Annotated in this window: 45 protein-coding genes, 1 tRNA gene and 2 other RNA genes; 18 read left to right on the plus strand and 30 right to left on the minus strand. The window is 65.6% G+C overall.

Features of this window, described 5'->3' with window-relative positions; translation table 11 throughout:
- Positions 1–53: 53 nt before the first annotated feature.
- Both ACZ2IA_RS19080 and ACZ2IA_RS19085 read right to left on the minus strand, forming a co-directional pair.
- On the minus strand, positions 54–392 hold the full coding sequence (locus tag ACZ2IA_RS19080) for a hypothetical protein (protein ID WP_470294177.1): 339 nt from the start codon (positions 390–392) through the stop codon (positions 54–56).
- Positions 380–1477, minus strand: a complete 1098-nt coding sequence (locus tag ACZ2IA_RS19085) for a TnsD family Tn7-like transposition protein (RefSeq protein WP_470294178.1) — start codon at positions 1475–1477, stop codon at positions 380–382. Before ACZ2IA_RS19085 ends, ACZ2IA_RS19080 begins: the two co-directional genes overlap by 13 nt.
- Before the next feature lie 364 nt (positions 1478–1841).
- Between ACZ2IA_RS19085 and ACZ2IA_RS19090 the strand changes: the two genes are divergently transcribed.
- Positions 1842–2768, plus strand: a complete 927-nt coding sequence (locus ACZ2IA_RS19090) for a lipase family alpha/beta hydrolase (RefSeq protein ID WP_470294179.1) — start codon at positions 1842–1844, stop codon at positions 2766–2768.
- Entirely contained in the window at positions 2765–3730 is a 966-nt protein-coding gene (locus tag ACZ2IA_RS19095; RefSeq protein ID WP_470294180.1) for a lipase secretion chaperone, read from the plus strand. Before ACZ2IA_RS19090 ends, ACZ2IA_RS19095 begins: the two co-directional genes overlap by 4 nt.
- A 93-nt stretch (positions 3731–3823) precedes the next feature.
- Here ACZ2IA_RS19095 and ACZ2IA_RS19100 read toward each other — a convergent pair.
- Both ACZ2IA_RS19100 and coq7 read right to left on the minus strand, forming a co-directional pair.
- A non-coding RNA gene (locus tag ACZ2IA_RS19100) (sX9 sRNA) lies at positions 3824–3899 on the minus strand.
- 62 nt (positions 3900–3961) lie between these two features.
- Positions 3962–4582: a 2-polyprenyl-3-methyl-6-methoxy-1,4-benzoquinone monooxygenase gene (gene coq7, locus ACZ2IA_RS19105; RefSeq protein ID WP_470294219.1), complete on the minus strand. Its 621-nt coding sequence runs from the start codon at positions 4580–4582 to the stop codon at positions 3962–3964.
- Between the two features lie 123 nt (positions 4583–4705).
- Between coq7 and ppa the strand changes: the two genes are divergently transcribed.
- Positions 4706–5239 (plus strand): inorganic diphosphatase, encoded by a 534-nt coding sequence (gene ppa / locus ACZ2IA_RS19110; protein ID WP_470294181.1) that lies wholly within the window; start codon positions 4706–4708, stop codon positions 5237–5239.
- A gap of 161 nt (positions 5240–5400) precedes the next feature.
- Here the strand turns inward: ppa and ACZ2IA_RS19115 are convergent, their stop codons facing one another.
- A complete protein-coding gene (locus ACZ2IA_RS19115; protein WP_470294182.1) occupies positions 5401–5664 on the minus strand; it encodes a hypothetical protein in 264 nt (87 codons plus the stop codon).
- A 249-nt stretch (positions 5665–5913) separates the two neighbouring features.
- Here ACZ2IA_RS19115 and ACZ2IA_RS19120 point away from each other — a divergent pair, with 249 nt between their 5' ends.
- Complete coding sequence (locus ACZ2IA_RS19120) at positions 5914–6822, plus strand: LysR family transcriptional regulator (RefSeq protein ID WP_470294183.1); 909 nt, start codon at positions 5914–5916, stop codon at positions 6820–6822.
- On the plus strand, positions 6816–7487 hold the full coding sequence (locus ACZ2IA_RS19125; protein ID WP_470294184.1) for a hypothetical protein: 672 nt from the start codon (positions 6816–6818) through the stop codon (positions 7485–7487). Before ACZ2IA_RS19120 ends, ACZ2IA_RS19125 begins: the two co-directional genes overlap by 7 nt.
- Positions 7488–7532: 45 nt before the next feature.
- Here the strand turns inward: ACZ2IA_RS19125 and ACZ2IA_RS19130 are convergent, their stop codons facing one another.
- Complete coding sequence (locus ACZ2IA_RS19130) at positions 7533–8096, minus strand: phasin family protein (protein ID WP_470294185.1); 564 nt, start codon at positions 8094–8096, stop codon at positions 7533–7535.
- Positions 8097–8442: 346 nt separating this feature from the next.
- Between ACZ2IA_RS19130 and minC the strand changes: the two genes are divergently transcribed.
- From minC to ACZ2IA_RS19150, 4 genes are read left to right on the plus strand one after another with little or no spacing between them, the layout of a single operon-like run.
- On the plus strand, positions 8443–9150 hold the full coding sequence (gene minC, locus ACZ2IA_RS19135) for a septum site-determining protein MinC (protein WP_470294186.1): 708 nt from the start codon (positions 8443–8445) through the stop codon (positions 9148–9150).
- A 32-nt stretch (positions 9151–9182) separates the two neighbouring features.
- Positions 9183–9995 carry a septum site-determining protein MinD gene (gene minD, locus ACZ2IA_RS19140; RefSeq protein WP_470294187.1) on the plus strand — a complete coding sequence of 271 codons (813 nt, stop codon included), beginning with the start codon at positions 9183–9185 and terminating at the stop codon, positions 9993–9995.
- Positions 9996–9999: 4 nt separating this feature from the next.
- Positions 10000–10260, plus strand: coding sequence for a cell division topological specificity factor MinE (minE, locus tag ACZ2IA_RS19145; protein ID WP_470294188.1), 261 nt, complete (start codon positions 10000–10002; stop codon positions 10258–10260).
- Positions 10261–10264: 4 nt separating this feature from the next.
- Positions 10265–11200, plus strand: a complete 936-nt coding sequence (locus ACZ2IA_RS19150; protein ID WP_470294189.1) for a LysR substrate-binding domain-containing protein — start codon at positions 10265–10267, stop codon at positions 11198–11200.
- An 81-nt stretch (positions 11201–11281) separates the two neighbouring features.
- Here the strand turns inward: ACZ2IA_RS19150 and ACZ2IA_RS19155 are convergent, their stop codons facing one another.
- Positions 11282–11695, minus strand: coding sequence for a GNAT family N-acetyltransferase (locus tag ACZ2IA_RS19155; RefSeq protein WP_470294190.1), 414 nt, complete (start codon positions 11693–11695; stop codon positions 11282–11284).
- A 67-nt stretch (positions 11696–11762) separates the two neighbouring features.
- Positions 11763–12911: an aminotransferase-like domain-containing protein gene (locus ACZ2IA_RS19160; protein ID WP_470294191.1), complete on the minus strand. Its 1149-nt coding sequence runs from the start codon at positions 12909–12911 to the stop codon at positions 11763–11765.
- 76 nt (positions 12912–12987) lie between these two features.
- On the opposite strand from ACZ2IA_RS19160, the gene ACZ2IA_RS19165 reads away from it, so the two are divergent.
- A complete protein-coding gene (locus ACZ2IA_RS19165) occupies positions 12988–13434 on the plus strand; it encodes a MarR family winged helix-turn-helix transcriptional regulator (RefSeq protein ID WP_470294192.1) in 447 nt (148 codons plus the stop codon).
- Positions 13435–13505: 71 nt separating this feature from the next.
- Positions 13506–13775 carry a TFIIB-type zinc ribbon-containing protein gene (locus tag ACZ2IA_RS19170; RefSeq protein WP_470294193.1) on the plus strand — a complete coding sequence of 90 codons (270 nt, stop codon included), beginning with the start codon at positions 13506–13508 and terminating at the stop codon, positions 13773–13775.
- Positions 13776–13834: 59 nt separating this feature from the next.
- On the opposite strand, the gene greB is transcribed toward ACZ2IA_RS19170, so the two are convergent.
- The 14 genes from greB to ACZ2IA_RS19240 all read right to left on the minus strand — a co-directional run bounded on the left by greB (position 13835) and on the right by ACZ2IA_RS19240 (position 25642).
- Positions 13835–14413, minus strand: coding sequence for a transcription elongation factor GreB (gene greB / locus ACZ2IA_RS19175; protein ID WP_470294194.1), 579 nt, complete (start codon positions 14411–14413; stop codon positions 13835–13837).
- A gap of 65 nt (positions 14414–14478) precedes the next feature.
- A complete protein-coding gene (locus ACZ2IA_RS19180; RefSeq protein WP_470294220.1) occupies positions 14479–15435 on the minus strand; it encodes a pseudouridine synthase in 957 nt (318 codons plus the stop codon).
- Positions 15436–16303: 868 nt separating this feature from the next.
- A complete protein-coding gene (gene scpB, locus ACZ2IA_RS19185; RefSeq protein WP_470294221.1) occupies positions 16304–16939 on the minus strand; it encodes an SMC-Scp complex subunit ScpB in 636 nt (211 codons plus the stop codon).
- Positions 16940–17079: 140 nt separating this feature from the next.
- Positions 17080–17892 carry a segregation and condensation protein A gene (locus ACZ2IA_RS19190; protein ID WP_470294195.1) on the minus strand — a complete coding sequence of 271 codons (813 nt, stop codon included), beginning with the start codon at positions 17890–17892 and terminating at the stop codon, positions 17080–17082.
- Positions 17893–17896: 4 nt separating this feature from the next.
- Positions 17897–18121, minus strand: coding sequence for a hypothetical protein (locus ACZ2IA_RS19195; RefSeq protein ID WP_470294196.1), 225 nt, complete (start codon positions 18119–18121; stop codon positions 17897–17899).
- Between the two features lie 59 nt (positions 18122–18180).
- Complete coding sequence (locus ACZ2IA_RS19200; protein WP_470294197.1) at positions 18181–19374, minus strand: tryptophan--tRNA ligase; 1194 nt, start codon at positions 19372–19374, stop codon at positions 18181–18183.
- Positions 19375–19465: 91 nt separating this feature from the next.
- Positions 19466–20098 carry a site-2 protease family protein gene (locus ACZ2IA_RS19205; protein WP_470294198.1) on the minus strand — a complete coding sequence of 211 codons (633 nt, stop codon included), beginning with the start codon at positions 20096–20098 and terminating at the stop codon, positions 19466–19468.
- A 95-nt stretch (positions 20099–20193) separates the two neighbouring features.
- Positions 20194–20814, minus strand: a complete 621-nt coding sequence (locus ACZ2IA_RS19210; RefSeq protein WP_470294199.1) for an L-threonylcarbamoyladenylate synthase — start codon at positions 20812–20814, stop codon at positions 20194–20196.
- Between the two features lie 55 nt (positions 20815–20869).
- Positions 20870–21715 carry a 3',5'-nucleoside bisphosphate phosphatase gene (locus ACZ2IA_RS19215; protein ID WP_470294200.1) on the minus strand — a complete coding sequence of 282 codons (846 nt, stop codon included), beginning with the start codon at positions 21713–21715 and terminating at the stop codon, positions 20870–20872.
- Between the two features lie 4 nt (positions 21716–21719).
- A complete protein-coding gene (locus tag ACZ2IA_RS19220) occupies positions 21720–21932 on the minus strand; it encodes an oxidoreductase-like domain-containing protein (RefSeq protein ID WP_470294201.1) in 213 nt (70 codons plus the stop codon).
- Between the two features lie 2 nt (positions 21933–21934).
- On the minus strand, positions 21935–22153 hold the full coding sequence (locus ACZ2IA_RS19225; protein ID WP_470294202.1) for an RNA-binding S4 domain-containing protein: 219 nt from the start codon (positions 22151–22153) through the stop codon (positions 21935–21937).
- Positions 22154–22378: 225 nt separating this feature from the next.
- Entirely contained in the window at positions 22379–22924 is a 546-nt protein-coding gene (locus ACZ2IA_RS19230; RefSeq protein ID WP_470294203.1) for an AAA family ATPase, read from the minus strand.
- Between the two features lie 301 nt (positions 22925–23225).
- Entirely contained in the window at positions 23226–24224 is a 999-nt protein-coding gene (locus tag ACZ2IA_RS19235; protein WP_470294204.1) for an asparaginase, read from the minus strand.
- A gap of 98 nt (positions 24225–24322) precedes the next feature.
- Positions 24323–25642 carry a sodium-dependent transporter gene (locus ACZ2IA_RS19240; RefSeq protein WP_470294205.1) on the minus strand — a complete coding sequence of 440 codons (1320 nt, stop codon included), beginning with the start codon at positions 25640–25642 and terminating at the stop codon, positions 24323–24325.
- 527 nt (positions 25643–26169) lie between these two features.
- Between ACZ2IA_RS19240 and ACZ2IA_RS19245 the strand changes: the two genes are divergently transcribed.
- Positions 26170–26520, plus strand: coding sequence for a bleomycin resistance protein (locus tag ACZ2IA_RS19245; RefSeq protein ID WP_470294206.1), 351 nt, complete (start codon positions 26170–26172; stop codon positions 26518–26520).
- Between the two features lie 20 nt (positions 26521–26540).
- On the opposite strand, the gene ACZ2IA_RS19250 is transcribed toward ACZ2IA_RS19245, so the two are convergent.
- Positions 26541–26616, minus strand: a non-coding RNA gene (locus tag ACZ2IA_RS19250) — sX9 sRNA.
- A 92-nt stretch (positions 26617–26708) separates the two neighbouring features.
- Positions 26709–27449 carry a glycerophosphodiester phosphodiesterase gene (gene ugpQ / locus ACZ2IA_RS19255; protein ID WP_470294207.1) on the minus strand — a complete coding sequence of 247 codons (741 nt, stop codon included), beginning with the start codon at positions 27447–27449 and terminating at the stop codon, positions 26709–26711.
- A 289-nt stretch (positions 27450–27738) separates the two neighbouring features.
- On the opposite strand from ugpQ, the gene ACZ2IA_RS19260 reads away from it, so the two are divergent.
- From ACZ2IA_RS19260 to ACZ2IA_RS19275, 4 genes are all read left to right on the plus strand, one after another.
- Positions 27739–28743, plus strand: a complete 1005-nt coding sequence (locus ACZ2IA_RS19260; RefSeq protein WP_470294208.1) for an extracellular solute-binding protein — start codon at positions 27739–27741, stop codon at positions 28741–28743.
- A gap of 113 nt (positions 28744–28856) precedes the next feature.
- Positions 28857–29957, plus strand: a complete 1101-nt coding sequence (locus tag ACZ2IA_RS19265; protein ID WP_470294209.1) for an ABC transporter ATP-binding protein — start codon at positions 28857–28859, stop codon at positions 29955–29957.
- Positions 29954–30841 carry an ABC transporter permease gene (locus ACZ2IA_RS19270; protein WP_470294210.1) on the plus strand — a complete coding sequence of 296 codons (888 nt, stop codon included), beginning with the start codon at positions 29954–29956 and terminating at the stop codon, positions 30839–30841. Before ACZ2IA_RS19265 ends, ACZ2IA_RS19270 begins: the two co-directional genes overlap by 4 nt.
- Positions 30838–31686 carry an ABC transporter permease gene (locus ACZ2IA_RS19275; RefSeq protein WP_470294211.1) on the plus strand — a complete coding sequence of 283 codons (849 nt, stop codon included), beginning with the start codon at positions 30838–30840 and terminating at the stop codon, positions 31684–31686. Before ACZ2IA_RS19270 ends, ACZ2IA_RS19275 begins: the two co-directional genes overlap by 4 nt.
- A 202-nt stretch (positions 31687–31888) precedes the next feature.
- Here ACZ2IA_RS19275 and ACZ2IA_RS19280 read toward each other — a convergent pair whose 3' ends face one another.
- The 6 genes from ACZ2IA_RS19280 to ACZ2IA_RS19305 all read right to left on the minus strand — a co-directional run bounded on the left by ACZ2IA_RS19280 (position 31889) and on the right by ACZ2IA_RS19305 (position 39961).
- Positions 31889–32233 carry a GFA family protein gene (locus tag ACZ2IA_RS19280; protein WP_470294212.1) on the minus strand — a complete coding sequence of 115 codons (345 nt, stop codon included), beginning with the start codon at positions 32231–32233 and terminating at the stop codon, positions 31889–31891.
- 56 nt (positions 32234–32289) lie between these two features.
- Positions 32290–34359, minus strand: a complete 2070-nt coding sequence (locus ACZ2IA_RS19285) for a putative bifunctional diguanylate cyclase/phosphodiesterase (RefSeq protein WP_470294213.1) — start codon at positions 34357–34359, stop codon at positions 32290–32292.
- Between the two features lie 330 nt (positions 34360–34689).
- Complete coding sequence (locus tag ACZ2IA_RS19290; protein WP_470294214.1) at positions 34690–36048, minus strand: sigma-54-dependent transcriptional regulator; 1359 nt, start codon at positions 36046–36048, stop codon at positions 34690–34692.
- On the minus strand, positions 36045–37865 hold the full coding sequence (locus tag ACZ2IA_RS19295) for a sensor histidine kinase (protein ID WP_470294215.1): 1821 nt from the start codon (positions 37863–37865) through the stop codon (positions 36045–36047). Before ACZ2IA_RS19295 ends, ACZ2IA_RS19290 begins: the two co-directional genes overlap by 4 nt.
- A gap of 71 nt (positions 37866–37936) precedes the next feature.
- Positions 37937–39256 carry an MFS transporter gene (locus ACZ2IA_RS19300; protein WP_470294216.1) on the minus strand — a complete coding sequence of 440 codons (1320 nt, stop codon included), beginning with the start codon at positions 39254–39256 and terminating at the stop codon, positions 37937–37939.
- 207 nt (positions 39257–39463) lie between these two features.
- The gene (locus ACZ2IA_RS19305; protein WP_470294217.1) at positions 39464–39961 is read right to left on the minus strand and encodes an O-acetyl-ADP-ribose deacetylase; all 498 of its coding nucleotides are present in this window, start codon (positions 39959–39961) and stop codon (positions 39464–39466) included.
- Between the two features lie 141 nt (positions 39962–40102).
- Here ACZ2IA_RS19305 and ACZ2IA_RS19310 point away from each other — a divergent pair.
- Positions 40103–40176: transfer RNA gene (locus tag ACZ2IA_RS19310), tRNA-Gly, on the plus strand.
- A gap of 56 nt (positions 40177–40232) precedes the next feature.
- Entirely contained in the window at positions 40233–42389 is a 2157-nt protein-coding gene (locus ACZ2IA_RS19315) for an AsmA family protein (protein WP_470294218.1), read from the plus strand.
- Positions 42390–42580: the final 191 nt, after the last annotated feature.

The following is a 42580-nucleotide window of genomic DNA, read 5'->3' on the forward strand; positions in this document are numbered from 1 at the left end:
GGATGGTTAGTCACCCTGGTCAATTTTCAATGAGCAAACCCTCGGTTATCTGGTCAATTTTCAGTGAGCGCCAACAGCCACGCCTCTCTAGTGTCATGTTTAATTCGATCCTGCCGGGCAGTCACCCACATCCGGTGCAAGCCGATGTCGCTACTGAGAACCTGTGTGACGGTACTCACCGTAAGACCACAGCACGCCGCGGTGTCCTGCTTGCTGGCACCACATCGTAGCTGTTGAATCAACATGGCCCGTTGTTCGGGCTTCAGATGTTTAGCCGCCCGCGATAGAACGACATCAGACAGGGATGCCCAATGCCCGGCCTCATTGATGTCGATCCCTAACTCGTGCGCTGCTGAACGCAATGTGTGTCCTTCCTCATTCAGCAGATACACCAACCGCCTCGCCCGAACATCACATCATTCCCCTGCGGACGAGGAGGACCTAGCACAGTTGAATTGGGAATCTGCAGAGGGGGTGATCCACAAACCTCCTGATATGTCTCCAAAAACAACTCGGAACTACCGAAAAGCCAGTCAATCAACAGAATGTGGTTGATGGGATGGATACCGATCAGCCCAGGGCTTAAAAGCTGCCTGACCAGCGCTGTTGCCTGACCCAAGCTCTCCGGCAGGACATCCCGTTCAGGGATGAAGCGAAGGCATGTCGAGTAAGAGAGAAAACTAGCCGCAGCCTCTTCCAAGAGGAGACGACCAGCTTCAGTCAGCCAACCCCGACGCAGTAGCGTACCGAAGTAGACAGCCTGTAATCTTGTCGCATCCAACCGCTCCATGCTTGGCCCATCGACAAGTTTCTGCGTTGTTCTGGCAAGCGATAGCAAGGGGTCAGTGTTTTGACTGAAGCAGGACAGTGCTGATGGTGACCAACGTATAAGCAAACTACGATCCGGCAGAAGCCACTGAGTACGTGCCCTGCTTGATGGCTTGTGCAGAGTCACCATCAATGGTTCTTCGTGCTCCGTACATACCCAGACACCAGGAAACTGATGTGGGACATGCCAATAGGTCCAACCATATCTGTCGGTGTCTTGGGACATGCACGCAGGACAGGCTTTCAGGGGATGCGGCTCTCGAAACTGGTTGGTGAGCAGGCCAAGTCTGGCTTTCAGATAGACCGCTTTTCGTCTGGACAAGCTCAGGATCGCCTCCCTTTCTTCTGCTTCTGAAAGAAACTTCCAGTAGTAGCGCAGCAAGGTACGCTCGCGCACTAACGACTCTAAGGTACCAAGGCGACCTTCAGTCCGCCGCACAAACTCCTCAAGACAGCCTGGAAGATCGTAATGAGCGGCTTCGCGCTGGGCCCCAAAAAACGCCAAGCTCGTCTTCCAAGCCTGGCGAAGTCCCCAGAATCCATGGTTACGACTCACCAGGCTGTAAAGAGACTCATCAGGTAGCCAATCTAGCAAGGGAGATGGCTCGAAATGCTGTGATGAGTTAGGCATGACGGTCTCCTTCTTCATCCGAAACGACAACAAACCAGCACTCCTCAAGCTGGCATCCCATTGCACACCCAGCTCACATCCACGCATCTCAATAGATACCGCCAATGGTAAGCACGGTTGGCCATGCTTCATGAGTGGCGGACTTGCCACAGTCAGAAAGAGGAACAGGCGAACCACCGCCCTGCCCCCAGAAGCCGCGTTCACGACTTTAATGTCCAGTTCACGACTTTAATTACCGGTTCACGACTTTAATTGCGCAGAACAACAAGTGATTGTTTTCTTGACAGTCGGGCCGCCGAAAAATAAAACAAACATACGTTTGGAGCCACACCTCTAATACGTCCATAACAACAACGGCTAACACCACAAAGGAGAACCCCGTATGCGCATCCTCACCCGCGTCGTTCTGGCGCTGCTCGTCACCGTCGCCGCCTGGCAGGCGCGCGCCGCCGACACGTACACGCAGACCCGCTACCCGATCGTGCTGGTACACGGCCTGCTCGGCTTCGACAAGCTGTTCGGCGTCGACTACTTCTACCGCATCCCGGCCGAACTGCAGCGCAGCGGCGCCAAGGTGTTCGTCGCCCAGGTATCGGCCACCAATAGCAACGAGGCGCGCGGCGAACAGCTGCTCGCCCAGGTGCAACAGATCCTAGCGCTGACCGGCGCCGACAAGGTCAACCTGATCGGCCACAGCCAGGGCGGGCCGACCATCCGCTACGTCGCGTCGGTACGGCCGGACCTGGTCGCGTCGGCCACCTCGATCGGCGGAGTCAACGACGGCAGCAAGGTCGCCGACGCGGTACGCGGTGTGCTGCCTCCGGGCAGCGTCTCCGAGGCGATCGCCGCGCAGGCCGCCAACGCGCTGGTCGCGCTGATCAACCTCGGCTCCGGCGGCAGCGGCCTGCCGCAGAACAGCCTCGCCGCGCTCGACGCGCTGACCACCTCCGGCACCCGCGCGTTCAACGCCAAGTACCCGGAAGGCCTGCCGAAGACCGCCTGCGGCAACGGCGACGAGGTGGTCAACGGAGTGCGTTACTACTCGTGGAGCGGCACGCAGCCGGTCACCAACCTGCTCGACCCGAGCGACCCGGCGCTCGGCCTGACCTCGCTGGTGTTCGCCGGTGAGCCAAACGACGGCCTGGTCGGCGCCTGCTCCAGCCACCTCGGCCGGGTGATCCGCGACGACTACCGGATGAACCACCTCGACGAGGTGAACCAGGCGTTCGGCCTGACCGACCTGTTCGAGACCGACCCGGTGACGCTGTTCCGCCAGCACGCCAACCGCTTGAAGCAGGCCGGACTGTGAGGACCAAGCCGCTGCTGACACTCGCCGGCATTGTCGTGGCGGCGCTGGCGGGTTACGCCTGGCTGGGCCAGTCCGCGGTCCCGGCCAGGTCGGCCAAGCCGGCTCAGGCGCTCAGCCCGAACAGTTCGGCCGACCAGCCGGCGATCGACGGCGCATTCGCGCTCGACGGTAGCCAGCAGCTGCGGGTCAACGCCGAGCTGCGCTCGCGCTTCGACTACCTGCTGAGCCTCTCGACGCCGCCCGACATCGCCGGCTTGAGCCGCCAGCTCGAGCAGCAGCTCATGCAGGCCGGACTGCCGGCGGCGGCCCGGCAGCGGGCGCTGGCACTGTTTGGCCGCTATGTCGACTACAAGCGCGCGCTCGCCGGTCTCAAGGCACCAGGCGGCGACGGCCGGCTCGATGCGAAGCAGGTGCGCACGAGCCTCGACGCCCGCGCGACGCTGCGGCGGCGCTACTTCGACGCGGCCGACGCTGCAGACCTGTTCGGCGACGAGAGCGGCGAGGACGACGCGATGCTGGCACGGCTGGAGATCCTACAGCGCCCGGGACTGTCCGACGCCGAACGGCAGCGGCTGCTGGCCGAACTCGACCGCAACCTGCCCCCGGTGCAGCGCGCGGCACGTCAGGCGGCTGTACAGCACCTGGCGATGGCGCAACAGGCCACCGCGCTGCGCGCGCAGGGCGCCAGCGAGGACGACGTCTACCGGCAGCGCGCCGCCGACTACGGCACGGCGGCCGCCGACCGGCTCGCCGGCCTCGACCGCGCCGAGAGCAACTGGCAGCAGCGGCTGATCAGCTACCGCAACGCCGTTGCGGCACTGCAGGCCGATCCCAGCCTGTCGACCAGCGAGCAGCAGAGTGCGCTGACCGCCTTGCAGCAGCAGCGCTTCAACCCGCAGGAACAGCGCCGGCTCGCCGGGGCGCTGGCCTTGCAGCAGAGTCAGGGCTGGTCCGGCCAATAATCGGTTCGGCCAATGACAACAGCCCGACAGCGCAATCGCACTGTCGGGCCGTTTCAATATGTAGACTGTCAGGATTAGCGCCTGCTCAGTGCCGATCCTCAAAGCGTAGCGAGCGGGCGTCAGCGAGGGGCGGCCGGAGCGCAGGAATCGGAATGTACATGGAGTACATGAGGATTCTGAGCACCGCCCAACCCGAGATCACGCCCGCGCAGTAGCTTTGAGGATTGGTTCTTAGATCCGGTAGCTCGCGCCGGTCATCAGCTTCGCCGTCAGCGTCATCATCCCACGCACCGGCAGCGGTAGCTTCGCCGCGCCCTGCTGATGCGCCATCTCAGCATGCTTCACCTCGTCCTCGCGCATCTGCTCGACGATGGCGCGGCTCTTGGCGTCCTGCTCGGGCAGCTTCGCCAGATGGCTGTCGAGATGTGCCGCCACCTGGTGTTCGGTTTCCTCGAGGAAACCCAGGTTCCACTTGTCGCCGAGCAGGCCAGCGGCCACGCCCATCGCCAGCGAGCCGGTGTACCAGAGCGGGTTCAAGAGGCTCGTCCGGCCGCCCAGCTCGCGGATGCGCTGTTCGGTCCACGCCAGGTGCTCGACCTCCTCGAATGCCGCCTGCTTCAGCGTCTCGCGCGCCGCCGGATCACGCGCGGTCAGCGCCTGGCCCTGGTAGAGCGCCTGCGCGCACACCTCGCCGCAGTGGTTGACGCGCATCAGGCCGAGCGCGTGCTGCTTCTCGGCGTCGGACAGTTCCGCCTCGAGCAGATCCTCGTCCGGGTGCGGACGGCTGCTCGCGGCCGACGCGAACAGTGTGCGCAAGCCACGGTCGAATTCGGTAATCAGGGAATCGAGCAACATAGGCCACCAGTCAGGAATTTTTCCCGACGATTATACCCGGCCAAGCCTTGGGCCGGCGCAGCTTGCTGATATAATCGGCGGGTTTACAGCCAACCATATTCCGCGAAGAGGACAAGCTCGATGAATCTCGACCGCATCGCTCCGGGCAAGGACATGCCGAACGACTTCAACGTCGTGATCGAAATCACCGCCAACAGCGCCCCGATCAAATACGAATTCGACAAGGACTCCGGCGCGATCTTCGTTGACCGCTTCATGGGCACCTCGATGATGTACCCGGCCAACTACGGTTTCGTTCCGAACACCCTATCCGGTGACGGCGACCCGGTCGACGTGCTGGTGGTGACCCCGTTCGGCCTGCCGCCGGGCGTAGTGGTGCGCTGTCGCGCGCTGGGCCTCTTGAAGATGGAAGACGACGGCGGCGTCGACGCAAAGCTGGTCGCCGTACCGGTGGAAAAACTCTGCCCGATGTACAAGGACATCCAGAAGCTGGAAGACCTGCCGCAGCTGCTGCGCGACCAGATGGTGCACTTCTTCGAGCACTACAAGGATCTGGAAAAAGGCAAGTGGGTGAAGATTCAGGGCTGGGGCACGCTGGAAGACGCGACCCGCGAACTGGTCGAAGGCGTCAAGAACTTCAACCAGCAGGCCTAAGCGCCCGCTTGTCACAACGCCGGCCTCGTGCCGGCGTTTTTGTTGGCATGGCCCTCAGCCTTTCGGCCAAGGTGTTGCGGTGCAAAAACCGTTTCGCGACCAAACAAAGCGGGCTACCATATTCAGGTAGCCCTTTTGTCTGGCTGATGCTGCTAGCCTAATCAACGACCGCGGTAGTAGTCCTGCGGATTGGCCTTGATCGCCTCGCCGGCCTTTTTATCGGCCTCCTTGCGTTGCTCGTCGCTCAGCGCCGGTTTTTCCGGCATCAGTGTTTCACTGCTGGACCCGGTTACCGACGTTACTGCGTTTGAATCAATAGGCATGCCACCCAGGCGGTTGTGCTGCCAATAGCTACCACTACCACCTTGAGCCAGCGCGGCACCCGAGGCGGCTACCAGAATCATCGCGAGAAGAGACTTTCTCATGACAGGTCTCCTTTGGAAGACAAACAGTTAATACTGTCGATGGTTTGTTTTCCCCTGTATCACCGTCGACCCAAGAGGTCGGCCTTGTCAGTAACACTGACAAGGCAAAACAACAAGTCTTGACGGCCTGAAGGCCGCTGTACCGGTTGGTCGCACGACGGATGCCGTGCTTGCATAGTTACGATGTAGATAATTAACTGCGTTATTAGACCGACGCTACTCGCACACTTCGTCCAGGAAACCCGAACGATGAAACTGTCACTCGATGCCCTACTGGTACTGGATGCGATCGACCGCAAGGGCAGCTTTGCAGCCGCCGCCAACGAGCTGCACCGCGTGCCCTCCGCGATCACCTATTCCATGCAGAAGCTCGAGCAAGACCTGGACGTCGCCCTATTCGACCGTAGCGGTCATCGCGCCCGCCTGACCGATGCAGGCGAGCTATTGCTGAAGGAAGGGCGACACCTGATCGACGCGGCGATCATGCTGGAACAGCGACTGCGCAAGCACGCCACTGGTTGGGAAAGCGAACTCCGCATTGCTTTGAGTGACCTAATTGATTTTAGTGCCATGCTGCCGCTGATAAAAGCCTTCGACGAGCTGCAATGCGCCACCCGGCTGCGCTTTTCCACCGAGGTGTTCGGCGGTACCTGGGATGCCCTGGTCGACAACCGCGCCGACCTGGTACTGGGCGCACCGGACGAATCTCCCCCGGCCAGCCTGATGAAACGCGAGCTCGGCCGCATCCCGTTCGTGTTCGCCGTGGCACCGCATCACCCGCTCGCCGAGCAGGGCGAGCCGCTGCCCGAGCATATCATCCGCAAGCACCGTGCCGCGGTGGTCGGCGACACCTCGCGTCGCCTCGCACCGCGCACCTCAGCGGTGCTCGACGGCCAGGACGTGCTGACCGTCTCGTCGATGCAGGAAAAACTGCTGCTGCAACGCAACGGCCTGGCCGCTGGCTTCCTGCCGCTACCGGTGGTCGAGCCGCTGCTCACCGAGGGTCAGCTGGTCGTCAAGAAGACCGAACTGGTACGCGAACCGGTGCGGCTCTACTACGCCTGGAAGGACCCGAACCCGGGCAAGGCGCTCAGTTGGTGGATCGAACGGCTCAGCGAGCTGAAGCAGCCGATTTTCATCACGGAGATCCCTTGCTGACCGTCACCACCGTTGGAGGCGCCCCGCACCTGGCCTGGTTCGGTCAACGGCTGACCGGACAAGGCGTCACCGTCGCGCCCGGTCCGGCGCCGGCCGGCCTCGCCGACTGGATCGGGCTTTGCCAAGACACCCTGTGCATCGACACCGCCGATGGTCTGCATTGGACCCGCCAACAGCGCGCCGCGCAGTGCCGTTCCCTCGGTCTCGATTATCTCGAACTCACCGGCCCCTGGCAGGAGCTGGCAAGCCAATGGGGCTTCATCCTGTTCGTCGGTGGCGACGAGCCGGCACTGCAGCTGGCCCGGCCATTCCTCGACGTTTTGGCGCCGCTGCCCGGTGCCTGGATACACTGCGGCCCGGCCGGCGCGGCCAGTTTCACCGCCAGCGTGTTCGCCACGCTGAGCCTGCCACTGGCCGCACTACCGCCGCTGACGCCCGAACGCTCGCCCCACGACGTCACCGATAACTGGCAAGCACTGCTCGGTCAGCAACTGGAAACCACCCGACAGCTCGGCATGCTGGCCCGCGATTACCTGCACAGCCAAGGGCTGCCGGAAACTCCGCCCTCGGCATCCCAGCCTGCGCCACACTACGCCGCCCTGCTCGCCCAACTGTTGCTGGTGCTCGCCACGCCGCTTGATGCCGGCGACGACGCGCCGCAATGAAAAACCCGCCGTTTGGCGGGTTTTGCATTACCGGGGAACGACGACTCAGGCGGTGGGCTTCTTCGCGCGCGAGGCGGCGGCGGCACCGGCGGCTTTCACCGAGTTGGAGGCGGCTTCGACGCTGGCCTCGGCCAGCTCGCTGCCGACCTTGCGGGCGGTTTCGGTCACGCTCTCGAACGCGGCGTTGGTGGTGGTGACTAGGTTCTTCAGCGCGTTCACCGCCACATCGGAACCGGCCGGCGCATTCTTCGCCAGTTGGTCGAGCGTGGTCAGCACCGACTTGTTGAGGTCGGCGATCTGTTCTTCGAACAAGGCGGTGATTTCGTTCTGGGTGGCCACGGCGACGTCGTAGACCTGGCGGGCGGTCGAGAACGCCTGATCGATGGTCGGCTGCACCTTGCTGACCTGCAGATCGGTCAGGGTCTTGGCGTCTTTCACTTCGGACAGCGCCTTCAGCGTCTGGGCGTTTTCGGTCAGCACCTTGCGCGACAGCTCGAGCTGCAGATTGGCGACGCGCTCGGCGCTGGAAATGAACAGGGACGACAGGCGAACGGCTTTATCGAATTGCGCCTGTCCCAAGGCGACGAAATCTTGAGTTTGGGTAGACATGACAGCTCCTTAATACGGGGTAAGTAGCGAAGCCACGACAGTTCTCCATCGTTAGCCTGCGGCGCTTTGCTGCACTGCAACAATTAACATGCTAGACAACAAATTTCCCGCCGTCAAGCTTTTATTGTGCAGCGCACAAACACAGTAAACCGTTAATAACACTTCAAATTTGCCCGATTAGAACGCAAATCTGTTGCGTTGTCATGACATGACGCTCGACTAGTAGTGACTGGAAAAAAGCTGCAACATTCCCGCGACACCATGACCGTCTGCCGGCTTGCGTTGAAACCGACAGACCAAGCCGATACACTCCCGCCATAGAAGAAATCTATTTATCCGGAACATCATGAGCCAGACGGCCCACGCCTTTGACATCAAGTCCGCCAGCCTCGATTTGCTGGCGCTGTTACTCAAGACCGCCGACCCGGCCGAGCTGCAGGGTGCGCTCGACGCGCGCTTCGGCAACGCCACCGAGGCGGCCAGCGAAGCCTTCGTGCTCGACCTTGACGGTCTGCCGAATGCGGCCGAACTGCCGCTCTCCGAACTGCTGCCGTTGTTTTCGCGCTACGGTATTCGGGTGGTCGGCTTGCGCCACAGCAACCGCGCCCTGGCGACACTGGCTGGCCAGCACGGTCTCGCCTACAGCCAGAGCAGCACGCCGGCGCGCAGCACGCTGTCCGAGCCGGTGGCCGAGCCGGCGCCGGTCGCCCCGGTCGTGGCACAGACACTCATCATAGACCGTCCGGTCCGGGCCGGGCAGCAGATCTACGCCCGTGGCGGCGACCTGGTGGTGCTGGCGATGATCAGCGCCGGCGCCGAAGTCATCGCCGACGGCAACATCCATATCTACGCCCCGCTTCGCGGCCGGGCACTGGCCGGCGCGCGCGGCAACCTGGCCGCGCGCATCTTTACCCAGTCGATGGAAGCTGAACTGGTGTCGATCGCCGGCGTCTACCGTACCATCGAGCAGACGTTGCCGGAGAGCATCCGCGGCAAGCCGACCCAGATCTACCTCGACAGCGAGCGCCTGGTGATGACGGCGCTGGGCGAATGATTTAACCGACTTCTCAGCAAGGGATCCAATTCGTGGCAAACATCATCGTAGTGACGTCCGGTAAGGGCGGCGTGGGCAAGACCACCACCAGTGCCAGTTTCGCCTCTGGTCTCGCCCTGAAGGGCCACAAGACCGCGGTGATCGACTTCGACGTCGGCCTGCGCAACCTCGACCTGATCATGGGCTGCGAACGCCGCGTGGTGTACGACCTGATCAATGTGGTCAACGGCGAGGCCACCCTCAACCAGGCGCTGATCAAGGACAAGCACTGCGACAACCTGTACGTGATCCCGGCATCGCAGACCCGCGACAAGGACGCGCTGTCGCAGGAGGGGATCGAGAAGGTCCTCAAAGAGCTGGAGGAGATGGGCTTCGACTACATCGTCTGCGACTCGCCGGCCGGCATCGAGAAGGGTGCGCTGTTGGCGCTCTATTTCGCCGACGAGGCGATCATCGTCACCAACCCGGAAGTGTCGTCGGTGCGTGACTCGGACCGCATCCTCGGCATCCTGGCGTCCAAGTCGCGCCGCGCCGAAAACGGCGACAAGCCGGTGAAGGAACACCTGCTGATCACCCGCTACTCGCCGGGCCGTGTCGAGAAGGGCGAGATGCTGTCGGTCGACGACGTGAAGGAAATCCTGCGCGTGCCGCTGATCGGCGTGATTCCGGAATCGCAGGCGGTGCTGCAGGCGTCCAACTCCGGTTCGCCGGCGATCCACCTGGACGGCACCGACGTGTCCGAGGCGTACAAGGACGTGGTTTCCCGTTTCGTCGGCGACGACAAGCCGATGCGCTTCCTCGACGCGCCCAAGGTGGGCCTGTTAAAACGCCTGTTCGGAGGCTGAGCCCATGTCGCTGATGGAATTGATTTTCGGCAAACGCCAGAAAAGTGCAGAGATCGCCCGCGAACGACTGCAGATCATCCTAGCGCACGAACGCAACGGCCACACCGGCACGCCGGACTATCTGCCGGCGCTGCAACGCGAGCTGTTGGAAGTGATCTCGAAGTACGTCCGGGTCAACCAGGACGACATCAAGGTACAGCTGGAACGTCAGGACGACATGGACGTGCTCGAAGTCAACATCGTGCTGCCGGAACACCAGCGCTAACGGTATGACGCTGACCGAACTCAGATACATCGTGGCGGTGTCGCGCGAGCGGCACTTCGGCCGCGCCGCGCAAAGCTGCTTCGTCAGCCAGCCGACGCTGTCGATCGCGATCAAGAAGCTCGAGGACGAGCTCGGCGTGACGCTGTTCGAGCGCGGCGGCACCGAGGTAGCGGTCACCGAGATCGGCGAACGCATCGTCGAGCAGGCACAGCGGGTGCTGGAAGAGGCTGACACCATCAAGCAACTGGCCGGCGAGCAGCAGAACGAGCTGGTCGGCCCGCTGAAGCTCGGCATAATCTTCACCATCGGCCCCTACCTGCTGCCCAAGCTGATCCCGGCGCTGCGCATCCTCGCGCCGAACATGCCGCTGATGCTTGAAGAGAACTACACCGCCCGGCTCGCCGAGATGCTCAAGCGTGGCGAGGTGGACGCGATCATCGTCGCCGACCCGTTCGACGAGCCGGGCACGGTCGTCTACCCGCTCTACGACGAGCCGTTCGTGGTCGCCACGCCGAAGGGCCACCCGTTCGAGAAACGCAAGGCGATTCGCACCGGCGAGCTGGCCGACGAGAGCGTGCTGCTGCTCACCCAGGGCAACTGCTTCCGCGACCAGGTGTTGGCCTCGTGCAGCGAACTGGCCAGCCGGCAGAACCACGCCGGCCTCGCCGGCATGCTGCAGGGCAGCTCGCTCAACACGATCCGCCACATGGTCGCCAGCGGCATGGGCGTGACCGTGCTGCCGAACACCTCGGTCAGCCCGGCCGACGACGTGCTGTTCTCGACCGTGCCGTTTGCCGCACCGGCGCCCCAGCGCCGGGTGATGCTGGTGACCCGCAAGCAGTTCTTCCGCAAGACGGCGATCACCACGCTGCAGCAGGCGGTGTTCCGCTCCGGGCTAGCCGGCGTAATGATGCTGGAGGACGAGGCGGTCGTCGCCTAAGCCCCCCTCCGAAAGCAAAGGTTGGCCGAACCCGACACGGGGAATTCGGCCAACCTTTTTTGCTGGGTGTCCGTAATGGGTCTACAGCGTCTTGCTCATGAAGAACTTGCAGCCATCACGCGGATAGGCCGACTGTTCCCATTCGACCCGATAGCCGTGTCGCTCGTAGAACGGGCGTGCCTGAAAACCCAGCGTGTCGAGCAGCACGAAGCGGCAGCCGCGCTCGCAAGCGCGCTGTTCCAGCGCCTGCAGCACCCGGCTGCCCCAGTCCTGGCCGCGCAGCGCCGATGCCACCCACAGATAGTCGAGCAGCAGCCAGTTGCCGAAGGTGTTGCCGGACGCCCCGGCGACGATCTCGCCGCCCTCGTCGCGCACCGTCACCGCCAAGGGCAGTCGCTCCTTCACTTCCCAATGCTGCCGGTTGAATTCGACGATCTTGCGCCTGAAGAACTCGCCGAGCTCGCTGCCCGGCCGATCGATGATGTCAAGTTGCATACGACGGTCTCCTGTAGCGGCCGAAGCGGCTGACGACTCGGCCAAAAGCCAGGCAATCTAGCTCGACTCAGGCCGCGCGCACCAGCGCCGCTAGCCGGGCGAGACCCTCGTCGATCCGCTCGGCGCTGGCGTGGCTGAAGTTGAGGCGCAGGTGGCCCAGGCCGTCCTGCGGGTTCGGGTAGAACGGTTCGCCCGGCATGAAGGCGACGTTGTGCTGCTCCAGCGCCACTTTCAGCAGCTCGCGGGTATCGATCGGCCGGTTCAGCTTCAGCCAGAAGAACAAGCCGCCCTGCGGCGTCTGCCAGCTTGCCAGGTCGGCGAAGTGGCGCTCTAGCGCCGCCTGCATCGCATCGCGGCCGGTGCGGTAGGTGGCAGTGAGCTTGGCCAGGTGCGCCGGGTAGTCCGGGCTGTTCAGCCATTGGGTGACGAACCACTGCGCCGGGCGGTTGGCGTGCAGGTCGGCGGCTTGCTTCAGCTTCACCAGGTGCGGCAGCAGCGTCGGCGAGGCGATCAGGTAGCCGAGGCGCAGCCCCGGCGCCAGCGTCTTCGAGAACGAGCCGGCGTAGATCCACGGCGCCGCTTTCAGGTGAGTCACCAGCGGCGCCGGCGCGGCGCCGTCGTAGGCGAGCGCACGGTACGGGTCGTCCTCGAACACCGGCACCTGGGCCGCGTCGAACACCGCAGCCAGTTCGCGGCGGTTCGCCTCGCCGTAACAGGCGCCGGACGGGTTCTGGAAGCTCGGGATCAGGTAGGCGAGACGCGGCCGGGCGGCGGCTATCGCAGCCTGCACTGCCTTGGCCGGCAGCCGGCCATCTTGCTGCGCCACCGCGGTGATCGCGGCGCCGAACAGATTGAAGCACTGCAGCGCGGCGAGGAAGGTCGGCCCCTCGGTCAGCACCGGCGTGCCCGGATCGATGAACAGCTTGGCGGCCAGGTCCATCGCCTGCTGCGAGCCGGTCAGCACCAGCACTTGGCTCGGTTCGCAGGCGATGCCCATCTTGTTCGCCTCGGCGGCGATCGCTTCGCGCAGCGCCGGCTCGCCCTCGCTGGTGCCGTACTGCGCCAACCCCTGCGGGATGCCGCTGAAGTCGAGCGTGGGCAGGCAGGACGGTGCCGGCAGGCCGCCGGCAAAGGAAATCACTTCGGGGCGCTGGGCAGCGGCCAGAATCTCGCGGATCAGCGAGCCGGTCAGGCGTTCGACGCGTTCAGAAAACATGCTAAGCTCCGGGCGGGTGGGTTTTATGGCAAGAACACTGACCTAAATATGAAGCCACACGAGTTAGTACGTCAATATGGTTGACTTAAAATCCGACACCGAACTGCGCGCGGCGATGGAGGCGTTCTTCCACGCCTACCGGGCCTTCACCGCCAAGCCGGACCAGATGCTCGCCGAGCGAGGTCTGGCGCGGGTGCATCATCGCATCCTGTTCTTCGTCGCGCTCTACCCGGGGCTCAGCGTCAAGGCGCTGCTCGCCTCGCTCGGCGTCAGCAAGCAGGCGATCCACGCACCGCTCAGGCAACTGGTCGAGCTGCAGCTGGTCGAGAGCCGCGTCGCCAGCCACGACAAGCGGGTGCGCGAGCTGTGGCTGACCGACGCCGGCGCCGAGCTGGAGCTGGCCCTGCATCGCGAACAGGCACGGCTGCTGCGCGACGCGTTCGCCGACAGCGCGGACACGACCCGCGACGGCTGGCTGGACGGCAACCGCCGGCTCGCCGCCGCCGAGGCGCGCGACGCTTGACCCCGTAATGACTACGGGGTTTTGACTCGGGGACGTGGGCGGCTCACCGCCGCCGTTTTTGGGAGACTCCGATGAAGTGCCCCACCTGCCCCGACCAGACCCTGCTGATGGGCGAACGCCTGAGCATCGCGCTCGACTACTGCCCGAGCTGCCGCGGCGTCTGGCTGGCGCCCGGCCAACTGGAACAGCTCCTCGCCGCGCAAGCACCGACAGCCGCCAACCCGAACGCGCCACCCTACTACCCTGCCGACTACGAGCGCCGCGACCACGGCCGCGGTCATGGCAAGCACGGCAGCCGTGGTGATCATCACGGCGGCGGGTACAAGCGTAGGTTCGACTAAGCCCTTAAAAAGCGCTTCGGCCAACCTCGCAAGGTTGGCCGAATCGTATTCCTACACCGTCAACCGGATGTTGCTGGCGAATCGATGCGCCGGTATTGCACCTCGAGTACCTCGATCTCCTCACGGCCGTCCGGCCCGTTGAACACCACCATGTCGCCCTCGCGCGCCTTGATCAGCACGCGCGCGATCGGCGAGATCCAGCTGATGTGACCATGCGCCAGATCGAGCTCGTCGACGCCGACAATACTCACCGTCTGCTCGTGACCGTTGCCGCGCAGCATCGTCACCGTGGCGCCGAAGAAGATCTGGTCGGTCTCCTCGCGGGTTTCCGGGTCAACCACCTCGGCCGCCTCCAGCCGCTTGGTGAGGAAACGGATGCGCCGGTCGATCTCGCGCAGGCGCCGCTTGCCGTACAGGTAATCGCCGTTCTCCGAGCGGTCGCCGTTGCTGGCCGCCCAGTTGACGATAGTGACCACCTCCGGGCGCTCGCGGTGCACCAGATGGTAGAGCTCGTCCTTCAGGCGCTGCCAGCCCTGCGGAGTGATGTAATTCTTGGTCAAACCCGGCAACTGCTGCTCGTCGGGCAGCTCGTCGTCGAGCTCGTCGTCGTCGGACTCGCGAGTAAAGGCTTTGCTCATCGTCTTCGCCATCCACAATGAAAAACGGCCTCCGGCAAACGCCGGAGGCCGTTTAAGTCTACACCTTAGCGGCGTTCCTTGACCTGACCGGTAATCGTCAATTTGGCCCACTTCATGATGTTGGCCACTTCGATCTCGTTCAGTTCATAGAACTGGCCGCGCTTCAGGCGCGCCGGCAGGCCAATCGGGCCGAAACGTACCCGCATCAGGCGGCTGACGGTGAGGCCGACGCTCTCGAAGATGCGACGCACTTCGCGGTTGCGGCCCTCGCGGATCACCACGTTGTACCAGTGGTTGGCGCCTTCGCCGCCCCGGTCGATAAACCGGTCGAGCTTGGCCGGGCCGTCGTCGAGCAGCACTTCGGTGGTCAGCCACTTTTTCTGCTCGTCGCTCACTTCGCCGAGCACGCGAACCGCGTATTCGCGCTCCACCTCGAAGCTCGGGTGGGCGAAGCGGTTCACCAGCTCACCGCTGGTGGTGATGATCAACAGGCCCGAGGTATTGACGTCGAGACGGCCGATGCTCACCCAGCGACTGCTTTTCGCCTGCGGCAGGCGGTCGAAGATGCTGACGCGGCCGCCCGGGTCGTCACGGCTGACGATCTCGCCTTCCTGCTTGTGGTAGATGATGATGCGCGGCAGGCGATCGGGCCATTTCAGCTTGATGTTGTCGCCCTTCACGGTGACGCGATCCTGCGGGCCGACGTGGTCGCCGATGGAGGCCTTCTTGCCGTTGACCATCACCAGGCCCTGCTCGATCCACTCTTCCATCTCGCGGCGCGAGCCGACGCCGGACGCGGCCAGCGCCTTCTGCAGGCGCACCGGCTCGATCTCGTCGGCGCTGACGCGGGTCTCGCGCAGGCGGTTGGCGCGCGCCTTGGTTTCCTGGTTCGGGTTGCGCACCACCAGCTTCTTGGCCTTGGTGGTCACCGGCGAACCGGCGGTGCGACGCTCGTTGCCGAAACGGCTGCGCACACCGGTGCCCGGCTTGCGGCCGGCCGGCAGCGACTCGTCGTAGCGCACCCGGTCTTCGTGTTCCTGCTCCGGGGAACGGCGCGGTTGCTGGCTCTTGCCGGCCGCATTGCGATCGTCGCGCTGGAACGGCTTGCGCTCGTCGCCGAAGCGGCCCTGACCGGCACCGCCCGGCTGGCGCTCGAACTGGCGACGGCCGTCGCTGAGGCCCCCGGCGCGGAAATCGTCGGACTTGCCGGCCACGCGGCGGCTATCATCGCGCTGGCCGAACGGCTTACCACCTTCGCGGCGCGGCTCGTGGCCGACACGACGGTCGTCGCGTTGACCGAACGGTTTGCCGCCTTCACCACGCTGTTCGTTGCCGAAACGACGATCGTCGCGTTGGCCGAACGGCTTGCCACCTTCACCGCGCTGTTCGTGGCCGAAGCGCCGATTGTCATCGCGTTGACCGAACGGCTTGCCGCCCTGACCACGCTGTTCGTTGCCGAAGCGACGGTCGTCGCGTTGACCGAACGGCTTGCCACCTTCGCCACGCGACTCGTTGCCGAAGCGGCGATTGTCGTCACGTTGGCCGAATGGCTTGCCGCCTTCACCACGCGACTCGTTGCCGAAGCGACGGTCGTCGCGTTGGCCGAACGGCTTGCCGCCTTCCGAACGCGGCGCGCTGCCCGGGCCACGCTTGTCGTCGCGCGGGCCGAACGGCTTGGCGCGACGGTCCTGGCCCTGCGGTGCATTGCTGAAGGTGCGCGGTTCGCCGCCGAACGACTTGGGCGCGCGACGCTCATGTCCCTGGCCCTTGCCCTGCCCCTGCGGCGCATTGCTGCTGACCGACTTGATAAAGCCGCCCGGCTTGCGCGGAGCGCTCGGCTGGCTGCGGGTGTCACGCGACACCGGTTGGCGGGCGTGGTTGCGTTGTCCTTTAGACATAACTTTCCTGTTCAGTGTCGGGGTCGGCGCCTACCTCGGCGGACGCGTCTTCTGCGTCGCCTTCATCGGCAGTCGCCTCGCTGGCGCCCGGGATCACCAGGGTGCCCAGTTCGGCCAGCGGGGGCAGATCCTTCAAGGAATTCAGCCCCAAATCATCGAGAAACTTGCGGGTGGTGGCGTACAAGCCGGGTCGCCCCGGCACGTCCTTGTGGCCGATCACTTCGATCCAGCCTCGCTCCAGCAGCGTCTGCATCACGCTGGTGGACACCGACACACCGCGGATCGACTCAATGTCGCCGCGGGTGACCGGCTGCCGGTAGGCGATGATCGCCAATGTTTCCATCACCGCCCGCGAATAGCGGGGCGGTTTTTCCGGGTTCAGCCGCGCAAGGTAGGGCGTAAATTCCGCCCGCGCGCGAAAGCGCCAGCCGGAGGCGAGCTTGACCAGCTCGACGCCCCGGCCACGCCAGTCGCCCTGGATATCGTCCAGAATGTCGTTGATCAGCGCCGCCTTGATGTCTTCGGTGAAGAGCTTTTTCAACATCGCCACCGATAGCGGCTCGGAGGCGGTCAACAGCGCCGTCTCGAGCACAGTCTTGAGGTACTTGAGATCGGTAATGGTGGACATGAAGGCAGTGTAGCCCAATAGAGACTTTCGCGCGAAGGCGCGGATTTTACACGGTTTTTTGGGTTTACGGTGCAGTTTCGCCAAGCCGGCCGCGCTGCCGCGGCCGGAACGGCAAGCCGGCGCGCCGGGCGCCGAGCGGGTCAGACGATAGCGAGCCGCACATAGATAGGCTGGTACGCCGCGTCCTGGCTGACCTTGATCATCCCTTCCTTGACCAGCTCCAGCACCGCGATGAAGTTGACCACCAGGTGCGGCACACCCTTGTCGAGGTCGAACAGTTCCTCGAAGGCGACGTAGTCACGGCCGTCGAGGTAGCGCAGGATCCAGCTCATCTGCTCGCGCACCGACAGCTCGTCTTTTTCGACCTGGTGGCTGCGCTTGTGCTTGGCGCGCGACAGGATGGACAGCCAGGCCTGGCGCAGGTCGACCGCGTCGACGTCGGGCAGCCGGGTTTCGGCCGCCTGCTCGAGCAGCACCGCCAGCCAGGCAAAGTCGCGGTCGGCCTGCGGCATCTTGTCGAGTTCGAGCGCGGCGAGCTTCATCTGCTCGTATTCGAGCAGCCGGCGCACCAGCTCGGCGCGCGGGTCGTCCGGCTCGTCCTCGCCCTCGGCCGGCGGACGCGGCAACAGCAGCCGCGACTTGATCTCGATCAGCAGCGCGGCCATCAGCAGGTACTCGGCGGCCAGCTCCAGCCGCTCGGCGCGCATGCTGTCGATGTAGCCCATGTACTGCGCGGTGATCTCGGCCATCGGGATGTCGAGCACGTTCAGGTTCTGCTTGCGGATCAGGTAGAGCAACAGGTCGAGCGGGCCTTCGAAGCTCTCCAGGATCACCTGCAGCGCGTCGGGCGGGATGAACAGGTCCTGCGGCACGTCGAGCACTGCTTGGCCGAACACGTGCGCGATCGGCGTGTTGACCGGCAGTTCGGGGGCGGTAAGGGTGAAGTCGTCCATGCGCTCAGCCAACGATGAAGTCGTCGTCATCGCGGCGGGCGGCCGCGTCGCGCTCGGCACGGCGCTGGCGCGCCCTGTTCCGTTCGCGCTCCTTGAGCACCGCGAACACCGCGACGCCGACCACCAGCAACTCCAGCCACTGCAGCACGGTGGCGAGCATGTCTCGATCGAGCGCGAGCGCGGTGAACAGGACCACCGCCAAACCGATCAGCCCGCCGCGTTTCATCATGCCGCTCTCCGTGACAAAACGGGGCCGACCGGCCCCGTGCTGATGATAGCGCAGCTCGCTCAATAGCCCAGCCCCATCGCGCTGCGCACTTCGCGCATCGTCTCGCTCGCGTGGGCCCGGGCGCGGTTACAGCCGTCAGCGACGATCTCGCGCACCAGGTTCGGGTTGTCCAGGTACTGCTGCGCGCGCTCGAACATCGGCTGCTGCTCACGCAGCACGCCGTCGATCACCGGCTGCTTGCACTCCAGGCAACCGATGCTGGCGCTCTTACAGCCGGCCTGCACCCATTCGCGGGTGGGCTCGTCGGTGTAGACCTGGTGCAGCTGCCAGACCGGGCACTTGGCCGGATCGCCCGGGTCGGTGCGGCGCACCCGCGCCGGATCGGTCGGCATCGCGCGCACCTTCTTCGTCACCGATTCCGGGGCCTCGCGCAGCGTAATGGTGTTGCCGTAGGACTTGGACATCTTCTGGCCGTCGAGACCCGGCATCTTCGACGCGGCCGTCAGCTTGGCTTCCGGCTCGGGCAGGATGATCTTGCCCTTGTTCTCGAGGTAGCCGAGCAGCCGTTCGCGGTCGGCTGCGCCGATGTTCTGGCTGCCGACCAGCAGCTCGCGCGCCGCCAGCAGCGCCTCGGCGTCGCCGTCCTGCAGGTAGCGGGTACGTAGCTGCTCGAGCTCTTTGCCGCTCTTGCCCATCTTCTTGATCGCGGCGCGCGCCAACTCCTCGAAGTTCGGCTCGCGGCCGTACAGGTGGTTGAAGCGGCGCGCCACTTCGCGGGTCAGCTCGATGTGCGGCACTTGGTCTTCGCCGACCGGCACTTGGCCTGCGCGGTAGACCAGGATGTCGGCCGCCTGCAAGAGCGGGTAGCCGAGAAAGCCGTAGGTGCCCAGGTCCTTGGTGCTGAGCTTTTCGATCTGGTCCTTGTAGGTCGGCACCCTCTCCAGCCACGACAGCGGGGTGACCATCGACAGCGCCAGGTGAAGCTCGGCGTGTTCCGGTACGCGGCTCTGGATGAAGATGGTGGCCTTGTCCGGGTCGACGCCGGCGGCGAGCCAGTCGATCACCATGTCCCAGATGCTGTTTTCGATCACCGACACGTCGTCGTAGGCGGTGGTCAGTGCGTGCCAGTCGGCGACCATGAACAGGCAGTCGTGCGCGTGCTGCATCTCGACCCAGTTCTTGATCACGCCGTGGTAGTGCCCGAGGTGCAGCTTGCCGGTCGGGCGCATGCCCGAAAGAATGCGATCAGCCATGAAATACGGTTTCATCGGTTAAGCGCGGCCAAAAACAGGCCGGGCAAGGTTCGCAACAAACCTTGCCCGGCGGGCGTTCCTGCCGCGTCGATTACAGAAGTAGACTGAGCAGATAATACACGAGGTTCATGAACGGCCTCATGATCGGCGATAGCAGGCCGGTGAGCAGCAGGCCCATCAGTATCCACACGCCGTAGGGCTCGATGCGCGAATAGCGGTAGGCGGTGCCCGGCGGCAGCAGGCTCTCGACGATGCGGCCGCCGTCGAGCGGCGGGATCGGGATCAGGTTCAGCACCATCAGGCTGACGTTGATCGCGACGCCGGCTTGGCTCATCAGCCGCAACGGTTCGGAATAACTGCCGTCGATGCTGACCGCCAACTTCAACAGCAGTACCCAGACCACCGCCATCACGAAGTTGGCCGCCGGCCCCGCCGCCGCCACCCAGCGCATGTCGCGCTTCGGGTTGCGCAGGCCGCCGAAATTCACCGGCACCGGCTTGGCCCAGCCGAACAGGAAGCCGCCGGTCACCAGGCAGACGATAGGCAGCAGCACGGTGCCGATCGGGTCGATGTGCTTGAGCGGGTTCAGCGTCATCCGCCCCATCATATAGGCGGTGGCGTCGCCGAAGCGCTTGGCCGCGTAGGCGTGCGCCGCCTCGTGCACGGTGATGGCGAACAGCACCGGCAGCGCGTAAATGGTGATTTTCTGGATCAGATCGTTCACTGCAAAACGTCCCTTATGGTCTGACGGAAGGCCCGGCCAGGGCCGGGTATCGTTGTTGTTATCTAAATGGTGGCAGAGTGCCCGGCTCGCAATGGTTACAGGCCGAAGATCGCCGGGTCACCCTTGCCGCGGCGCAACAGCTCGACGCCATCGGTCATGTCGATCACCGTGGTCGGCTCGGTGCCGCACCAGCCGCCGTCGATCACCAGGTCGACGCTGTGCTCGACCCGCTCGCGGATCTCGTACGGGTCGGTCAGCGCCTCCTCGTCACCGGGCAGCAGCAGCGTCGACGACAGGATCGGCTCGCCCAGCTCCGCGAGCAGCGCCTGCGTGATCGGGTGGTCCGGCACGCGCAGGCCGATGGTCGAGCGCTTCGGGTGCAGGGTGCGGCGCGGCACCTCGCGGGTCGCCTGCAGGATGAAGGTGTAGCTGCCCGGCGTGGCGGCCTTCAGCATCCGGTACTGACCGTTGTCGACCTTGGCGTAGTTGGACAGTTCCGACAGGTCGTGGCAGACCAGCGTCAGGTGGTGCTTGAGGTCGATATCGCGGATCTTCAGCAGCCGCTCCATCGCGCTCTTGTCGCCGAGCGCGCAGCCGAGCGCGTAACAGGAGTCGGTCGGGTAGACGATCACCCCGCCCGACTGCACGATCTTCACCGCCTCGCGGATCAGTCGCGCCTGCGGGTTTTCCGGGTGTATCTGAAAAAACTGCGACATCGCGTGCTCCTTCTTATTGTGGCGATTCGTCGATGCCAGTCGGCCGGAATCATCCTTAGGCGTTCACCCAGCGAGACCAGACCGGCTTGCAGATCGGCGGCAGGTCCTGCGTCAGGCCGACGTCGCGGCCGCCCTCGCCCGGCGCGTGAAAATCGCTGCCGGCGCTGGCGAACAGGCCGAAACGCTCGGCGTACAGCGCGTACTTATGCATATCGTCGAGGCTGTGGCTGCCGCTGGCGACCTCGATCGCCTCGCCGCCGGCGTCCTTGAAATCGAGGATCAGCCGTTCGGTCAGCGTGCGGCCGAAGTCATAGCGGCCCGGGTGCGCGATCACCGCCACGCCGCCGGCGGCGCGGATCCAGCCGACCGCGTCGGCGAGGCTCGCCCACTGGTGCGGCACGTAGCCCGGCTTGCCGGGGGTGAGGAATTTGCGGAACACGCTCTTGGTGTCCTTCACCAGCCCGCGGCTGACCAGGTAGCGCGCCACATGGGTGCGGCCGACCATTTCCGGGTTGCTCGCCAGCGCCAGTGCACCGTCGTAGACGCCGTCGATATCGGCCTTGAGTCTCAGCTGCTCGGCCATCTCGGCGAGCCGGCTCAACCGGCCCTGGCGGATCGCCGCCAGCCCTTCGGCCAACGTGGTATTGTCCGGGTCGACGTTGAGGCCGACGATGTGGATGGTGTGCTTGGCCGACCAGGTCACCGACACCTCGACCCCGGCGACGAAGCCGACGCCGTGTTCGGCCGCGGCGGCGCGCGCCTCGGCGATGCCCGCCGTACAGTCGTGGTCGGTCAGCGCCACCAGGGTGGCGCCGCGCCCGGCGGCGCGCGCGATCACCTCGGCCGGCGGCAAGGCGCCGTCCGACGCGGTCGAATGAAAGTGCAGGTCGATGCTGGCCATGGTCTTAACCTTCTATACCGTTACGCGCCTTCCAGGCGGCGAGTTTCTGACGGTACTCGTCCATCTGTTCACGATAGATGTCCCACACGCACGGATCGCAGCCCGACTCGCAACAGGCGCTGTCGGCCGGCGCTTCCGGCGGCTCCGGTTCCGGGTCGAATGGGTCGTCATCAATCGGGGCGACCGGCTCGACATCGAGCGGCAGTAGCGCGTCCATCTTCAGGCTGCCGCCACGACACGGATGGTGAAGCCGTCGCCGCTGACCGTCTGACCCGCGCGGATCTTGCAGGTCTTGCGTAGCTCGAGCTGGCCGTCGACCTGGACATTGCCCTCGGCGATGAAATGCTTGGCCTCTCCACCGCTGCTCGCGACCGAACAGAGTTTCAACAGGTCGCACAGGGCGATGTATTCGCTGTTCAATTCAAACGTTTCGTTCATTTCGTTCACACTCCGGCTGGACAGCGTTGTGGGTGTCTTGTGGACAACGCGGCCAAACCCTTATTCGCTAAGCGGTTTTTGCCGCTGTCTATTTTTTGACCAGCCCGGCCGGCACGAGTTTTCCGGTATTCGGCCAACTATCCCCACCCGAACGGGACAGCGCTGTGAGCGGGCTGTGGACAAACCAGCCAAGTGGCTGATCCTACGTAGTTTTACTGTGGCTGATTATTTTTTGAGCAGCTCATCGATCGCCGCCAGCGCCGTGGCCAGCCGCGCCTCACGGTCGCCGGCGACGATCAGCGGCGTCACGCCGCCCTGCACCAGCGCCGCCTGATACAGGCCGAACAGCCAGTCGCGCTGATCGGGGTGGCTGCGCAAGGGATCGGGCTGCCAGACGATGTCCGGCCGCGCCAGCAGCGTCAGCGCGTAGTGCTGCGGACGGTTGAGCGTGAGCAATAACTCGCTGGCGACGCCGAACGCCACCTCGGCCCAGATGCGGTTGGTCAGAGCGCTGCTGTCGCACAGCACCAGCTCGCACGAGGCCGCCGCCGCGTCCTCGCGGCGTTGCTGTTCGAGCGCGATCGCCTCGATGTCGGCCAGCGTCGGTGCGTACACCCGGCTGGCGTAGTACTCGCGGGCGTATTCGTCGACCCGTGCCACCGCCATACCGCGCGCGGCGAGCGCCGCCTCGAGTGCCACCGCCAGCGTGCTCTTGCCGCTCGACTCCGGCCCGACGATCGCGACCCGTAACGCAGAAGAAACCGTCGTCACCGCTACCCTGCCCCCGCCTGAAAACCGCTCATTATACGGCGTGGCGTCGCCCGCCCCCAAAAGCCCCGAGGCTTCCGGCGGTTTTTTGCACACAGCGCGGGGACAGCGGTGTTGATCGGCTGTGGACAAACGGGCTAAGACGCTGATCTGACTAGGCTTTCATGAAACTGCTTATTTTTTGCGCAGCCGGGGCGAGTTGCCCCCAGCCGGGGTGGAGAGCGGTGTGGACGGGCTGTGGACAAGCCCGCCAAGTGCTTGCCGCGGCAGGGCTTTCTATCAACTGCGTATTTTTTGGGCAGGCCTAGTCGTTGAATTCGCCGACCAGGCTCTTCTCGAGCAGCGCCCGTGCCAGCGCCAGTTCCAGATTCTGCGACGCCAGCACGGTCAGCTTCGCCACCGCCGCCTCCGGCGTCATGTCGGCGCCCGGCAGCGCGCCGGCCTGCGCCAGCGGCTGGCTGGCCGCGTAGGCACCGATCTCGACCCGGCCGTGCACCACCTGGGTCAGGTTGAGGATCAGGCTGCCGGCGGCGCTGGCCGCACGCACGCCGTCGAGCAGCGCCGGCTCGGCCGGGGCGTTGCCGTTGCCGTAGGACAGCAGCACCGCGCCGGCCGGCTTGCGTTCGGCCAGGGTCTGTCCGGCCATCGCCGCGGTGGCGCCCGGCGCCAGCATGAACAGCAGCACCTCGGCCGACTCGTCGAGCCGTACCGGCGCGAGCTCGCCGCGCGGCTGACGCCAGCGGTCGCGGTACCAGGTGATGTCGATGCCGAACTCGGCCAGCGGCGCCGCGTTCGGGCTGTCGAAGCCGGCGAAGCTCGCCGCGTCGAGCTTGCGCGCGGTCACGCCACGCAGCAGTAGCCGGTTGAACGCCAACGTCACCTCGCAGAGGTCGGCCTGCGAGGCCGCCTCGAGCGCGTCGGCGAGGTTGCCCCAACCGTCCGAGCGCGGGTGCACCAAGGGCAGCTGCGAGCCGGTCAGCACCACCGGCTTGGCGAGGCCGTGCAGCGCGAACGCCAGCACGCTGGCGGTGTACGCCATCGTATCGGTGCCGTGGATCACCACGAAGCCGTCGTACGCCGCGTAGTTGGCCGAAATGTCATCGATCAGCCGGTTCCAGTGAGCGACGGTGATCGCCGACGAGTCGATCAGCTCGGGGTACTCGACCACGTCGATCGTCAGGTCGTCGCGGCGGAAGCGGTCGAGCAGCTTGGGCAGCAGGCCCGGCACCGGCGCGAGGCCAGCCGGGGTGTGATCCATGCCGATGGTGCCGCCGGTGTAGAGCACGAGCAGGCGTTTGGCCATGCATTCTTCTCCAATGTTCTTGTTCGAGAGGGCTTGCCGCGAGCATAGCGCAAAAACGGCGCGGATTCGCCCGCGCCGTGGCTCTGCCGGGCAAGGGATCAGGCGCTGCGCACCAGGATCGTCAGGATCAACAGCGGCGCCGCGTAGCGTACGAAGCCCCGCATCGCGCCCAGCCAGCTCGGCACGCCGCCGCGCGCCAGCTCGTCGCGGATCGCCGGCCAGGCCCTCCAGCCGATGAACAGCGCCAGCAGCACCTCGCCCAGCGGCATCAGCAGGTTCGAGGTCAGATAGTCCATCAGGTCGAACACTCCCTTGCCGAACAGCGTGTACTCGCTCCAGACACCCAGCGACAGCGAGGCCGGTATGCCCATCAGGAAAATCAACGCGGACATCAGGATCGCCGCACGGCGACGTGCCATGCCGAACTCGTCGATCAGGAAGCTGACCACCACTTCCAGCAGCGACACCGACGAGGTCAGCGCCGCGACCAGCAGCAGGCAGAAGAACAGCTCCGCGAACAGTTGGCCGAACGGCAGGTGTGCGAACACCGCCGGCATGGTGATGAAGGTCAGGCCGGGGCCGGCCGACGGGTCGAAACCGAAGGCAAACACCGCCGGCAGCACCATCAGCCCGGCGAGGAGGCAGAGGGTGACGGTCAGCGCGATCACCCACAGCGCCGAGCTCATCAGATTGGTCTGTTTTTCCACGTAGGAGCCGTAGGTGATCATGATGCCCATGCCGAGCGACAGAGAGAAGAACGCCAGTCCCATCGCGTCGACCACCATCGCACCGGTCACCTTACCGAAGTCCGGGGTGACGAAATAGGCCAGCCCTTCCAGCGCACCCGGCAGCGTCAGGCCGCGCACGATCAGCACCAGCATCAGCACGAACAGCACCGGCATCAGGAATTTCGACAGGTTTTCGATACCCTTCTGCACCCCGCCGATCACCACCGACAGCGTGATCAGTGCGAAGCCGGCGTGATAGAACAGCGGCTCGACCGGGTTGGCGATGAAGGCGCCGAAGATGGCCGACAGCGCCTTCGAATCGGCGGTCAGGATGCTGCCCTCGGCCGACTTGGCGATGTAGGCGATCGTCCAGCCACCGACCACGCTGTAGAAGGAATAGATCAGGAAGCACACCAGCACGCCGATGTAGCCGACGATCGGCCAGGCGCCGCCCTTGAGCTTGCGGAACGCGCCGACCGCGCTCTTGGCGGTGGCGCGACCGAGCGCCATCTCGCCGACCATCAGCGCCAGACCCAGCGTCAGACAGATCAGCAGATAGATGAACAGGAACGCGCCGCCGCCGTTGGTCGCAGCGACGTAGGGAAATTTCCAGATTGCGCCGAGGCCGATCGCCGAACCGGCGGCGGCCAGGATGAAGCCGAGGCGGGAGCCCCATTGGGAACGAGCCATTACAGAATCACTTTTACCTAAACGAGAGAACCCGCGTCACGAGACGCGGCTGGCGACGTGTCGCCTTGCGGACGGCACGGTTCAGGCGCACACCGTCCTTGTGGGAGGCGATGCGAGTGACGCGTTGGCTGCGGGGGTACCGCACAAGCAGGGGTGAGCAGGCTTTGGGCGCAGGGACGGCGACCGCGGAGTGGGCGGCGCCGTTGTCGCACCGTCGGGCAGCAACGCATCAGGGGAGGCCTTGCGGCCGGTCGACGCTGGCGGGCGGGTCTCGCCCGGATCAGATGACGAATGTATACAATGTACGTACAAACTGTAACATGGCACAAAACCACTGCAAACCGCTAAGCAACAAGGTTTTGTGATTCAGGCATCAACGTCGTACGGGGAAGGGAGCGGCGAAGGCCCGAGCGCACCAACCATGACATATGGAAATTTCTGGACGGCCACCGCGGTGGCGATTTAGTCTGCGGACAACGCCGCCATTCGGCCAAGCTGATCCCGGCTTCCACAGACAAGGAATCCCCATGCCCGCCACGATCCAGCACAGCATCCCGACCCTCGCCTCGCTCGACCAGGAGGAAACCCTCGCCTACTACCGCGACAAGCTCGGCTTTACGCTGCAGCGCCAGGACCCGGATTACCTGATCCTACGCCGCGACGCCGCCGAGCTGCACTTCTGCTCCTGCGATGATCGCCGCATCGCCGAGAACACCTCGTGTTACCTGCGCGTCGCCGACGTCGACGCGCTGCACCGCGAGTTCGCCGCCCGCGGCCTGGATCTGCCCGCACCGAGCGTGCGGCTGTGGGGGATGAAGGAGTTCTACGCGATCGACCCGCACGGCAACCTGCTGCGCTTCGGCGAGCCGACCGCCTGAGCCGGAGCCTATTAAGAACCTGTTCTCAAAGTGTAGCGAGCGGGCGTCAGCGAGGGGCGGCCGGAGCGCAGGAACCGGAATGTACATGGAGTACATGAGGATTCCCGATCGCTGAGCGAATCAATAGATTCGCACGCCGACCGCCCAACCCGAGATCACGCCCGCGCAGTAACTTTGAGGGCAGGTTCTCAGCCGTAACGCGACAGCTCCGGCAACGCATCGGTAAACAGCCCGTCGGCCCCCCAGTCGAACAAGCGCACCGCCGCCGCCGGGTCGTTCACCGTGTACACCAAGAGCCGGTAGCCGGTGGCGCGGATCGCCACCGCCTGCTCCGACGTCAACAGGCTGCCGTCGACGTGCACCGATACGCAGTCGAGCCGCGCGACGATCGCCGCCCAGTCGTCGGGCAGCGCCTCGAACAGCATGCCGCGCACCAACTGCGGCGCCGCCTGCTGCGCGGCGGCCAGCGCCTCGGCCGAAAACGACGACAACAGCACCTTATCCTCGTCGCCCGCCCACAGCCGCGCCACCGCCCCGGCCACCAGCGTGCCGGTTTCCACCTCGCGCCCCGGGCAGGGCTTGATCTCAACGTTCGCCCACAGCCCTAGTTCACGGCAGTACGCCGCGATCGTCGCGAGATCGGGCAGCGGCTCGCCGGCAAACGCGGCCGACAGCCAGCGGCCGGCGTCGAGCCTTGCCAGTTCCGCCCACCGCTTGAGCACGGCCGGGCCGTGGCCGTCGGTGGTGCGGTCGAGGTCGTCGTCGTGCAGCAGATAGGGATGATCGTCGGCCGACAGCTTCACATCGAACTCGACCGCGCGGTAGCCGTGCTCGACCGCGCAGCGCATGCCGGCCAGGGTGTTTTCCGGCGCGAGCCGGCCGCCGCCGCGGTGCGCGATCAGGCGCGGGAAGGACCAGGATTGGGTCATTGCAAACTCCAAGAGGCGGCAGTTCGGAAAGCGCGGCACCGATGTCATATGGGTCAATCGTTCCGGCAGGCCCCAGATGAAAAACACGCAATCTTCCCTGCAATAAATCGAAGATTGTCTACGCTATCCATTATTGATGAAAGATTTGTTACGTCATGCGCTTGCAACACTTTGGACCTAGTCTCGTCCCGTTTTTGAACCGTCCCCCGACCCCTAAGGAGAGCTCAACGTGAAGCGCACCGGACTTCGCTGTATCCCCCTGATGTTAGCCCTCTGTGCTGGCCATGCCATGGCCGCCGACAACACGCTGCGCCTCCTGACCTGGGCCGACTACGCGCCCAAGGACGTGATCGAGCAGTTCAAGAAGGAAACCGGCATCAGCGTTGAGGTGACCCTGTCGAACAACGAGGAGATGATCTCCAAGCTGCGCGCCACCGGCGGCTCGGGCTTCGACCTGGTGCAACCGAGCCAGGACCGCATCGTCAGCGCGCAGAAGGAATTCCGCATCTACAAGCCGCTCGACCTCACCAAGGTCGACCGCAAGCTGTTCATCCCGTCGATGCTGTCCGCCACCGAGAAGATCACCGGCCTCGACGGCAAGGTCTACGGCCTGCCGTATGTGTGGGGCACCGACGGCTTGGTGGTCAACACCAAGGCCGCACAGATCGCCGACTATACCGACCTGTGCAGCTCCGCCTACGCCGGCAAGGTCAGCATGCGTCTGAAGCGGCCGACGCTGATGGCGTTCGCATTCGCGCTGGGCGAGAACCCGTTCAAGCTCTACAACAACCCGCAGCAGTACGGCGTGCTGATGAACAAGGTCGGCGACAAGCTGATCGCCTGCAAGAAGAACGTGAAGTACTTCTTCGAGAACAAGGACCAGATGCTCGGCGACCTGCGCAACGGCGCGCTGGTCGGCGCGATGATGTGGGACTCGGGCGGCTGGAAGCTCAACACCGAGAACCCGACGCTCAAGTTCGTCGCGCCGAAGTCGGGCGCGATGGGCTGGGTCGACACCTACGCGCTGCCGGCGCGCGGCAAGAACGACGCGGCGGCGTACAAGTGGATCAACTTCACGATGCGCCCGGAGATCGCCGCCAAGATCGCCAAATCGGTGGGCAACTTCTCGGCCTCGCAAGGTGCCGACAAGCTCGCCGATCCGAAGCTGAAGGCGCAGTTCGCCGACAGCTTCCCGCCGGCGGTGATGCAGAAGATCAACTGGTACCCGGCGGTGCCGACCGGCCTCGAAGAGATCGAAGGCCGCGTGCTCGACCGCGTCAAGGCCGCCAGCTAAAAAGCCCAGCGCCGGCCGCCCCATGGGGCGGCCGGTTTGTTTTCCCGTCGCAGAAAGCCGACGCCCGCCCGGGCCAACGGCTTCATACGTGATTCACTGACTCAGACCCATCCATGTCAGCCATACCCGACCTCGAACTCTCCGCCGTCAGCAAACGCTACGGCGCCTTCAGCGCGGTGCAGGAGCTGTCGTTCTCGATTGCCCCCGGCTCCTTCTTTTCCATCCTCGGCCCGTCCGGCTGCGGCAAGACCACGCTGCTTCGGATGATCGCCGGCTTCATCGAACCGGACGCCGGCGAAATCCGCATCCGCGGCCAGGCGATGCAGGGCGTCGCGCCGAACCGCCGCCCGGCGACGATGGTGTTCCAGCACCTGGCGCTGTTTCCGATGATGAGCGTCGGCGAGAACATCGCCTACGGCCTGAAGCGCCGCGGCGACAAGGCCGCCGACATCCGTCGCAAGGTCGGCGCGATGCTCGAGCGGGTCGGCCTGCCCGGCGCCGAGAACAAGCCGGTCAGCGCGCTGTCCGGCGGCCAGAAGCAGCGCGTCGCGATCGCGCGCAGTCTGGTGCTGGAGCCGACCCTGCTGCTGCTCGACGAGCCGCTCGGCGCGCTCGACCTGAAGCTGCGCGAGCACATGAAGATCGAGCTCAAACAGCTGCAGCACGCGATCGGCACCACCTTCATCTACATCACCCACGACCAGTCCGAGGCGCTGGTGCTGTCCGACACGGTGGCGGTGATGAACCAGGGCCGCTTCGAGCAGTTCGGCACGCCGCAGTCGCTCTACTACCAGCCGGCCAGCGCCTTTGTCGCCGGCTTCGTCGGCGCCAACAACCGCTATACGGCCAAGGTGACCGCGCTGCGCGGCGAGTCGGCCGAATGTGTCACCGACGGTGGCCTGACGCTGATCGGCCGGATCGTCGGCAGCACGCCGCGCCCCGGTGATGCGGTCGAGCTGTTCGTGCGCCCCGAGACGGTCAGCCTGGCGCACGACGCGGCGGACCTCGCGCACTGCGACCTCGTGATTGACGCCGAGGTCGACAGCCTGCTGTTCGACGGTGCGAACTCCTCAGTGCTGCTGATCGACAAGCTAAGCCGCACCCCGCTGCGCGCCGCGCTGCCACAGAACGGCCGCTTCGCCCACCTCGCCCCGGGCGAGGCGGTAAAGCTGGGCCTGCAGGTGAACCAGATCTGGGGGTACCCGGCTCGATGACGCGCTTCCTGCTCTCCCCTTCTCGCCTCGGCCGGCTGCTGCCGCTGTGGCTGCTGCTCGCGCCGGCGCTGATCTGGCTGGTCGGACTGATCGTGCTGCCGCACCTCGACCTGATGTGGCTGTCGCTGCAGACCCGCGTCGGCGGCAGCGAATACGGTTTCGGCGTCGGCAACTACCTGACCTTCTTCGACGAACCGCTCTACTGGCGCACCTTCGCACGCACCGCGGTGATGTCGGTGATCGCGACCAGCCTGACGCTGCTGACCGCCTTCCCGGTCGCCTGGTACCTCGCCAAGATCGCGCAGGGCCGGCTGCGCCAGCTCTTGTTCGTGCTGTGTCTGCTGCCATTCTGGGTCAGCGAGATGGTGCGTACCTTCGGCTGGATCCTGCTGCTGCAGAGCAATGGGGTGATTCCGCACCTGCTGCAAGCTTTCGGCCTGACCCACGAGCCGGTCGAGCTGCTCTATCACGACGCCACCATCCTGCTCGGCCTAGTGTACTCGTCGCTGCTGTTCATGGTGATCCCGCTCGCCAACACGCTCGACACCCTCGACGATTCGTTGATCGAAGCCGCTTACAACCTGGGCGGCAACGGCGCGTCTATCCTGCGCGACATCGTGCTGCCGCACGCGGCGCCGGGCATCGCCGCCGGCACCATCATCGTGTTCATGCTCGCGCTCGGTAACTACCTGAGCCCGGTTCTGCTCGGCGGCAAGAACTCGCTGTGGTTCACCGAACAGATCTACAGCCAGTTCATCACCCGCTTCAACTGGCAACAGGGCGCGGCGTTCGGCTTTCTGCTGCTCGGCCTGTCCACCCTCCTGGTCTGGGCTGGGCTGAAGCTGACCGGCCAGTCCTTCGGCGAGGCAATGCGCAAATCATGATCCAGTCCCTACCCCAACACCCGCTGGCGCGCCTCATGCAGCACGGCTACGCCGCGGCGTTCTACCTATTCCTGTTCCTGCCCCTGGCGGTGGTGCTGCTGTTCGCGTTCAACAACGCCGATTTCCCGGCGCCGCCGTGGCACGGCGCGACACTCGACTGGTTCTTCGCCGACGGCGCCCACGGCCGCACCGGGCTGTTCCACGACGACGAGCTCTTGGGCAGCATAGGCAATAGTCTGATGGTGGCATGCTGGGTGGCGGTGCTGTCGGTGCTGGTCGGCACCTGCAACGCCTTTCTGCTCGAGCGGATGGAGTTTCGCGGCAAGCGGCTGTTCTCGCTGGCGATCCTGCTGCCCTTGGTGATTCCGGGGGTGATCCTGGGGATTTCGATCCTGGCGTTCGCGAGCAAGATCGCGCTGTTGGCCGAAGATATGTGGGGCTGGGAGCTCGACTTCCTGCGCCCGGGGCTGCCCTTGGTGGTGTTCGGCCAGTTCTCCTACATCGTCACCATCGCCACGCTGACGATCGCGGCGCGGCTGAAGCGCTTCGACCGCAGCCTGGAGGAGGCGGCGTTCAACCTCGGCGCGAGCCGGGTGGCGACGTTCTGGACGATCACGCTGCCGTATCTGCGCCCGGTGCTGTTCGGCTCGTTCGCGGTGGCGTTCCTGTTGTCGTTCGAAAACTTCAACACCACGCTGATGCTGGCCGGCTCCGAGCCACCGTTGACCATCCTGATGTACGGCCGGATGCGCAACGGCGCGACGCCGGTGCTCAACGCGATCAGCCTGATGCTGATGCTGACCTCGGCACTCTTGGCGCTGGCGATGATGCGGCGCAAGCGCTAACCGCTGCGTAGTCATAAAGGTTGGCCGAACCGGTGTTCGGCCAACCTTGTTTGTTTAGAGCCGCTAACAAAACCCAGCGAAGCGATCCTGCTCGTCGCCCTACCGCAGAAAACGAGGCATGGCCGAAGTTTCTGCGAAGCTACAGTACAAGGAGTACGACAAGGCAGGGCAACAACGCCGGGAGGGGTTTGTTAGTGGCTCGTCAGAAGCTGCGTCCGTCCACCGGCACCCGCGGTATGACCGCCAGATCCACATCGTCGAGACAGCGCGCGTTGATCGCCGCCATCGCCACGCCGTTGTGCTCGCCCAGACCGAACGGCGCGCAGCCGCAGCTCGGGCAGAACAGGTGGCGAATCTTGCCGGTATGGAAGGTGTAGACGCTGGCGGTGCCGTCTCCGCGTCGCACGGTCAGCTGGCTGCGCGGCAGGAACCAGAACAGATAGCCCTTCTTGGTACAGATCGAGCAATTGCACTCGATCAGCTTGTCGATCTCGCCGTCCACTTCGAACGCGATCTGGCCGCAATGGCAGCTGCCCCGATGACTCATTCCCGTCTCCTGTGATGGCGCCGAGCGCGCCGTCCTGCCAGTGTAGTCCGCCCCGATCAGGCCGGCTCGGCGGCCGGATGCACCTGCGCGCTGCGCCAGCGTGCGAAATCGTCGCTGGCCATCGGCCGGGCGTAGTGGAAGCCCTGGATCTCGTCGCAGCCGAGCGCGCGCAGCACCTCGGCCTGCGCCTCGCACTCCACCCCTTCGGCCACCACCGTCATGCCCAGCGAATGCGCCATCTCGATGATCGGCGCGACGATCACCCGTGCCGCCTCGTTCTGGTCGAGGTCCTTGATGAAGGAGCGGTCGATCTTCAGCTCGTTCGGCGCCAGCTGGCGCAGCAGCGACAGGCTGGAATAGCCGGTGCCGAAGTCGTCGAGCGACACCGGGATGCCGGCGTCGCGCAGCGTGCGCAGCACCTGCTCGGTGCGCGCCATATCGGCCATCACCACCGTCTCGGTGATCTCCAGCGTCAACAGCTGGTGCGGCACGCCGTAGTGGGCGAGGCGCGCGATGATGTACTCGGCAAAGCCGTCACGGCCGAACTGCTGCGGCGAGATATTGATCGACAAGGGGATAGACCGGCCGGCGGCGAGCCAGCGCTGCTGCTCCTGCAGCGCCAGTTCCAGCACCTGATTGCCCAGTTCGACGATCAGGCCGAAGCGCTCCATCATCGGGATGAATTCCTGCGGCGCCACGATGCCGCGCTCGGGGTGCTGCCAGCGCACCAGCGACTCGACGCCGTTCAATCCGCCGCTGTACGGGTTCACCTTGGGCTGGAAGTACAGCACAAACTGGCGCTGGGCCAGCGCGCTGCGCAGATCGCGCTGGCGCTCGACCAGGTTGCTCGTCGCCAGATCCAGCTCCGGGCTGTAGAAGCGCACATGGTTCTTGCCGCTGCGCTTCACCTCGTACATCGCGCTGTCGGCCATCGGGATCAGCCGCGCCACCTCGTCGGTGTCATCTGGATACGAGGCGATGCCGATCGAGCAGCTCAGCTCGACCACGTGGCGACCCAGCTCGATAGGCTGACGCACCGCATCGATCAGCCTGACGGCCAGGCTAGTGAGGTAGGGTTTCTCGCGCGCACCGACGATCAGCAGGATGAACTCGTCGCCGCCGACCCGCGCCAGCAGGTTGCGCCGGCCACTTGCCTCGGCCAGGCGGCGCGCCACCTCGATCAGCACCTCGTCGCCGACCTGATGGCCGAGCGAGTCGTTGACCGGCTTGAAACCGTCCAGGTCGATGAACGCCACCGACAGCGCACTGTCGGCCTGTTGCAGCTCGGCCAGGCTCGCCTCGAAGGCGCGCCGGTTGGCAAGACCGGTCAGGCTGTCGCGGGCGCTGATCCTGAGCAGCTCCTCGTTGGCTGCACGCAGCGAGGCGGCCAGCTTGGCGGTCTGGCTCTCCAGCCGGGCGTCGAGCACCGCGACGATCCACGCGATCGTCAACAGCGTCAGCGAGCCGCCGACCACCAGCGTCGCCAGCATCTCGTCGGAAATCGAATTGCGCGCGCCGCAGATCGCGCCGGGCACGAACTCGGCCGCCGCCATGCCGGTGTAGTGCATGCCGGTGATCGCCAGCGCCATCACCAGCGCGGCCAATAGCTTGTACCAGCCGACGTAGCGCTTCGCCAGGCGCAGCTTGAAGCAGATCACCAGCGCGGCGATCGACGCGCCGATCGCGATCAGCACCGACAGCGCGAACAGCCCCGGTTTGTAGCGAATCGCCGGCATCATCATCATCGCCGCCATGCCGGTATAGTGCATCGCGGTGATGCCGACGCCCATCAGCGCGCCGCCGGCCAGCAGCGAGCGCCAGCGGAAAGCGTGGCGGTTGAGCAGGCTCAGCGCCACCCACGACGCGGCCAGCGCCAACAGCCAAGACAGGAAGGTGCGCGGGATGTCGTAGCCGAGCGCGATCGGCAGCTGGAAGGCGAGCATGCCGGTGAAGTGCATCGACCAGATGCCGGTGCCCATCACGATCGCCCCGCCGATGCGCCAGTAGCGCGAATCGACCAGATTGGTCTGGCCGAGCCGGTCGGAAATGCTCAGCGCGGTGTACGACGCCATCGCCGCCACCAGGTAGGACAGCGCGACCAGCAGCCCGTCGTAACTGGGCGTCATCTCGGCTCCCGGGCGAAGGGAGTAGCTACTTGCATCGGTTCACCTCGGGGCGGCGGCGTTGCAGCCGGCCCCACGGATGGCCCGGCGCAGCCTGACACCGCAACGGACCGGAATAATAAACAAAGCCGCCCACAGGGCGGCAGGAAGGCGGACGTGCCACGCACGCCACGGCTGTTATCGGCGCGGGCGGGCTCTGCTGAAGGGTAAACAGTAATGACTACTGCACCAGCACAGCCCGGCAGCAATGACAGGCGGGCATCATATTACCAAATGCCCGCCAGCAGGATGGCGAATCGATGGGCGGAAACGTCGGGAGAACGGCCGGTCGCATCAACCCCGAAACCGTTCCGGGTCGATCGCGTGGCGGGCGAGCTTGTCGTACAGGGTCTTCTTCGGCAGTTGCAGCCGTTCGGCCGCGCGCGCGACGTTGCCATTTGCCACTAACAGTGCCTCCTCGATCGCCTCGCGCTCGACCTGCTGCAGCCGCGCGGCCAGCGAGCCGGCCGGCGCCGCCGGCTCGTCGGCCGCTTCGGCCAAGGTCAGGCCGTCGCCGAGGCCGAGGCAGAACCGTTCGGCGGCGTGCTTCAGCTCGCGCACATTGCCCGGCCAGTCGTAGCGTTGCCAGCGCGCCAGCTCCGCCTCGCCCCAGGCCGGCTGTGCCTTGCCGTAGCGCGCCGCCGCCTGCCGCAGGAAGTGCGCCATCAACAAGGGCAGGTCGTCGCGGCGCGCGCGCAGCGGCGGCAGCGCTACCGTCACCACATTCAGCCGGTAGTAGAGGTCGGCGCGGAACTCGCCGCGATCCGACAGCGCCTTCAGGTCCGCCTTGGCGGCGGCGATCACCCGGCAGTCGACCGCGATGCTGGCGTTGCTGCCGAGCCGCTCGACGCAGCGCTCCTGCAGCACTCTGAGCAGCTTGGCCTGCAGCGCCAACGGCAGCGACTCGATCTCGTCGAGGAACAAGGTGCCGCCGTCGGCGTACTCGATCTTGCCGACGCGGCGCTTGGCGGCGCCGGTGAACGCGCCGGCCTCGTGGCCGAACATCTCGCTCTCGAACACGCTCTCCGGCAGCGCCGCGCAGTTGAGCGCGACGAACGGTCCGCTCCTGCCGCTCGCCTCGTGCAGCGCGCGCGCCAGCACCTCCTTGCCGCTGCCGGTTTCGCCGCGGATCAGCACGTCGGCGCCGGTCGGCGCCAGCGCCGCCACCAGTCGGCGCAATTCCTGCATCGCCGCGCTCGAACCGAGCAGCGGCGAGTCGCCCGGTTCGGCCAAGGCCTCGCGCAGCCGCTGGTTCTCGACCAACAGCCCGCGCAGCGTCAGCGCGCGACGCACCACGTCGACCAGCCGATCGGACGGAAACGGTTTTTCGATGAAATCGTACGCGCCGGCGCGCATCGCGCCGACCGCCATCGCCACGTCGCCGTGGCCGGTGATCAGCACCACCGGCAGCGCCGGGTCGCGCGCTTGCAGCGTCTCCAACAGTTCGAGGCCGCTCTGGCCGGGCAGCCGCACGTCGCTGACCAGCACCGCCGGCGGCGCATCCTGCCACGCGGCCAGCGCCGCCTCGGCGTCGGCGAACGCACGCACCGGGATGTCGGCCAGTGCCATCGCCTGCGCGCAGCCGATCCGCACCGCCTCGTCGTCTTCAATCAGGTAGACGGTGTAATCGTTGGGGTTTGCTACGGGGTTCATGCCTGCTCCAGCAGCAGGGCGAATTCGGCGCCCTGCCCGTCCAGATTGCCGGCCTCGAGCCGGCCGTGGAATTCCTCGACGATCGCCTGCGAGATCGCCAAGCCCAGCCCCAGCCCCTGGCCGGCGGGCTTGGTGGTGAAGAACGGCTCGAACAGCCGGGTGTGCAGCTCGGCCGGGATGCCCGGGCCGTTGTCGCAGATCGCGATCCGCACCAAGCCCGCCTGCACCTTGGCCGACACGACGATATGCCGCTCGCCCGGCTGTTCGGCCAAGGCGTCGAGCGCGTTGCGCAGCAGGTTCACGAGCACCTGCTCGAGGCGCAGCGTGTTGGCCGAAACGGCGAGGCCTTCGGCGACGTCCGGCTGCCAGACGATGTCTGCGCCGACCTCGCGCCGGCGCGACTCGACCAACAGCAGTGCCTCGGCGACCGCGTCGGCCACCACCACCCGCTCGCGGCTTCCGTCGCCCTTGCGCGCGAACGCCTTCACCTGGCCGACGATGCGGCCCATCCGCGCCGCAAGCCCGCTGATCAGCGCCAGATTGCCGCGCACCTCGTCGTGGCGGCCGCGCTCCAAGAGCTGCACCGCGTTGTCGGACAGCGTATTGAGCGCGGTCAGCGGCTGGTTGAGTTCGTGCGAGATGCCGGCGGCCATCTGACCGAGCACCGCCAGCTTGCCCGCCTGCACCGCGTCGTCGCGCGTCTCGCGCAGCATCCGCTGGGCGCGGTCGAGCGCGTCGACCCTTTCGGCCAACTCAAGGTTGGCCGAACTGAGCGCGGCGGTGCGTTCGGCGATGCGCGCCTCGAGTTCGGCGTGCGCCTCGCGCAAGGCCTGCGCGGCGCGCAGCCGTTCCTGATGACGGGCACGGCGCTGGCGCAGCACCACCGACAGCGCCAGCGCGAACGCGGTAGCGAAGCCGGCCGCCCCGCCGGCGATCAGCGCGCCGGCGCGCGCCTCGGCCGGGTCGACCAGCACCGCCAACTGCCAGCCGAGCCTATCTAGCGGCCGGTACTGCACGCGGTAGTCGCGCGGCTTCGCGCCGGGCAGCGCGGCGCGCAGCGTGGCCGGGCGGGCGCTACCGTCGCCCGCGCCCAGCGGGGTCAGCGCATGGTCGCCGTACTGTCGGGTGGCGGCAAAGCGCTCGCGCACCTTGTCCGGCAGCAGCGCCAGCGTGCGGTACTTCCAGGCCGGCTGCGATGACAGGAACACCACGCCGTCGCGGTCGGCGAGCAACACCGTGTCGCCGCTCTTGGCGAGCGCCTGTTCGACGCCATCGAGGCCGACCTTGACCGCCAGCGCGCCGAGCACCCGGCCGTCGGCGGCGATCGGCGCGGTCAGGAAGTAGCCGGGCCGGCCGGTGGTGGAGCCGATGCCGTAGAAGCGGCCGAAGCCCTGCGCCATCGCCGCGGCGAAGTACGGCCGGTACGCGTAGTTGTGGCCGACGAAGCTTTCCGGCGTGTCCCAGTTGCTCGCGGCCAAGGTCTGGCCGTCGGCGTCGATCAGGTAGGCGACGCTGATCGATGCATTGCGACGCACCGCGGCGAGGTAATCGTTGGCCGAAGCGCGCCGCGCCGGGTCGGCCGGCTGCTGCAACAGCTCGGTCAGGCGGCGGTCGAGCGCGGCCAGCCGCGGCAGCGTCTCGTGGCGCGCCAGCTCCGACTCCAGGCTCTGCGCGTAGAAGGCGCTGCGCTGTTCGGCCTGGCGCAGCTGAGCCGCCAGGTAATAGCCGAGCGCGGCGCGGTAGGCCAGCGCGCCGACCAGCACGCACAGCATGGTGAGCAACACGAGGCGCAGCAGGCGGCGGGAAACGACATTCATCGACGGGTTCCATAAAACGACGACAGGCGAGACCGCGGTCTCGCCTGTGCGACTTTATACCAAGCGCGGGCTCAGTCGACGATCCGCGAATGCTGGCGGGTGTCGCGCATCGTCACGTACACCAGCAGCGAGCAGGCCACGCAGCCGGCCACGTACCAGTAGAACAGCGACTCGTGGCCGGCCTGTTTCAGCCACAGCGCGATGTACTCGGCCGAGCCGCCGAAGATCGACACGGTCAGCGCGTACGGCAGGCCGACGCCGAGCGCGCGCACCTCGGCCGGGAACAGCTCGGCCTTCACCACCGCGTTGATCGAGGTGTAGCCGCTGACGATCACCAGCGCGGCGAGGATCAGGAAGAACGCCACCCAGCCGCTCTGCGTGTGGCTGATCGCGGTCATGATCGGCACGGTCAGCAAGCTGCCGAGCACGCCGAAGGTGATCAGCACCGGACGGCGGCCGATCCGGTCGGACAGGCTGCCGATCACCGGCTGCAGCAGCGCGAACAGGAACAGCGCCGCGCCCGAGATCAGCGTCGCCTGGTCCTTGGACAGGCCGACGGTGTTGGCGAGGAACTTCTGCATGTAGATCGAATACGTATAGAACGCCACCGTGCCGCCCATCGTCAGGCCGACCACGGTCAGGATCGCGCGCGGGTGCTTCATCAGCTCGCGCAGCGGGCTGTCGGTCCTCTTCTCGCGCTTGGCGTTCTGGAACGACTCGGTCTCCTCCATCGCGCCGCGCATCTTCATCGCCACCAGCGCGCACAGCGCGCCGACCAGGAACGGGATGCGCCAGCCCCACGCCTCCAGCTGCTCGGTGGTGAGCAGGAACTGCTGCATCAGGATCAACAGCGCCAGTGCCAGCAGCTGGCCCATGATCAACGTCACATACTGGAAGCTCGAATAGAAGCCGCGGTGCTTGGCCGACGCCACCTCGCTCAGATAGGTGGCCGAGGTGCCGTACTCGCCGCCGACGCTCAAGCCCTGCAACAGCCGCGCCACCACCAAGAGCGCCGGCGCGAACACGCCGATGGTCTGGTAGCTCGGCGTCAGCGCGATGATCAAGGAGCCGGCGCACATCAACAGCACCGACAGGAACAGCGCCGCCTTGCGGCCGTGCCGGTCGGCGTAGACGCCCATCAGCCAGCCGCCGACCGGCCGGGCCAGGAAGCCGACCGCGAAGATCGCGGCGGTGTTCAGGAGCTGGGCGGTCTGGTCGCCCTGCGGGAAGAACGACTTGGCGAAATACAGCGCGAACGCCGAATACACGTACCAGTCGTACCACTCGACCAGGTTACCGATCGAGCCGGACATGATCGATTTGAGGCGCCGGCGGGTGTCGTCGGCGGGCGGGGTGTTAACGGCGTCGGCCGCAATCTGGACTTGGCTCACGGAAGTCTCCTCTGTAGGGCTGTGTGTTTGACGCCCTCTTGGCACGAGGGCTGTCCCGCCTGCAGCAAGCTCCGTGCCAGGGTTGGCCGAACCGGCCGCAACCCCGCGACTTCCTTAGACTTCCCAGTCAAGACCCGCCGCGGCCCGCGGGCATCCTGTGCGGATAATCGGAATTTCCGGCCGACCCATTCCGATAATCCGCACGACTCAACCGGCCAGCAAGCGCTGGTACAGCGCCAGATCGGCGTTTGAGAAGCAAACGAACAGCACCTCGTCGACCGAACCGGCTTCGGCGTCGCGCACCGTCGTCACCGCGATCTGCGCCGCCGCCTCGGCCGGGTAGCCGTACACGCCGGTGCTGATGCACGGGAACGCGACCGAACGCAGCCCGTGCTGCTTGGCCAGTTCCAGCGAGTGGCGGTAGCAGGACGCCAACAGCTGCGCCTCGCCGTGCTCGCCGCCCTGCCACACCGGCCCGACGGTGTGGATCACGTAGCGCGCCGGCAGGCGGAAACCCGGGGTGATCCGCGCCTCGCCGGTCGGACAACCGCCGAGCGGCCGGCACGCTGCCAACAACTCCGACCCGGCGGCGCGGTGTATCGCCCCGTCGACCCCACCGCCGCCGAGCAGCGAGCGGTTGGCGGCGTTGACGATCGCGTCGACGTTAAGCGTGGTGATGTCGGCCTGCAAGGCTTTGAGCAACATGGTCACCTCCTGTGGCCGGGCACCGCGAATGCCGCAATGCAGCACCCGGCCAGCAATGACAGAAAAATAGAATCACACCGCGCCATCGCCCTTGCCAAGCCCGGCAAAAGCCGCTAAATTCTGCCGCTCCAAGCAATACGCGCGGGTGTAGCTCAATGGTAGAGCAGAAGCTTCCCAAGCTTACGACGAGGGTTCGATTCCCTTCACCCGCTCCAGCGCCTCCTGCCCGCTGTTTCCACAACGCACACGAGCCAACCCTATCCCTGCGACGATGAACTGGAATTCTGGCCGGCTGTGGCTACGCCTCTTCGTTTACAGCACTGGCACGGCAATCGCCCTGTTCGTCTTGCTGCAAAGCCTGATCCTCTGGCAATTCGACGCCAGTGCGGTGCGACTTGCGCTCAGCCAGAGCGTCGCCGACACCGGCCGTGTCGTGCGCATCGACGGCGACATCAAACCCCAGGTGTTCCCCCGCCCCGGCATCATCGCCAACGGCATCAGTGTCACCGAGCGTGACGGCAAGACCCCGGCCGCGCAGGCGGCGCAGATGGAGCTCGATCTGGCGTGGTTGCCGCTCTTGACCGGTCGCCGCGAAGTCAGTTCGCTGATCATGTCCGGCGTGTCGCTGAAGCTCGCCCGCCTCGCCGACGGCACGCTGTCGATCGCCGACCTGTTCCGTCCGCGCGACCAGGACAACTACAGCATCAAGCTCGACCGCGTCGCGGTACGCAACGGCACGCTCGATCTGCAGGACGACGTCACCGCCAGCCACGCCCGACTCGAGGCGATCGAGTTCGACGCCGACGACCTGCGCAGCGACGCACAGATTTCCGCCGGCGCCCGGCTGATTAGCGGCCAGCGCAATATCAGCCTGGCAGTGTCCGCCCCGCTCTCGATCCAGGACGACCAGGTCAGCATCGAAGCGCTCGACGCGGTGGCGATCTCGCAGATCGCCGGCCTCGGCGAGACCCGGCTGGCGCTCAAGGGCAAGTTCAAGCTCAACTTCGCCACCTTGCAGGCGAGCGGCGAAAACCTGTCGGCCCAGCTGAGCAGCCAGCAGCCACTGGGCAATCTGACCCTGACGCTGCCGTCGCTGTCGGCCAGCTTCGACACGGTCGAGATGCCGCGCGCCCACCTCGCCGGCCAGCTCGCTTACGGCAAGAGCCAGTATCAGTTCGACGGCGACCTCGACACGCTGCAGTTCGGCGAAAACAGCCTGACCGCGCGCAAGCTCAACGGCAACCTCACCTGGCGGGTCGGCGAACACGCGATGACGCTGGCGATGAACGCGCCGTTCGCGCTCACCGGCCTCAATCAACTCAAGCTGCAGCCGCTGGCGCTGACCGCGCGCGTCACCACCCCGCTGCTGCCGCGCGGCCAGCTGGCCGCCAAGCTCGAGGGGGCGCTGACCGGCACGCTCGACGACGACCAGCTCAATCTGCGCGTCGCCGGCAAGCTCGACGGCTCGGACATCGCGCTGACCGTCAGCCAGTTCGGCTTCGTGCGGCCGCGCCACGAGGCGACCGTCTCGGTCGGCAAGCTCGACCTCAACCGCTACCTGCCGGAGGCGACCGGCGACCCGGTGGCGATCCTCAACAACCCGAAGCCGATCCCGCTCGACTGGCTCGACTTCATGGACCTGACCGGCAACGTGGCGATCGGCGAACTGTCGATGGGCCGCTTCAAGATGAACGACGTGTCGGCCAATGTGCGCGCCACGCCGCGCGAACTGGAGCTGACCAATCTGCTCGCCGACATCTACGAGGGCGAGTTGACCGGGCGCGCCCGGCTGGTTCGCGACCGCACGCCCCAGCTCGAACTCGAACAGACGCTGAAGGGCATGCGCATCCGCCCGCTGCTGAAGGACCTGTTCGATTTCAACCGGCTGGAAGGCCGCGGCAGCGGCACCGTCAGCCTGCGCGCCGATGGCGCGAGCTTCCTCGCGCTGCGCAATACGCTGTCCGGCAATGTGATGATGAACCTGTCCGAGGGCGCACTGACCGGCATCGACCTGGTCGCAGCGCTGAAGAACCTGCCGGCCGAGCTGAAGGAGTCGAACGCCTCGATGGCCGCCAACGCCAACCAGAAGACCACCTTCAGCACGCTGTCCGGCAGCATGACGCTGAGCAACGGCGTGGCGCGCAACCAGGACCTGAAACTGGCGTCGCAGCTGGTCAATCTGTCCGGCGGCGGCAAGCTCGACCTGGTGCAGAATATCGTCGACTACACGCTGGACGTGCGCGCCAACCCAAAGGAATTCACCCGCCTGCAGGACGTCAACGTGCCGCTGAAGATCACCGGCCCGATCAATGCGCCGGTGTACGCGCTCGACTTCAACGCGATGGTCAAGGGCAAGAAGACCGAGGACGAACGCCAGCAGGCGCTGAAGCAGGAACTGAAGAAGCAGATCGGCACGATCCTGCCGTAACGCCGGCCCTGCCGAGCAACGCAAGCCCGCGCCTGCCGCGGGCTTTTTGATGGCGGGAGTCAGCTTGGCCGAAAGGTTGGCCGAAAGGTTGGCCGAAAGGTTGGCCGAAAGGTTGGCCGAAAGGTTGGCCGAAAGGTTGGCCGAAAGGTTGGCCGAAAGGTTGGCCGAAAGGTTGGCCGAAAGGTTGGCCG

It is taken from the genome of Crenobacter sp. CS_VA4, assembly GCF_055597485.1.

Bases quoted from the DNA above. Each gene is read 5' to 3' on its own strand.
- ACZ2IA_RS19130 (WP_470294185.1), bottom strand. From the start codon at position 8,096: ATGTCTACCCAAACTCAAGATTTCGTCGCCTTGGGACAGGCGCAATTC.
- ACZ2IA_RS19165 (WP_470294192.1), top strand. From the start codon at position 12,988: ATGGTTGACTTAAAATCCGACACCGAACTGCGCGCGGCGATGGAGGCG.
- ACZ2IA_RS19305 (WP_470294217.1), bottom strand. From the start codon at position 39,961: ATGTTGCTCAAAGCCTTGCAGGCCGACATCACCACGCTTAACGTCGAC.
- minC (WP_470294186.1), top strand. From the start codon at position 8,443: ATGAGCCAGACGGCCCACGCCTTTGACATCAAGTCCGCCAGCCTCGAT.
- greB (WP_470294194.1), bottom strand. From the start codon at position 14,413: ATGAGCAAAGCCTTTACTCGCGAGTCCGACGACGACGAGCTCGACGAC.
- ACZ2IA_RS19190 (WP_470294195.1), bottom strand. From the start codon at position 17,892: ATGGACGACTTCACCCTTACCGCCCCCGAACTGCCGGTCAACACGCCG.
- ACZ2IA_RS19215 (WP_470294200.1), bottom strand. From the start codon at position 21,715: ATGGCCAGCATCGACCTGCACTTTCATTCGACCGCGTCGGACGGCGCC.
- ACZ2IA_RS19195 (WP_470294196.1), bottom strand. From the start codon at position 18,121: ATGATGAAACGCGGCGGGCTGATCGGTTTGGCGGTGGTCCTGTTCACC.
- ACZ2IA_RS19220 (WP_470294201.1), bottom strand. From the start codon at position 21,932: ATGGACGCGCTACTGCCGCTCGATGTCGAGCCGGTCGCCCCGATTGAT.
- ACZ2IA_RS19120 (WP_470294183.1), top strand. From the start codon at position 5,914: ATGAAACTGTCACTCGATGCCCTACTGGTACTGGATGCGATCGACCGC.
- ACZ2IA_RS19290 (WP_470294214.1), bottom strand. From the start codon at position 36,048: ATGAACCCCGTAGCAAACCCCAACGATTACACCGTCTACCTGATTGAA.
- ACZ2IA_RS19265 (WP_470294209.1), top strand. From the start codon at position 28,857: ATGTCAGCCATACCCGACCTCGAACTCTCCGCCGTCAGCAAACGCTAC.
- ACZ2IA_RS19245 (WP_470294206.1), top strand. From the start codon at position 26,170: ATGCCCGCCACGATCCAGCACAGCATCCCGACCCTCGCCTCGCTCGAC.
- ACZ2IA_RS19210 (WP_470294199.1), bottom strand. From the start codon at position 20,814: ATGTCGCAGTTTTTTCAGATACACCCGGAAAACCCGCAGGCGCGACTG.
- ACZ2IA_RS19285 (WP_470294213.1), bottom strand. From the start codon at position 34,359: ATGACGCCCAGTTACGACGGGCTGCTGGTCGCGCTGTCCTACCTGGTG.
- ACZ2IA_RS19280 (WP_470294212.1), bottom strand. From the start codon at position 32,233: ATGAGTCATCGGGGCAGCTGCCATTGCGGCCAGATCGCGTTCGAAGTG.
- ACZ2IA_RS19090 (WP_470294179.1), top strand. From the start codon at position 1,842: ATGCGCATCCTCACCCGCGTCGTTCTGGCGCTGCTCGTCACCGTCGCC.
- ACZ2IA_RS19160 (WP_470294191.1), bottom strand. From the start codon at position 12,911: ATGTTTTCTGAACGCGTCGAACGCCTGACCGGCTCGCTGATCCGCGAG.
- ACZ2IA_RS19270 (WP_470294210.1), top strand. From the start codon at position 29,954: ATGACGCGCTTCCTGCTCTCCCCTTCTCGCCTCGGCCGGCTGCTGCCG.
- ACZ2IA_RS19150 (WP_470294189.1), top strand. From the start codon at position 10,265: ATGACGCTGACCGAACTCAGATACATCGTGGCGGTGTCGCGCGAGCGG.
- ACZ2IA_RS19170 (WP_470294193.1), top strand. From the start codon at position 13,506: ATGAAGTGCCCCACCTGCCCCGACCAGACCCTGCTGATGGGCGAACGC.
- ppa (WP_470294181.1), top strand. From the start codon at position 4,706: ATGAATCTCGACCGCATCGCTCCGGGCAAGGACATGCCGAACGACTTC.
- ACZ2IA_RS19295 (WP_470294215.1), bottom strand. From the start codon at position 37,865: ATGAATGTCGTTTCCCGCCGCCTGCTGCGCCTCGTGTTGCTCACCATG.
- ACZ2IA_RS19155 (WP_470294190.1), bottom strand. From the start codon at position 11,695: ATGCAACTTGACATCATCGATCGGCCGGGCAGCGAGCTCGGCGAGTTC.
- ACZ2IA_RS19240 (WP_470294205.1), bottom strand. From the start codon at position 25,642: ATGGCTCGTTCCCAATGGGGCTCCCGCCTCGGCTTCATCCTGGCCGCC.
- ACZ2IA_RS19315 (WP_470294218.1), top strand. From the start codon at position 40,233: ATGAACTGGAATTCTGGCCGGCTGTGGCTACGCCTCTTCGTTTACAGC.
- minE (WP_470294188.1), top strand. From the start codon at position 10,000: ATGTCGCTGATGGAATTGATTTTCGGCAAACGCCAGAAAAGTGCAGAG.
- ACZ2IA_RS19225 (WP_470294202.1), bottom strand. From the start codon at position 22,153: ATGAACGAAACGTTTGAATTGAACAGCGAATACATCGCCCTGTGCGAC.
- ACZ2IA_RS19085 (WP_470294178.1), bottom strand. From the start codon at position 1,477: ATGAAGAAGGAGACCGTCATGCCTAACTCATCACAGCATTTCGAGCCA.
- ACZ2IA_RS19115 (WP_470294182.1), bottom strand. From the start codon at position 5,664: ATGAGAAAGTCTCTTCTCGCGATGATTCTGGTAGCCGCCTCGGGTGCC.
- ugpQ (WP_470294207.1), bottom strand. From the start codon at position 27,449: ATGACCCAATCCTGGTCCTTCCCGCGCCTGATCGCGCACCGCGGCGGC.
- ACZ2IA_RS19260 (WP_470294208.1), top strand. From the start codon at position 27,739: ATGGCCGCCGACAACACGCTGCGCCTCCTGACCTGGGCCGACTACGCG.
- ACZ2IA_RS19235 (WP_470294204.1), bottom strand. From the start codon at position 24,224: ATGGCCAAACGCCTGCTCGTGCTCTACACCGGCGGCACCATCGGCATG.
- scpB (WP_470294221.1), bottom strand. From the start codon at position 16,939: ATGTCCACCATTACCGATCTCAAGTACCTCAAGACTGTGCTCGAGACG.
- ACZ2IA_RS19200 (WP_470294197.1), bottom strand. From the start codon at position 19,374: ATGGCTGATCGCATTCTTTCGGGCATGCGCCCGACCGGCAAGCTGCAC.
- ACZ2IA_RS19275 (WP_470294211.1), top strand. From the start codon at position 30,838: ATGATCCAGTCCCTACCCCAACACCCGCTGGCGCGCCTCATGCAGCAC.